This is a genomic window from Peribacillus sp. NPDC101481, from assembly GCF_044767165.1.
In the GTDB taxonomy this organism is placed as follows: Bacteria; Bacillota; Bacilli; order Bacillales; family DSM-1321; genus Peribacillus.
Genome location: NZ_JBIWNJ010000001.1, coordinates 1,897,999 through 1,955,669 on the forward strand (window position 1 = coordinate 1,897,999; position 57,671 = coordinate 1,955,669).

Genomic DNA, 57,671 nt, shown 5'->3' on the forward strand with positions numbered 1-57,671 from the left:
AGACGGTCTTTTTCTGCACCTTCCGGAAGTTTATTGACCGCTTTTTGGGCTTCGTCAATCGCCCCTTGATCCGTCGTGCCTTCCAATGTATCGAACTTATCGTCCGTGAACAGATCTTCCACTTTGTTCTTCGCATCGGTTAGGTCTTTTTCTGCTTGCCCATCTACATCTTTTCCTAATTCAATCTTTTTTGTTTTACTAAATTCAATATTGAAATTCTCTGGATTGCCACCAATTGATTGAGCTACGTTATATTTATATATACCTTTCCAAGTAAGATTGCCACCGGATTTGCCCACATGACTATTTGCAGGATCGCCTGTCGGACTCATCCAGAGCTTTAACATGCCTGTATCCATATTCATCGTAAGGGAGGTGCTTAAATTATTTAATGCTTGTTTTTTCACTGAGGACAAGACAACATTCTCAGGAGTATTAAAATCAATGGTGGTTGGTTTATTTTCGACTTCCAAGGCGTGACCGTCTTCTGTAGTTACATGGAGTTTCGCTCGATTATTGATCTGCGCAGGTCCATAAAGCGAAATCATTGGATATGAATCCGTACCAGATCTATTCATCTGTACATCTGCACCGGCATCCACGTTAAATGACTTAAACTTCCCAGATTCGGTAACTCCTTTTTTTCCATCAATCTCTAGCTTTGCATTAGCCCCAATGGAAAAATCTGCATCACCGCCTGTTGCATAAAATATTCCATACCCGCTCTTACTTGTAAAAATTTTCACATTCGCATTTGGTGCGATCTTAAATTGAGGTTCTTTTGAAATCGACCAAATAAGAGCATGGCCACTATTATGGCTAATATGAGTTTCACCATCAATTTCCACACTTCCAGTTTCCGCCATCTCGTGCGTTATGGATGAGCCTGATACTGCATTATCCTGAATATAAATGTCGTTTACTCCTTTGAAAACAGCTTTCCCGTTACGGTTCCAGATTAATTGTGGCCCATTGTAGTTTACATTTTCGAATATTTGCTCTACATTTTTTGTTACATCATGTATTGTAATGAGACCGTAATAGTTCTTCCCTTTAATATTTACGTTTTTTACATGGACACTGCTTAAAATATTACCGTTGGCATAAATACCGCCTTTTGATCCTGTTGACCCTGTTTCCGTTATTATATGGTTATTACCTTCGATCACGATTTCCGATTTTGCCGGGTGAATTTTAATCGCTCCGCTGATATCAATGTTTTGTCCAAGATGGATCTCAGTAATTCCGTTATCCGTTTCTAAGGCTGCCTTCAACTCTTGAAAATTATTGACGACTGCTTCATTTACCATCATTTTTGAAGCTGCTTTCCCAGAAGATTGAGTTTCGTTTGTTTGTGTACGAGCTTCTTGATTTTTCAGCCCAGACTCTTGTGAATTCGAACTTTCCTCATTCTTTGGTGTGGATAGTTCTTCTGCAAAACCTGCACTTGGCATTAATAGAGAACTTGCTAATAGAAATGATGTTGTCATAACGTTAATAGGTTTTAACATTTTACTTTTCTTCATAAAAGAAACGCTCCTCTAAAAAAAAATTTTACTTACAAGATCAATAATACTTTTTTTCGAGAAGTACCTCGTTCCAATAATGATCCATAAAAAATCATTTTAGGAACCACATTTGGGCATTAAACGTCAATTTTAATGTGATTATTTTCATTTATGGTGATGAGTTCCATCGGGTGAAATGATCCTGCATTTTATAAAAGCAGGTCCTCTCATCAAATCTCCTCGTTTAAATTCCATAAAATTTAATGATTCTTTTAGGGCTACAATCATTATGGTTACATAACTAAAAAAATGTGATAAAAGAAACCATCGGTTCCGTCTTATCACATTTACGCATGAAAGGATTTATCATTTACATTCCCTGAAGAGTTTCTTCTATTTTTCTTATAGCTCATTGTCATAACGTTCCGTCGGATTACATGAACATATATATCACCTAACGCACTTGGTACACGCCATAGAACCTTTCACCGTAATCTCCTTACATACCACTTTTACTTTTATTCACCCTTTTTTCCATGGGCACTTTTAAGAAAGGATAGTGAAGTTATTAAAATGAGGGTGATTTTCAGCGTATTTATTTCCTGTTTATTTAATAAAAGATACATCAGAAGTAAGACTAAAAAGGCTTGAATAAAATAGATCCTGTATTTCAATAGAGTGAACCAAGTTTGTGACACCCATAGTAATAAAAAGTTATATTGCTTCGACATCATCTTTCTCCTTTATCATGATGTTGATATTATCCAGATTTAGATTCTGGCATCATTATATACAAAAAGGCTAGTGTCGGTATTTCATAAAGTAAAATCATTCGTTCAGAAAAGAAATGCAGTCCATTCTTCATTGGATTTCGAAAAAGCAGGTGCAGATTAGGGGGCGGCTGATTTTACTACCGAAGAACTAGCGTTGGATTAAATGGCATAAGGATAAAAAGGAGGAGTGGGCATAGCAAATAAAATCGAATGGCTACTGAGTAAAACAGACCTACTAATATTCAATTCACCTGTACTTTTTATTTCTTAAAGGACCGAAAAAATTACTCATAAAAAACCAGCCTGCCCCCTGGGATCATAGGGAACAGGCTGCCAGAGGGGTTATCAAAGGCACAATGTTTTGGAACCGCTCAGAGTATGGGTCTTCTGCAATGGGGTTTTTGGGAAGGATCCTCACTGCTACTTTATTTTATAATATATTCCAAGTCATAACGTTTCAAAAATGAAATGAGATAAACCATTTTTTATATTGCGCCTTCCCGTAAGAAGTTATCTTAGCAGGTGAAGAAGGGGTGGAACGGAGTGTCATGAACGAAAACCGTAACTTCATATCATGAATTAATGAGCGAATGCTATTCATCTGCCTCATAGGGAGATTTTTTTAGAATCCTTCGATTAGTCACCAACTTGAACTGAATGATTTTAAATCAGATTAATCGATAAATAAAAAAAGATTGTAGAGAGAATGACGCTTCCCTACAATCCAGAACAAGCTAACTTATTTCTTTAAGCATACTTCTTACTTTCCTCGTCTTTAAAAAAGCTCTTCATTGCATGGAAAACGTCAGCCTTTTGTTTAAGGATATAGTACCTGAATTTTTCATTATCGATGTTCTTATAAGCTGTCATCAATGTCGAATGACGATTGTATTGATTGACTTCCCCGTATCCGAACATATTGGAAACCTTCATGAGTTCTTCAACAAGCTTAACGCAGCGGACGTTATCGGATGTTAGGTTATCACCATCGGAAAAGTGAAACGGATAGATATTAAACTTCGCGGGGTCATATTTATGATCAATAAGTTCTAATGCTTTTCGGTATACGGACGAACAAATCGTACCGCCGCTTTCCCCTTTTGAAAAGAAATCCTCTTCCGGAACAACTTTCGCTTCTGTATGATGGGCTATAAACTCGATTTCCACCGTTTCATATTTTGTCCGCAAGAAGCGGTTCATCCAAAAGAAAAAGCTTCGAGCCATATATTTTTCCCATAACCCCATGCTTCCGGAAGTATCCATCATTGCCAGTACAACTGCTTTGGAATCAGGTTTCTGAATCTCATTCCAAGTTTTGAATTTAAAATCTTCCTTATAAATAGGATGAAAACCTGGGTCCCCCCTTAAAGCGTTCCGTTTGAAAGCCGATATCATTGTTTTCTTTTTGTCGATATTTCCCATTAGGCCTGTCTTGCGGATATCGTTGAATTCGATGTGTTCAAGCGTGTGCTCCGCGTGTTCTTTCTTCTGAAGATTAGGGAGTTCCAATTGGCTGAACAGGGCTTCCTCCAATTCCATCATCGATACTTCGGCTTCATAATAATCCTCGCCAGCCTTGTCACCTGCACCCTGGCCCTTACCAGCCCCGGCATCGGACGGTGAGCCATCCCTCGCGACTACATCCCCCACTTTACTGTCTCCATCGCCTTGCCCTACATGTTTGTTTTTATCATAGTTATAACGAATTTTGTATTCATCCAAGGAGCGAATGGGAATCTTGATAACATCCCGGCCATTGGACATCACGATGCTTTCTTCTGAAATTAGATCAGGCAAATTATTCTTGATCGCTTCCTGCACCTTTTCCTGATGACGTTGTTGATCATCATAGCCTTTCCGATGGAGGGACCAATTTTCCTGTGAGATAACATACTGTTGATTACTCTCTTCCGACATTCTCTTCCCCCCTTAAAAATGTTTGCACGCTTTTCATCATTCCTTCATATAATAAATTAGTGTGGGAAAGCCCACATCATTCCGGTTTTCCAATCAAAAATACAGTGCGAAAAAACGGATTAAAAGAAAAGTATTACTCTATCTTATGCAGCGATGCTGGATAATTTACAACAAAATTCAATAATGGACGTTTACCTACGAACTAGACAAGTCCTGACATGGGCATTAGATGCCCTTTAAAGTTTTTTTAAAAATGCCACTGCAAAATAAATATTTCAAGAAAACGAACAGACCTGATGATCTTCAGGTCTGTTCGCTTTAAGCGGGTTTCATTTTTCGGATAATAGGATTATTAAAATGCCAGCGTAATTAATGAAATACAACAAAAAGGGTGCACCAGCAGTTTTTCTGGACACCCTTTTACACAGATAGAAGGATTCTGGTTGTGATATTCGTCAATCTTCATCTTCCTCTATTTCATGTTGAACTGTACCTGGGCGTTTATCCCACTCTTTCAATTCTTCATTCGTCCTTTGATTTTCCATCTGCTTTCCAAGTTCTTTCATCTCTTCATAATCCTTAGCCATGGAGCTATTTTCCGGAACATGTTCTTTTTTCAATTCCTCTTTACTCATTTGCCATCACCTCTACTTATTGATACCCAATATTTCCAAATCCAAAACGTAACATATCCAATGGAAATATGGGGTATAGATAAGACATTATGAGCTAATGTAAGGAGGTGCAAGAAGTATGCAAACAACTACCCTTTATGTAAAGGAAGCAACGTCAGAAGGTCCGATTTTAAATCTGGAGTCCATACTTTTGAAAACGGAAGGTGTGGAACGAGCGATCATCGATGTTGATGATGGGGAAATTAAAATCGATCATAGCGAAGAAAAACTATCACCGAATCAACTTATTACACTTATTGAACAGTATGGTTTGAATGTAACTAAATAGAAATTAAAGCACCGGACTCCCTCCATTCAGAAGGGCCCGGTGCTTTAATCTTTGCCTTCTATAATCACCCTTTAACAAAAGATGCATGATTTCAGGGGATTCAGAAGTCCACCTTTCTTTTATTTACCTTCCGCAAAAGGCAATAAACCCCTGCCCGATTGGGGCAGGGGCAAAAAAGTATGGATTACCGATTTAACAAGCTTCCCACATAGCGCAGCAAATCATTGGCTGAGGTGGAATTATAACCGTGCTCGTCGATAAGTCTCGTGATGACCTCGTTCACTTTCTTCAGTTGCCTTTCGTCTGGTGTCTTCGTTGAAGTAGTGATCTTTACGACATCCTTCAAATCAGCAAATAGTTTTTTCTGGATTGCTTCCCGTAAACGATCATGGGAATTATAATCGAATCTCTTACCTTTACGCGCATATGCAGAAATGCGAATCAATATTTCTTCGCGGAATGCTTTTTTTGCATTCTCGGAAATTCCAATTTGCTCTTCAATCGAGCGCATCAGTTTTTCATCTGGATTGATTTCTTCCCCAGTCAATGGATCACGCAGCCTTGATTTATTGCAGTATGCTTCGACATTGTCCAGATAATTATCCATGAGGATCTTCGCCGACTCTTCATATGAATAGACAAATGCCTTTTGGACTTCATTTTTTGCAATGGCATCGTATTCTTTACGTGCCAGTGAAATGAAATTCAAATACCTCTCCCGAAGTTCGTTCGTAATGGACGGATGCTGGTCAAGACCTGCTTTTAATGACATAAGTACATCCAACGCATTAATGGACGGGTTTTCCTTACGAATGATCGTAGAGGAAATCCGGTTAATTACGTAACGCGGATCGATTCCGCTCATGCCTTCGTCCTGATATTCTTTTTTCAATTCATTGATGTCTGCGGAATTAAATCCTTCGACATTTTCCCCATCATAAAGCCTCATCTTTTTCACTAAATCGATATCGCCCTTTTTGGGATCCTTCAATCGTGTCATGATGCTGAAGATTGCCGCCACCCTTAATGTATGCGGAGCTATATGAACATCCGAGACATCACTTTCACGGATCATTTTTTCATAAATCTTTTCTTCTTCGGTAACCTTCAGATTATATGGAATCGGCATGACAATGATACGGGAATGCAATGCTTCATTTTTCTTATTGGAAATGAAAGCTTTATACTCCGTTTCATTCGTATGGGCCACAATGAGTTCATCGGCACTGATCAATGCAAAACGTCCTGCCTTAAAATTCCCCTCTTGTGTCAATGATAGCAAATGCCATAAGAACTTCTCATCACATTTCAGCATCTCCTGGAACTCCATCATCCCGCGGTTCGCCTTGTTCAGCTCACCATCAAAACGATAGGCCCGCGGATCTGATTCGGATCCGTATTCGGCAATGGTCGAAAAATCGATGCTGCCCGTCAAATCAGCGATATCCTGTGATTTTGGGTCTGAAGGACTGAACGTTCCAATTCCCACACGCTTATCCTCCGAAAGGAAAATACGCTCGACCATCACATCTTCAATCCTGCTTCCATACTCCTGTTCTAACCTCATTACATTCAGCGGCGATAGGTTTCCTTCTATCCTTATTCCATATTCTTCAAAAAAATCATCCCGTAAATATTGAGGAATGAGATGCAGTGGATCTTCATGCATCGGGCATCCTTTTATTGCATAAATGGCACCAGTGTCTTTTAATGAATAATTTTCAAGTCCACGCTTCAGTAAAGAAACGAGTGTGGACTTCCCGCCTGACACAGGACCCATTAGAAGCAATATCCGCTTACGGACATCGAGCCGCTTTGCCGCCGGATGGAAATATTCCTCGATGAGCCTTTCCAGTGAATCTTCAAGGCCAAACAACTGACCGCTGAAAAAATTGTATTTCTTTGTCCCATTTACTTCCTCTATCCCTGCATCTCTGATCATGTTGTATACACGTGAATGAGCAGATTGAGCAACTAAAGGCGTTTCTTTCAATATTTCTAAGTACTCTGCGAAGGTGCCTTCCCACTTCAGCTTCTGTTCATCTTCTCTAAATTTTTCGATTTTCTTTAAAATATCCATTAAGGAACCTCCCCCTGTCACTTTCAGAGAATACTTAAATCTATGCTCCAAGTCTGACAAACATGTCAGACTTTAAAAAGTCGCCGGCCATTGTTTCGAATAGCCCTTGGCTCTCCAGTATCGAAAAAGGCTTAATCATTGAAGAATTGAGGACAATTATGCTGACAAGAAAAATTGTGTGCACTCCTGCTAAAAATTAGGGTATACTAAGCCTATACTTAAGTGGGACAATATGGGTAAAGGGAGGTCACAGCATGGGCACAGTTATTATCGTTGGGGTTGCTATTACATTTTTAGCCGCTATCTTCACTGCCGGGTATAATGATAAACCAGGTGTGAAATAAAAAAATAACAGCCTTTCTTAAATCCAAAAAGGGGACAGCAAATTAAATTTGCCGTCCCCTTTTTTTCACCCTCATCGATATTAATAGTTAGAGCATGCCAATCAATGAAATGGCTACACCATTTATACAGCGTCCTTTTTTTCAGTGTGAGCGGCAATGTTATTCTCCATCGATCTCAAGTCTTCATTTACTTTTTGTCCTTGTTCCAAATATTCTGTTTGGAATCCGCTCTTTATTGCCCAACTATAAAACCCTAGAGATAAACATGTTATGAGGACCATATCCCAACCAAATGGGATTATGTTTAGTCCACCAAACTTTTCACTGCCTAAGTATGAAATGGTCATCATACAGAGTAAGTAAACAACCATCCAAACCCCAGCCAAGAAGTTTTGACGGAATCCCTTCCAATTGATTTTTGCTTGATAATAGAAATAAACTGGGAGACCAATCATAATGATAAATAATACTTGTCCTGTCAGTGGCCACCTTGCCCAATATAAAACCAAAGAAGCAAAAACAAAGCCAAGCGGTGCAATGATACTTAATCCTTTTAGACGTAATGGTCTGTATAAATTCTGACCGGTGCGCCTTAATGTCATAACAGTAACTGGACCTGTAATATAAGAAACTAATGTCGCAACCGAAATAACCTCTGCCAATACTCCCCAGCCTCTAAACATGAATAAAAATAAGAAGGATACACCTAGATTAAAAAACATGGCTTGACGAGGGATACCATAAAGTGGATGAAGTTTTCCAAATACGCTTGGCAAATATTTATTCTTTTCCATTCCATAAAGCATTCTTGACGTTGTCGCCGTGTATGTTATTCCCGTCCCGGAAGGAGAAATAAAAGCATCAACGTATAGTAAAATAACTAACCAGTTTATACCTAGGACTATTGCTAAATCAGCAAACGGTGAATTGAAATTCAAATGTTGCCATCCGTTCACAATCATGGACGGATCAACGGCCCCAATAAATGCAATCTGTAATAAAACGTAGATAACCGTTGCAATTAAGATGGAGCCTATTACTGCAAATGGAATCGAACGTCCAGGATTCTTTGCCTCACCTGCCATGTTAATCGGACTTTGAAAACCGTTAAATGCAAAGATGATACCAGAAGTTGCTACAGCAGTAAGCACACTTGCCCAACCATTAGGAGCGATACTTCCTGCAGAGGTAAAATTAGATCCATGAAAACCGGCAAATAAAAGTGAGCCGATCGTCAGTCCAGGTATAATAACCTTAAAGACTGTAATAAATGAATTTGCTTTTGAAAACAAACTAACTGTCCAGTAATTCAATAAAAAATAGACGACCAATAATGCAGAAGCAATTGCCAAGCCTGCCCCAGTTAGACTCCCATTTTCTACTAAACCATGTGTCCACTCCGCCCATTTCCATGGCCATGAGCTCATATATTGAACAGAAGCAATCGCTTCGACTGGAATTACAGAAACAATTGCGATCCAGTTTGCCCAACCTGCAAGAAAACCTATAAACGAGCCATGAGAGTATTGCGTATATTTTACCATCCCCCCAGCTTCAGGAAACATTGCCCCTAATTCACTGTAAGATAGTGCGATAAATAAAATAACAACCATCCCGATAATCCAGGAGATAATGGCAGCCGGTCCTGCGATTTGTGCCGCTTTCCATGCTCCGAATAACCAACCTGAGCCAATAATTGACCCGAGTCCTACCATCGTTAACGAAAACGTACCCATCTTTCGCTGCAAATTATTCATATGTTCATCACCATGCTTTCCAAATTTCATTCTTTATAATGACGTTCTTAACTGATTTATCAATTGTTTCAAGTTCGTCCAATTGATTCTTGAAGTGATTGCTGAATTGCATCACCTCTTGCTAAGTTTAGTGAATTGTAATGCAAATTTTGGATGTACCCTATATTGCTTTTTTAATATGAACAGATTTTCTCTGCTTTTAGAAAATACTAAGATCCCATTCCTGTGCCATTTGTTTCAATAACATACCACCTGTTACGCTATTCCCATATTCATCAATGGCAGGTCCGTATATACCAATGCCACATCCATCTTGAAAGGGAAGCCCGCTTCTGGAACTTGGAGGAACAAGTGCCATGATCCCGCCAGATACTCCACTTTTGGCAGGCACCCCCACAAAAGCCGCAAATTTACCTGAAGCATTGTACATACCACAAGTAAGCATTAATGCTTTGGCCAGCTTAGCCACTTTTTTTGGGAGTACTTGTTCTTTACGGATGGGATGGTATCCATCTTGTGCAAGAATCAGCCCAAGCAGGGCTATGTCTTCTGTGGTTACTACTATGGAACATTGTTTGAGGTAAACCTCTAAAGCTTCCTCTACATCCGATTCTAAATAATTCGTCTCTTTTAAATAGTGAGCCAAGGCTCTATTTCTATGAGAGGTTTGCCACTCAGATTGATACACTGCTTCATTGATGGCCGGACGCTTTCCTAACAAATTTTCAAATAATGTATAGAGAAATTCTAATTTCTTTCGTGAAGTATCACCTGGGAGAAGCGAAGCTATGGTAATCGCCCCTGCATTTATCATCGGATTGAATGGCTTTCCCGGCTTATGCATTTCTAAACGAATAATTGAATTGAAAGCATCTCCAGTTGGTTCCACATCGACCCTCTCTAACACATAAGAAATGCCACAACCCAAGCACGCGGCTATAAAGCTGAGCACTTTTGAAATACTTTGCAGCGTGAATGGGACTTCCCAATCCCCTGACTTGATCATTGTTCCACCAGGCTCCAGTATGCAAATGCCTAATTGCGATAAGTGTGCATTCCTCAATGCAGGTATATAATTGGCGGTTTGCCCTTCAGTAGCATAGGGTCTGTAATGTGCCACCCATTCATCTAAGTCGGCTTGCTTTTGACTACTAACGTGAATGTCATACTCTTTTGACAATTCTTCAATCACATTTTTCCACCTCTTCAGTTGTTGTATCATTATTCAAAATGAGCGTTTTACCGAATGCCATCATGCTGCAATAGATTAGATGAAAACATAATGAATATTCTAATAATTGTTAAGCGCTTTCAAAAAATTCTATCTACCGTTAATTTTAAATTGGGAACTACATAATCATACGAAAACCTACAAAATCTAAAAAATAAAAATCCACTAAAAAAACGGAATCATCTCACATGTTCCGTTACCATTTTTTGTGGATAGAAAAACAGATTGGTTTTGCGATAATTGGTTTTAAGCCGTTCCATTCAGGAACAAAGTAAGCGTTGTATTGAAGCTGATGAAACTGTATACTGATTTTTTAAACAAATTGGGAGGTGACGACTTGAATCTGAGTACGTTAATGAAAAAAGAGGTCAATATCCTTGCTTTGATGTTGTTAACAGTCCCATTAGCAGGCGAATTGAGTTTTTATCCTTTAAATGAAACGTTTCGGGTAAGTTTTGGTCCACCTGTACTTTTCTTCTTTTTACTATTATTACAGAAAACACCTGTCATTCTTTCGGGCTTCCTGACAGGAACAATGGTTGTGGTATTTCGTATTCTTATAGATTTTTTCATTCATGATAGTTTTTCCTGGGCTTCCGCTTTCCAAGTTCATTATCCAAGTTTTTTCTTTTATTTCACCTACTGCTTTCTTTTTTATTTAGTGAAAATCAATCGCTTTCAAAACCGATCTTTGATTATTGGATTTATTGGTCTCATTATCGAAATATTGTCCGACTCAGTAGAATTAATCTTTCAATATATTGTATTGGAAACAACAATTACGCTAGGTTCACTGAACGAGATGATCATGATCGCATTCGCCCACAGTTTTATCGTTTTAAGTTTTTTTAATATGATGAAGCTTTATGAAGCACAATCAAGGGAACGACAAATCAGAAAACAAAATGAACATATGCTGATGCTCATTTCCAACTTATACGAGGAAACGATTCATTTAAAAAAAACATTAAAAAATGCTGAGAATATTACAAAGAAATCGTATGATTTGTATCGAGATTTAAAAGCTCTGGAAAAACAGGAAAAGCAACCTCATGTTCTTACAGAGCCATATAGTCAAAAGGCATTGCGCATCGCGGGTGAAATGCATGAAGTCAAGAAAGATAATCAACGAATTTTTGCCGGTCTTTCCAAATTGATTTCCAATGAGAGTTTTAAGGATTATATGAATGCTGCTGAACTTTTTCATTTAATTATCCGAATTAATGAAAAATATGCCTTATCTCTAGGAAAGGATATACAATTCGAATACTCATTGGATCAAAAAAATGATTCACATTATCATGTGTATACCGTGTTATCTCTTTTCAATAATTTAGTCGCAAATGCAGTTGAAGCAATTAAAGATAAGGGAATCGTCCGTTTAAGTTTGTGTGAAATCCATGACAATGTGGAATTTAAAGTTGCTGATACTGGACCTGGAATTCCTCAAAAGTATCAGACTGTCATATTCAAACCTGGGTTCACTTCAAAATATGATCATTTCGGGACACCTTCAACGGGGATTGGTCTCTCATATGTTAAAGAGGTCGTAAAAGAACTGGGAGGCGATATCCTGTTTGAGAATAGTTTTAACGGCGCTGTTTTTTCAATAAAATTACCCATTCATAAGTTGATCCAGAAAGGATGATTCCATGCGTTTTTTTATAACAGATGATGATTGTGCCATACGTTCGAACTTAAGCCAAATTATAGAGAACGAAGATTTAGGAGAAGTGGTGGAGGAAGCCGAGGATGGGAGTCTATTAGAAGGCCATATTCTGAATTTAAAACAAATTGATATATTATTCATTGATTTATTAATGCCCATCCGGGATGGCATTGAGACACTTCGTCATATAAAAAGTACATTTAACGGAAAAATAATAATGATTTCGCAGGTTGAATCAAAGGAGCTGATTGGTGAGGCATACTCACTTGGAATAGATTATTATATTACCAAACCAATCAATCGTATTGAGATATTAACAGTTATCCGAAAAGTTATGGAACGGATTCATTTAGAAAGATCGATCACAAATATCCAAGCTTCTTTGAATAGTGTATTGAATTTTGAACAGCCAAAAGTTGATAAATCCAATAGTTTTAATGAAAAAAGTATAAGTGAGGTAGGTGAATTCCTACTATCGGAATTAGGGATCGTTGGAGAAAATGGCGCAAAAGATTTAATGGAGATGCTTCAATATTTATTTATGTATGAAAGGACTTTTACTTTTGGAAAGCATTTCCCTACCCTTAAAGATATCTTTGTAGAAATCACCAAAAAAAAGCTCGGTACATCAGCTTTGCAGGCTGATATCAATCGAGAAATAAAAGCTGCCGAACAGCGAATACGCAGAACGATTAACCATTCCTTAAATCATTTTGCCTCGCTCGGTTTAACGGATTTTTCAAATCCGAAGTTTGAAAATTATGCTTCCAAATTTTTTGATTTCACAGTCGTACGCCAAAAAATGAAAGAATTGCAAAATGATTCAACAATAGTTCTTACACCTACCCGGGTAAATACAAAAAAGTTTATTCAAGTATTTTATTTCGAAGCGAAACGATTGAATCCTGATGAAATAATTAGATATAGATAATCAATGATTAAAACAAAAAACTACGGAAGCACTTAATGGAACATAAAATCCCCTGAAGGATTTCAGGGGATTTTAGCAAGTTCTTATTTTTTCAACAATAAATACATGAAATAAGGAGCACCGATCAATGCAACCATGATACCTGCAGGAATCCCCTCGGGTTCAATTATATTACGGCCTATCGTATCGGCAAGCAGCAATAGCCATCCACCGATTAAAATGGCGACCGGAATGAATAGTTGATTTCGAGGTCCTACCAAGGATTTCGCTATATGCGGGGACATAAGTCCAATGAATGCAATTCCGCCTGTAACAGAAACGGCAGCCGCTGCCAGTGCTACAGCCGTGATTAGCAGTACGATCCGCTCCTTTTCAATCGATACACCGACCCCAATTGCGACCGGTTCACTTAAACCAAGCAGATTCAAACGATTCGCTTTATATAAAGTGAATGGAATGAGGATGATTAACCATGGAATAATCGCCCAAACGAAAGGCCAATCCGTGCCCCATATATTTCCCGCCAACCATTTTGAGATGAAATCGACCTTTTCTCGTTCCGCTGATGAAATGAGGACAATCATCAGGCCTGAAAGCGCCATTGAAAAACCTACCCCGATCAACACTAACCGGACGGGTTCAAGGCCACTCCTTCTCTTGAATGAGAGAATATATATTAAACAGGCCGTCAGTAACGCTCCGATAAAACCGACAAGCGGAACCATATAAACAAAAGAACCAGCATCAAGCGGGAAAAACAGAAAGAAAGCTGCAATGGCAACACCTGCTCCTGAGTTGATCCCGATGATTCCGGGATCGGCTAAATCATTACGTGTGATCCCTTGCAGAATGGCTCCCGACAGTGCAAGGGCCATGCCTGCTAAAAGGGTGATGATGATTCGCGGTAACCTTACGGAAAATAAAATGAATTCCTCTTTAAACGTCCCTTGCCCGAAAAGCGTGGGAATCAGTCGCCCTAAAGAAAGATTGGAATATCCCGAACACGTCCCAATAATGATCGTAACGATGATGAGTGCAGTTAATGCACCTATTATCCATCGCTGTTTTTTGACTAATGATGACTGGATCATGAAAATGCTTTACCCCCTTTACGCACGATTAGGAGGAAGAAAGGTAAACCGATCATCGCAACAACCGCTACCACAGGTGTTTCATATGGAGAATTGATGGTACGGCCGATCGTATCGGCAAGCAGCATGAAAGTGGCTCCCAAAATCGCAGACATAGGAAGGATGAATCGATAATCCGTACCCACGATAGCCCGAACAATATGGGGGACCATTAAGCCGATGAACACCATATTTCCAACAAGTGCAACGGCAGCACCTGCCAGGAGAATGATGACTACGAAAAGAACAGCCTTTATTTGTGTTGTCTTTTGCCCTAAGCCTACCGCCACTTCTTCACTTAAGCTAAGTATGGTGAGCTGTCTGGAAAAGATAAGGGAAATCAGGATGCCTATTAAAATGAACGGGACGATTACCCGAAGCTGCTCCCATGAAGTTCCGATATTCCCGCCAGCTGTCCACATCGATACATCTTTTGATACCTTGAAATAAATGCCTACCCCTTGCGAAACGGCAAATAGGAATGCAGAGACTGCAGCACCAGCCAATACGATCCGCAAAGGTGAAAATCCGCCCTTTTTGATCGCACCAATTCCGAAAACCATGGTTGCCCCGACAGCGGAACCTATAAAACACGCAATCATGATCCCTAAATTATTAGCATTTGGAATAAATGCCAAAGTAATGGCGAGACCTGCATTGGCTCCTGCCGTCAATCCAAGCAACCCCGGATCGGCAAGCGGATTCCTGGTCATTCCCTGCATGATGGCACCAGAAACGGCAAGTGCTGCACCAACAAAGATTGCGCCCACTTCACGAGGGAAACGGATTTCCCGGATGATTGAAAGCTTTTCACCGACAGCATTTGATGTCAGTGCTTGCCAGACATCTTTAACAGTAACATCCGCCGCCCCAAATGCCATTGAAATAATGAACATGCCTATGAATACAGCAATCCCTATGAGCAGTTTATATATAAATGGGATGAAACGTTGATTTTCTTTAGTCATCTGTCTCTCTCATCTCTTTTTTATAGAATAAAAGGAGAGGAATTGGAATCCCTCTCCCTCACTGTATTATTTTCCAAGAAAACTTTTAGAAAAGAAGTCTAATTGGTATTCTAATGTTATTGGATCATTGAAGTAGAATTTTTTTGCATCAGCTTCATATAGCTGATTGTTTTTAACGGCAGGTATGTTTTTAAACGTATCTGTTTGTTGGAATGAATTGTCCTGATCTTTGTTATTGCTCAAAATCACATAATCACCGGCATAGTCTTTCAGGACTTCTAATGATAAGGCAAAGTAACCATCTTTCAATGCCACTTCTTTTACCTTTTCAGGCATGCCCAATTTCATTTCTTGATAAAGGATTTCCGTTCCACGGCCCCAATTATCGCCGTATACATAGAACTGTTTGTCAAACTTTTCGAAAACGGAAACGGTAGCATCTTCTCCAATTTTAGCCTTAATTTCATCACCGGTTGTTTTTGCCCGTTTTTTGAAATCATCCACCCAAGCTTGAGCTTCTTTTTCTTTATTCAAAAGTTTACCAATTTCTACATGCTGTGTTAAATAGTCCACTTTTCCGTATGTATACGTTACAGTCGGAGCAATTTCCTTTAATTTATCGACATTTTTAATCGTTGATAAACCAATGATTAAATCCGGATCCAACTCAATGATTTTTTCCAGGTTTTCGTCCGTGACTTCCTCGACATTTTTTAACTCTTTAAAGTTCGGGTTCATTTTAGACCACGAATCGACACCTACAAGGTTAACATCCAAAGCCATTACGTTACCTGCGAATGAAGATAGTACTAAAACACGTTGAGGATCTGCCGGAACTTCAACAGGACCATTTTCAGATTGATATGTGATGGTACCTGATTTTTCCTTTTTGGAAGCGGAGCTTTTTTCTTTTTCGGTTGACTCGTTACCACAAGCACTAATAATTAACACTAACAGCAGTATAAACGGGATCATTATCTTTTTCATTTGTTGTCAAATCTCCTTTTAATAAATTGTATGTACTGCACATTGGTTTGTTTGTTCGTTGATCTCGTCCGATTACCGCATCAATATGGAATACTTCCTTAAGCACTTCATGAGTGATGACTTCTTCACAATCTCCTGCTTTGACTATTTCCCCGTCCTTTAAGGCAATGATATAGTCGGCAAAGCGAGCAGCTTGGTTTAAATCATGAAGAACCATGACAATTGTACGTCCCTGTTCTACATTCAGCTTTTGTAATAATTCTAGAACCTCCAGCTGATGCGCCATATCCAAATAGGTGGTCGGCTCATCAAGGAAGATGATTTCCGTTTCCTGGGCAAGTGCCATCGCAATCCAAACACGCTGGCGCTGACCTCCTGATAGAGCATCCACCGGACGGAACTTGAAGTCTTTCGTACCGGTCACTTCAAGTGCCCAATCAATCACATCATAGTCTTTTTGGGTCAGGCGCCCAAAACCTTTTTGATAGGGAAAGCGCCCATATGATACGAGCTCCCCAACCGTCAAACCGCTTGCACTCTCGGGTGTCTGCGGAAGTATGGCCATTTTTCTTGCAAGGATCTTAGTGCTTTCTTTTGAAATATTCACCCCATCTAAAACAACCGTACCTGATTGATTAGAAATGATTCTGGTGATCGCTTTCAAAAGTGTCGATTTCCCACACCCATTTGAACCGATGATCGTCGTGATTTTTTTATCTGGAATTTCCACACTGAGATCTTTTACAATTAAACGTTCACCATAACCAATATTCAAATCCTCTGTATATAGGCGAACCATTTTTTAACCTCCATTTACTGAAAAATAGGTAAGTAAAAACTCAAATGAAAATGATTATCATTATCCACTACTTAATTACTATAATTCTATCTAAATATATTGTCAATGGTAATTTCATGGGCATATAAGAAGAAATTCTGACAGGATTTTTTGGGCCGGTCCATATTACCGACTGACAAATGAACACAGTAAAGATCCCGGAAATATTTCCGGGATCTTTACTGCTAGGTCCATACTCAGGACTTTGGAAGATGTCCCTTATGGGAAGGGCAATAAGCCATTACCATCAATCAATGTTTCTTAAATCCTTGCTTCTCAACATAATCTTTCATGTACAACCTGCTTTTCTTTCCAAGCATTCCAGCCATTTGCTCGGTCCAGGTGTCTTTTCGTTTACCTTCAGTCCGACGCTCGTAATAACTGGAAATCGTTTCATTATACTCTTCAAGTTGTCCGATGAACTCTTGCTTATCCTCCTGATATCCATTTTCATGATAAATATTGGACAGCGGCAAACGCGGCTTTTTATCCGAACGGTTTTTCGGATATCCGACCACTAGAGCGAATAATGGTATAACGCGATGCGGTATATTCAATATTGCTGACACTTCTGGGAGATTATTGCGGATCCCGCCTATATAGCAAATGCCAAGATCCATCGATTCTGCTGCCAATGCCGCATTTTGAGCCGCAAGAGCAGCATCAATACAGGCAACCATGAATTTCTCCGTACTTTCAATTGATTCGGACAGGTCAGTGCTTTCCATTTCGGAAACCATATCATGACGATATAAATCGGCGCAAAAGACGAATAGATGTCCATTCTTCTCTACATATGATTGTGGTCCGGCAAGTTCAGCAAGCTTGGCTTTCTTTTCCGGATCGGTTACCCCTATGATTGAATACGCTTGAATATAACTTGAAGTCGATGCCGCTTGGGCACATTCCACAATCGTATTGATTTGCTCCTCAGACAATAACTTGTCCTCAAAAGAACGTATGGAACGGTGATCTAAAATCTTCTCAATAATGTTATTCAATGCTCCCACCCCTAAAGAATATGTAAAGTATCCATCATCGGGGCTGAAATAATGCCCCCGATGACAGTAATGATGAAACTCAACCTTTTGTTTTCAAATCCAATTCACGGTAATTTTGCTGTCTAAGTGCTTCATAAACCAAGATGGCAGCCGTGTTCGACAGATTAAGTGAACGTACTTTATCCGTCATTGGAATCCGCAGGCACCGATCCATATTTTCTTGGATCAGATCCTTCGGGAGCCCCGTCGTTTCACGGCCAAAAATGAAGAATATCTCACTGTCTTGATCACTGTAATCGAAGCTGGAATGCGGCTGCTCCCCGAATTTCGTCAAGTAATAAAATTCACCGCCGGCATTTTTTTCAAAAAACTCTTCTAACGAATCATAATAATGGATCTTTACATTCTCCCAGTAATCGAGCCCGGCCCGTTTGAGCTGTTTGTCATCCGTCGAGAAACCGAGCGGGCGAATGAGATGTAAAGACGTATCCGTCCCTGCACATGTTCTTGCGATATTTCCTGTATTTGCTGGAATCTGTGGTTGATATAAAACTACATGTATTGACACTTCATTTTCACCTCTAGTTTGAACTTCACCTTAATTATAGCATTAAACAAAAAAGACTAAAAACCAATCACCCTCCATCCAAAATCACAAAAAATTTATAAACGATGTTCGGTGTGTATCTCGTTGAATCCTCATATGTCCAATACCGGTGACGGCTGTTCATCGTATGTGCATTCACTAGCGGCATCCCGTCCTGATCCTTCGCCGTTACGATCAAGTTATGATCAAACCGTCCGTCCCCTTCGAAATCTATACAAAGGATATCTCCCAAATTCAATTCCTTGGCCGACTCGACCTGCTTTGTCCTGATGGCATTCCCGGCTTTAAGCAGATGATATAAAGAATGGGCCGTCGTCCATGTATAACTCCAGCTTTTCCCTCTTATCCACCAGCCCTTACTTTTATTTGGGGCCCCCCACATCGGTATTCCTCCTGCATGTAAACATTGTGAAATGAAATTCGTACAATCATCAGTGAATTTATGATAAGCGGGATTGAATTCGTTCCACCAACGCTCGGCATATTGGACAGCCTTCATCCGATCATATTTATATGCGAGACGCTCTGCGCCTGGATCACATTTTGGCGGTGCCCCTTCGGTTTCAAAGCTCGGAATCAGCTCACTTTCATCCACTATATAACCATTTCGAAACCGGGCCTCCCTTTCCTCCATTTCTTCTTCTATATAAAATGAATCCTCCTGTTTCAATAAATATTGCAGGTGCACGTGATATGTCAGAACTGTATCATTGTCTTCCTTTCTCTTTGAATGTACCTTGCCTGCCGCATTCACCCGAACAATTTCCGCAGCACGGTTTCTCATCATTTCCTTCTTCAAATGTAACTTCCTTTCACCCCGTTCCAGATCATCGGAAGTATAAAACTCCACTCTTTCTTGTAAAAGGCGTTGCAATTGTTCCCTCAAGTTCATGCCCTCCTTCTTACCATCTATGCTAATGTGTATGTATGAGGGCATGGACAAAAACACAATTTCATAAAATGTGGGAGTTTCAACTTTATATATATATAATGATACTTTTAAAAAGGTTTCCTTGAAGGTAACGGAATATTCTAAGCCAAAAAAGCCGCCCCGTTAATATTTACCGGGCGGCTGCATTTTAGATATCATTTAGTTTCCAAGGTAAACTGCAGTCCTTTCTCAATTTCCGCCAATACCTCTTCATCCGTTTCCTTCATTCTTGCATCTTCCAATGCGGAAACAGCCTGCTCCCGGCCAATTTTCCCAACTGCCCAGGCCGCCGTCCCCCTGATGACAGGCCGCGGATCATCCTTCATGACCTGTATCAATTGAGGCAATGCCGTTTCATCTTTGAAATGGGCCAATGCTAAAATGGCATTTCGTTGGATTGGTTTTTTACCGCGCCAAGAGCCAGATACATGGCCGTATGTCTCTTTGAAGTCCCTATTCGAAATCGTAAGCAGCGGTTTTAACAGAGGTTTCGCCAGCTCCGGGTCGGGTTCCATCTCTTCATGAAAATGAAAATCCATTCCTTTGTTTTTCGGACAAACGGTCTGGCATGTATCACATCCATACAAACGATTGCCTATTTTCGTCCTGAACTCATCCGGAAGGAAACCTTTTGTCTGCGTCAAGAACGCAATGCAACGCTTGGAATTTAGCTGCCCGCCCTGAACGAGCGCTCCAGTCGGGCAAACATCGACACATTTATTGCATGTCCCGCATTGATCTTCCATCGGTTGATCCGGTTCAAATGGCAGGTTGGTTATCATGTCTCCCAAGTATACATAAGACCCGAATTCCGGTGTGATGATCATACTGTTTTTTGCACTCCAGCCAATACCTGCACGCTCAGCCACTGCCCTATCAGATAACTCGCCCGTATCAACCATGGACTTCATCATTGCTCCTGGCACCTTATCACTGATGAAATCCTCAAGTAACTGCAATTTATTACGAAGAACGGTATGATAATCCGTTCCCCAAGACGCCCGGCAAAAAATCCCCCGGCGCTCACTTTTTGTACTTTGCGGAGCATCCTTCAATTTAGAAGGATAAGCAAGCGCAATCGAAATGATGGATTGCGGTTTATCGAATATCAATTCAGGCCTTACCCTTTTATCTATATCGGCTTCTTCAAACCCTGACTGATAATCCAGCTCCTGTTGACGTATCAACCGACCTTTCAATTCGGTAAAGGCCGTGGCCGATGTAAAGCCGATTTTATCGATGCCGATTTCCTTACTATATATAATCACTTCTTGCTTGAATGTGTTCATATCCATATTAATCACCTACGTTCATTCAGTATTCCCATTGAAAGCTTGAATCTTTTTCAAACCATTGCTATCTATGATAAACTAATTGCAATCATTTTTGGAGGTGAAACCGTTGGAAATTACCGTATCAGCTAATCTTAGCAGTAAAATCCCTCAATTCAAAGTTGGGATCATTACATATGAAAACATCGAAGTAGGTCCCTCCCCGCAAATGGTGAAAGGAAGACTTCAATTATTTCAGGAAGCTCTTTTCTTCGATCTTGAAGAAAAGGAATTGGCCGACTTTTCCGGCATTAAAGTGTGGCGGGAGATTTTCAAGGCTACTGGAACAAATCCGTCACGGTACCGCCCCTCCGTGGAAGCCCTTTACCGTCGAGTAAAAAAACAGAATTACTTGACACCCATTCATTCAGCCATCGATTTAAATAACTTCTTCTCGCTGTTATATGAAGTTCCGATTGGCATTTATGATGCGGAAAAATTATCAGGGGACATCTCGATTAAGATCGGCGAGGAGTCAGATGGTTATGAAGGTTTGAACGGCCGCTTGAATTCCATGGAGAATATGATTACATCTGCCGATCATGTGGGCGCATTCGGAAGTCCTTACGTTGATTCAGAACGCACGAAAGTCACCGAAGAAACGAAAAAAGCTATCCAAATCATTTATTTACAACCCAATACTCCAATCACGGAAGCAGATCAGCTGACGAAATCCCTGATGGACATGTTCCTTGAAATCCATGGTGGTGAAGGGACTTACTCGATTGTAGAAGGATAATTAAAATTCGAACGAAATTAAACCCTTTCCACAATCGGAAGGGGTTTTTATGATTTTTCCAATTAATAAAACCAGTCCTCTAGTATCCTTTTATTCAACCGATCGATCCATACCCTGAAAAAAGCGATAAAATGATTCCTGGATTTTAAGAGCATAAAGGATCACCTAGCTTAAATTTGGTTCGGGATGAGTCTAGCCTACGGACTTTTCTTAAATTACATTCCAGTGATTCCAGAAACCCGCTCCCTTTCCGCCGACTGTCTGCCAAGCCTCATCAAAGCAAGCGCCTGTGGGGTCTCGACTAGCCAGTTATTCGGCAGGAGTGTCGCAAATTTCTTCGAACCAGTGAGGGTTTCATAAAACAATAAAAAAACAAAGAGCGAGATTGCCTACAATTTTATCCAAAAAAATGTTTTTGCTGTTTTCAGCCGGAGCACTTTTGTTTCAACCTACACCTCACTATTCGGACTCCCAATCCCTTTTTGTCGCCAAACTGCAACCATAACAATGGTTATTACATATCCGCACACCTTGCTCTTCCCCATTAACAGTGTCTAAACAGACCTAAACTACATAACTTGCAAGTTTGGACAAAAAAAAGCACACACTTAGTCAAACTGATTCTACTTACGTAGTTAATCACATTGACTAAGTTAGTGCTGAATCGAAATCCCCACTCTCCAGGATGGAGGATAATATAAAAATAAAAAATCGGTTTTCGGGCATAACATACTTACTGCAGGCAATTTGAACAATAAAAAAAATCCCACTGTAAACAGTAGAATTCTTGTAATAATATTTAAACGCAAAGCTTCGTTCTCCAGGTAACGAAACCCTACGTTATGAGTATGTATTGGAGCGGGTGAAGGGAATCGAACCCTCATCATCAGCTTGGAAGGCTGAGGTTTTACCACTAAACTACACCCGCATATTCTTGTAGAAGTTTGTCGAATTACCAATCAACAAAATTAATTATATAGTTTAATGTGAAAAAATGCAATAGTTCTTTTAAAAAAAATTAATAATTAACGTATTGTAACGTTAATATATTCATTCACTCTAGTAAAAATGTTAAAAAGTCCTCTGAATCAGAGAACTTTTTCATCCTATATGATGATCTAAGACCAAATGACTTCCATTAACCGCGGATAAACCTGCTGTGCCGTTTCAAGCAGCATGATTAACTTCCTGAACGCCAGATCCGGTACGATGTCCCCCTCAATGGAGTATGAATACCGAATGGAAATGGTCCCATTTTCCTCATACAGCTTAGAATACCTAAAATTAGCATTATATTCATTCAACAGTGTATGTACATCCTGTTTCTTTTCAGGATTCTTCAACTCGGCGACATTAAAGCAAAATAAGTCCGCCACATTTTCATCTTGATTGAAAGCAAATACTAAAAGGACCTTCCAGCCGTCCTTTAACTTTTGCTCAGCCCTAAAAAAGGTGGTGCCATCTTCATTCAACTCATTCATATAGATTTTCTCACTAGTTAAAAAATCACGAAATTTAGCAACGTTTGACATGGTTCATCACCTTTCTCTTTGTAATTACATTTTATAATGAAAACTGGCATTTTTACAGACTTTTCTATAAACCTTCCAATTTCATCCTATTAATAGGGGCGAAGAATCACTCATTTAAAGAAAGGGATTCAAATATGATCTCCCGGATCAATAGATTGATTAGCCAGTTGCTTCTCCGGAAAACTGAAGCGCATCTTGTAGGTCCAAAATTTCCTGACGGATTTTTGAATATCCTTCTATTTCTGGCACTTCTTTATTCGTATGTGATCGACTTTTATCGGCCGCTATCGCCATGTTTTCGAAAACATACAGCAACTGAGCAAGCTCCCGCTCTGAAAGGATTGGCCGTTCAGAGGATTTTAAGCTGGCATTTAGATAATATCCCAACTGTTCTATCGAAAATATAACGGGCCAAAGAGATTCCAATCTAGCCTTGTTTTTGAATATCTCACCAAGGGATGCATTGTAGACGGTTAATAGATTCACCATATTTGTTTGCATTTTGTTCCTTTCACTGCTTTCATCAATTGCAAGGTCATTATCTTTTTCAGAGAACGCCATCAATAATAGCTGCCCCTGGCTACGAATCGTTTTGGCTATTAAATGATTGAGAAGACTGGATGCCGAACGACTTCCGAGTAACAGCGTCCCAATAAGCCCTATCAAGCTACCAACGACAATATCGGTTATCCTTACAGTCGCAAAAAAACCGAAATCATAGCTTTGAGATGAATATTCCACCATGATCAATGCTGAAGGGGTAAAAAACATCGCCGCCAATCCATAATTCCGAACGATGAAAAGCTCTGTAATGAATGTCAAAGATAAAATGATCAGAACGATGATGAACTCGTTATGAACGGCTGCTAGAATTAAACTTGCTATCAGGAGCCCGATGACCGTCCCGAAAGTCCTTTGGACCGCCCGATGGAATGTGGAGATGATGGTCGGACCCGACATAACGGCAGCACAGGATAAGGGAATCCAGTACGAACGGTTAAAATCGGCGGAATAGGCGATGATCGCCGCAATGGTAAGGATTGTTCCATATCGAATGGAAGAGAGGAAAACAATGGAATTCTTATCGAACGCCCCAAGAAAAATGGTCTTTAAAGAAGGCTTGGAGATGGTTGCTGCTTGATCGATTTTTTGTACAGGTTCATTCATGATGGCATCTGCATTGTATATCATCATGAATAACGCTTCCACCTCATCAGTCATTTGGTCAGGTTGAAGGATCTTTTTTTTATTCTTTTTTCCAGATGCAATGGAACCGGCCAAGGCACGAACGGAATGACCTAATTCTGGCGGCATCACGATCTTTTTGTTCAAGGTAATCTCCAGAGCCTCCAAGAATATGGCATTGGCATGTTCATTCAATAGATATAATCGCTTCAACTCATCTGGACTTCGCCTGTTTGAAACCCCCGCTAACAGTGTATCTTCAGCGTGTTTCATCGCCAATACGGTTCTTTGTCTTGCTTTATTGAATGTCTCGGTGCCCATGGAATCAAAGAATGCCCCCAATTCTCTGTACACCTTTTCTACCGCAAGCGATTCTGGTCCATGAGGGTTGAAAAACCAGCCTAACATACAGATTATCCATGATAGTGCCCCACCTATTAAAACGAGGCCACCACGCAATGGGGCAAGACTTTGGTCAACGGGCATACCTGTCGCAAGCGCAAAGCTCAAGACGAAAAATACCGCCGAAGGACCGGTTATCTTTAATGCACCAAATACAAAAAAAACACTGGCCCCGATGATACCCATCATTATGGCTGTTCCTAATTGGTATGGAGCCAAAAGCGTCCCTAAAACAACAGATAAAGCAAGACCCACCATCACAAAGAAAATCTTTTTAGCTCTTTGGCGATACGGTTGGTTAAAAACGTATAAATAAGCGAAACCTCCTATCCCTGCAAGTAAACCGTACGATAAATTTCCGAATAATAAGCCAATGAAAACAGGTAGTGCAGCAGCTATACCTGCACTTAGTGCTTTTATCCAAGGAAATGGAATCTTTTTTATTTCAAAAGCCTGTTTAAATGTCGTATGTATCGTATCCAATTTCAGAGATTCCGAAGAGGACCTTTGCTTATTTTCACTCATTTTCAATTTATCCTTTCATTAAAGATTCCAACTCTGTAGTGAAGGCTATGTCTGATGAAGTGACTTCTCATAATTAATATCCTTCATATGGATCAAAAGATACCACTTAAGGTAATGAAGGATCATATAACTTGAAAGAAAACGGCCTTTCCCCGATTTAAATCGAAAAAAGGCCGCTTTTGTCATAAGCTGCTTAAAAATCCCAACAAAGGACCTTCCTCAGCTTTATTTCCAGAAAACTTATAGTTGAGCGAATTCAGGCTCCGCAACTTTTACAAGCTGCTTACCGAGGTTCGTTCCTTTAAACAAACCTAAAAATGCATCAGGCGTGTTTTCGAACCCTTCAATAATCGTTTCTTCATACTTCAGCTTTCCTTCTTGAAGCCACTTACCTAAATCCGTAGCACCCTCTTGGAATCTAGAGGCATAATTTCCAACTGTGAAACCTTTCATTAGTGCACTCGTTTTGATCATCGCCGATTGCAGACGCGGTCCTAGATCTTTTCCTTCTGCGTTATACGAGGAAATCGCTCCGCATAATGGTATTCGGGCATTCGCATTCAAAAGTGTGAAAACAGCATCGGACACCTCGCCGCCCACATTATCGAAATAAACATCGACTCCATCGGGAACAGCATTAGCTAAATCTGTCGCAAAACTATCACTTTTATAATTTACGGCTCCATCAAATCCCAGCTCTTTCGTTAAATACTCAAGTTTTTCATCTGAACCAGCGATGCCAACAACCTTCGCACCTTTAATCTTAGCAATTTGTCCGACTACTGAACCAACTGCTCCAGCCGCTCCTGAAACGACTACCGTTTCACCTTCTTGAGGTTTACCAATATCAAGCAAACCAAAGTAAGCAGTTAAACCGGTCATTCCAAGAATCCCTAAATGAGTTGTGACCGGAGCCACCTTGGGATCAATCACGCGGATTTCTTTTTCGGTGACAACTGTGTATTCTGCCCAGTCGATATTCCCAACAACGACATCCCCTTGTTTGAAGGAATTCGATTTGGACTCAACAACTTCAGCAACAACGCCGCCAGTGATGACCTTATTCAATTCAAATGGAGCAATATATGATTTGGTATCTTGCATTCTGCCACGCATATATGGATCGACAGATAAATATAGTGTACGTACTAAAATCTCATTATCCTTTGGTGTGGGAACTTCACTCTCAACAAAGTTGAAATCCCCTTTCGATGGCATACCTTTTGGACGGTTTGCCAGGGTGATTATTTGTTGTTTAGTTTGTGTCATCATTGTTCCTCCTTGGTTTGAATACGTAATTTCGAAAAGAAGCGTATCACTGATGAAGTTCATAGGTCAAAGAATATGATTGGTTTTTGCTTCCATAACACTCTTATGTAGTCTTTCCTATAAACCCCAAACTTGCTACAGCCTATTATGTCCCATGTTTTTCATTTCAATATACGGTTCACTCCCAGAAAAATTTAACGGCCTTTCCCCGATTGGATACCGAGAAAAGGCCGCAGCTTAAAACTCTATTTTTATTGTCTGCTTGGCAGATGATCAACCTCCGCACTATCCCGATTTAAAACATCAGCCTGGACAGTTTGTACTGCAATCATTGAGACTATGTTCGCCCATGAAAAAACTACTAGCTTAATGGATAGTCTACATCAATTTTGAAATAAACATCGTGGCAATTCCAAAGTAAATAAGTAACGAGAGGATATCATTTAGTGTTGTAATTAGCGGACCAGAAGCAACTGCAGGATCGATGTTGAATTTATATAATATCAAAGGAATAATGGTCCCAGCTAAAGTTCCGATAATTAGGGTCATCACTAACGAACTTCCAACCACTAATCCCAGAACGGGATTTCCCTGCCAAACATAAGCTATGATGGAAATCAATATTCCACAGGTAACGCCTATTATCAATCCAACTTTCAATTCCCGTATAATAAGTCTGGTCACGACTCCTTTATCAGTATCACTAGTGATTAGGCCCCTTACAACAACAGCTAAAGATTGTGTACCTGTATTTCCAGTCATCCCTGCGATCATCGGCATAAAGAAGGCAAGTGCAACAACTTTGGACAATGTTTCTTCAAAACCGCTTATAATGGTTCCAGACACCAATCCGATAAATAAAAGTAGAATAAGCCAGGGAAGCCGACGATATGCGGCCACGTGCGCCTTCGTATCAAAGTCTATAGCTTTACCGGATGCCGATAATTTTTCAATATCTTCATTCGCTTCCTTAATGACAACATCAATAATATCATCGACGGTTACAATTCCTAATAACTCATTATTTTTTTCAACTACAGGAATTGCTAAAAAATCATATCGCTCAATAACACGAGCTACCTCTTCTTGGTCTTCATAAGCAGTAACCGAGATAACCCGGCTATACATAATATCTTGAATTTTTTCAGATTCATCATTTATTATTAAATCCCGATATGAGACAACACCTACTAATTTTTTATCATTATCTATTACATAAAGATAATTGATCGTTTCCGAAAACTCCGCAAAGATTTTCAGTTTTTCAACTGATTCACGAACTGTATAATGTTGGGGGATCCAGACAAAACGGTTTGTCATTATTCGCCCGGCCGTTTCAGGGGGATAATTCATGATGTTTTGAACGATTTTTGATTCTTCTTGTTTCATGCCTGAAAGAAGTTCTTCAATTTTTTCAGGGGATAGGTCCTCTAACAATGAAGCTAGATCATCATTATCCATTAGATCCATTACATGACCGGATTTCTCTATTCCTAATTTACTAAGGATTTTTAATTGATGCACTTTCTCAACTTCTTGAATCAGTTCAGCGATTTGTTCTGAATCAAGTAACAACAGGAAACGTGTATGGTGTTTTTCTGGTAGCCCCTCAAAAATTCGCGCAATGTCATAAGGTTGGAGTTCTTCTAATATTGCTAAAAATTCATTCTTTTTTCCTTCTTTTAAAACTTTTATGATTTGTAAAGTCATTTGATCTTCGGTCAGGACTTTTTTCATCTTGTCACTCACTCCTTTTTAGGGGAGCAAAAAAATATTTCCCTTAAATACTAAGAGTAAAAAAAATATTTATTCCCCTTCCAAAATCTTGTTTTCATTCACGTGTATGTCGACGTGAATAGTTATCCAAATTCCTCACCCCCAGGAAAAAAATAAAAAAACCTCCATTACAAATGAAGGTGTTAAATACGGTATATATGCGTACATTGTCTGGATGACAAATACAACAGTCGTATAAGACTGAATGACAAATACAAGCATAAATCCAGTTCCTCCATTCGTAGAGCTTTAGCACTGTGTGGCATAGGACAAAGCCAGCTACATTAAAAACCACCTTATGTCGATGGTTTCTGTTGACCCATTGGCGTCTTTCGACATTTTTGGGCAGTAGCGTATCTCCTACACAGGAGCCTCACCTAACGAGGATATTTAATTTACACATCCACTCTAAAAGAGTTTCTTTTAGATGTCAATGTTTGATTCAAATAATTCTAATTTTGACCTAATATCCCGACATTTAAAAAGGTAACGTGAAAACAGCACCGACTTAGGCGCTCTCGATTAAGACGGTCTGTTCTCTTAATTAAAAAATCCCTCCACAATTGCCACCTTATTTAAAAAGGGACAATGGAAAAATAAACGCAACCACAAGGGAAAATATTGGAATTTGATATTAAAACTTACTTATAATGAAGACGGATATGAATGTCTGAAACAAAAAAACGTTACATGAAATTGTTTTTATCTCTAATTACTTTAGAAAGGAAATCGCTCGAATGAAAAAACTTTTGACGATTATATGTATTTTCGTAAGTACTTTTGTATTAATGGTAGGTTGCAGAACCAAGGAGGCGGTACAGGTGGAAGAGAATTCAAAGGAAGTGAGCTCATTGAAAGCTATTGAAGGCAGATGGGAGGGAGATATTAAAATTCCAAATCAACCACTTCCAATCATTGTTCATTTTACGAAGAAAGGTGGAACCATAAGTATTCCTGTACAAGGGTTGAACGAATTCCCCTTAACAAGTGTAAAGTTAAGTAAATCAGACTTGTTTTTTGATATGAAGATCCAAAATCAGCAAATAACGTTTGATGGTAAAGTAGATCAGAAAAGGATTTCAGGAACATTTGTTCAAAAAGGGCAAAAGTTCCCCTTTGAATTGGTCAAGAACTCCGATCAGGCAGTTGAAGAAAAAGAATCAGGTGAAATCGTGCAGGCCGACTTAAAGAACGGAACCATTAAAGGCCTTTTAGAAACACCAAAAAATGAAGGGCCTTTTCCTGTGATGATTTTAATTGCGGGTTCTGGTCCGACCGATAAAGATGGTAACACCATTGGAAATCCGGGAAAAAATAATAGTTTGAAAATGTTAGCCGAGAGTCTTGCAGAAAAAGGTATCGCAAGCATTAGATATGATAAGCGCGGAATTGGTGAAAATATGCAATTGGCAGGAAGAGAAGCGGACCTGAGATTTGAACAGTATATTGATGATGCAGCTGCCTGGATTCAATTTGCCAAAAAGGATGGCCGTTTTTCCAAAGTCGGCATCATCGGCCATAGCGAAGGCTCTTTAATAGGAATGGAAGCAGCTAAGAAAACAGAAACAGACATATTCATTTCATTGGCAGGTCCAGGCGAACCTATTGACCAGGTACTCATCAAACAGCTTGAAGAGCAACTGACACCGAAGTTATTAACGGAATCGAAAGATATACTGGCAAAGCTTAAACAAGGAAAACAAGTCGAGACTGTCAGTGCAGATTTGCAGAATGTATTCCGCCCTTCTGTTCAACCTTACATGATTTCTTGGATTCAATATAACCCGATAGAATCAGTAAAGGAACTGAATATCCCTGTTCTGATCGTAAACGGCAATAGAGACATTCAAGTGCCGGCAACTAACGCAAAAGCGTTACATACGGAAAAAAGCGATTCTGAATTACTTATACTCGAAAAGATGAATCATGTATTGAAAGAAGCCCCTGCAGATCGAGCGGGAAATTTAGCAACCTATACAAATCCTGAACTACCACTATCCACTGGTTTAATTAATGGAATCATAGAATTTTTAAACAAAAATGACTTTACCAGTAAAAATAACAATTAAGAGTCGTGTCTCCCCGGGTTTGCAAAGATCACCCAAATGATCCTCGTGCCCCAATATTAAGGTGAATATTCTTTTTAGGTTGTATCATCTTAGCCCTGGGTATCTCATATGTGTTTGTATTACTAAAAGAAATTAAGATCATTAAGAATTTGAATTGAATAGTTTATTGGATGAGTTAAAAACAAAAGGGTTCTATCTAAAAATTAAAACAAAGTAGATTGAAACGGAAGGTGCGAGACTCCTGCGGGAAAAGCGCGTCCAGGGGAGACCCCGCAGGCGCAAGCCGAGGAGGCTCCCGGACCGCCCGCGGAAAGCGAGTGCCTGGAGAGGAAATCGACGTTCAAATTGTACAAATCAAAAAAAACTGTAGACAAAGGGCAGAATAATTCTGCCTTTTGTTTTTTTATTTTCTCCGAGCTACCCTGCCCGGCAGAAACCAGAAAAGCTCCCTCATATCGAATTTATGGTATAAGCGCTAGTAACTGTGAAGCAAATATTCGACTGATCCTTCATAAAGTACATACCAAAATCAGTTATTGGATTCCTAAAATACACGTGAAATATATTCTATCGAGGTAATAGAAATGACTTCAATCATTTACCTGAAGGTTCACCTGGTAAACAATCCTTTTTCAATAAAAACTTACATCCAGAAAAACAATGGCAGGTAATCTAACAAAGAGGAAGATTTTGTATAAAATCATTAGTATAATTGATGAAATTACAATAAGAAAGGAAAGATCACTATGAAGATGCTTATACATGCTTTAAATAAGAATACTACATGTATCCTTGAAATCATTTATCTGTATATACTGTTCTTTTTTTCAGAGCTACAAACCACTACTGCAAGCTTATTAAAAATAAAGTAAGAACTATGTAATTTAACCCTCTTGTATGAACTTATGTTAAAAAGACCCTCTAGTTCCCAAACATTCCATAACATTTTTTATTTCATCTTCATAATTAGAACTTTCAACAGTCATAACAGCCAGTTTGCACACTTTGTCTGTGTAAAATCCCTCAAGGGCGAAATGCAGATCGATATGCAGCTGAGCTCCTTTTTCAACAGGCAATGATTGTTCTATCTATCCTCCTACCGAGCTACCTTACTAGCCGTGAATGAAAAAGATCACTTGATAAGGATGTTCCTTACAAGTGAAAAACATAAGTTCACCAAAAAGGGACAAACTGTATTTGAAAAAAGAAAGGAGATGTGAGACATGACAAAAAAGTTCAATAAAGGCAGCGGTAACCAAAATTCACCGCAATTACACGGACAAACTCCTATTAGCGGGGACAACAGCAAAGGAAATAAAAGAAATAAAGATCAGAGCTCTAAATCAGAGTAAGTAAATGAAACAAACCGGTCATATTCAGACCGGTTGTTTTTTTGCAGATAACCTTCTTAGTTATTTGGCAGAAAGAGATTAAAAAGGACAATTCTCAAAGGTCCCCTTCAAAAAAGGGCGATCATTGAATTATCCTGTGTCCACTGGACCAACTTTGATTCCAAAAGCCCAATTCTTTAAAAGCGTTCCAAACTGTAAATGGAGTGCTGCAAAACTGACCCCAGGAAAGTTTTAATTGGAAGGAATTCGTGTACATATTTATACCGGAAGTGAATGTAAAAAATCATGTTGCGTTAGCTATTTGATTCTTTTTGCATTAGATCTTCTGCTCTAGTGTTGATGTCTCCAAATCATCAGTATCTTGATGAGTATAAGTAAAGTTTTTTGTCATCAAACTGACCACCACTAAAACAACAATGTTAACAAATAGGGCGATAATACCCACATTCAGGTCTTTTATTGCTTGAGGAAGATAAGGAAACAGTTGTCCAATTTTTATATTCCCCAGTTCCATGATGGAAACTAGTACTCCTCCTGTTATTATCCCTGCAAATGCTCCATGTTTGGTTACAAAATTCTTTCTCATCAAACTTGCGAAAAAGGCAGGAGCAAGTTGTGTAATAAAATTATAGGCGATTAAAGCGAGACTAAAGAGGGTGTTTCCACCTTTAAAGGTCAAGTAAATCCCTACTAGAGAAATAAGCGGAACCAAATATTTTACCAGTTTTGCAATTTGATTTTCCGTTGCAGATGGAGTGAATACGCTGTATACATTTTTCGCAAGCAATGTTGATATAGACATCAACAGCATGGAACTTGGGACTAGAGCGGCTAACACGCCAGTACCACCGATTAAGCCTACAAACCATGGATCAAATTCTTGTTTAGAAAGCTGCAGTAAGATAAGGTCGGCGTCGCCGCCTTTTAATCCAGGCATCTGTAAGATCGCTGCAAACCCGACAAAAAAGGCAAACAATAAAATCAATTGGTACATTGGCATTAGGATTGCATTTTTTCGCAGTGCTTTCTCGCTAGAGGCAGCATAAATAGGAGAAAACCCGTGCGGCCACATATAAAATCCAATAGCGCTTAATACAACGGTCGATATATACCATGAAACGCTCATTCCCTGATTTGGAAGTATGGTATAGTTCGGCTTTGCCTGTTCAACGGCCTCATACATAGGTTGAAGACCGCCATAATAATGAAGTGGGAAATAAACTCCTAAAAATACAACAACGCCAAGAATCAGAATATCCTTCAAAATAGCTGTCCTGGCAGAACCGTGAATACCGGAAACCATTACAAAAATGGTAACACCAATTGCTCCAACCCAAATGGCAGCTGTAGAAGAAATGACCCCATAGGATGTTGCAGAAACGATATATCCTAAACCCTTCAATTGCAGGACTAAGTAGCAAGTACAAGCTATAACACCTATTACAGCAACAAGCACACCAAGATAGGGACTTTGATATTTTTTCACAAAAAAATCAGATTGGGAAACTAATTTGTGTTTCTTTGCATACCTCCAGATTGCAGGAAATGTCCAATAGGAGATGACTGTAGCCAGACAGCCATATGTCACGATACTAAAGATGGAACCACCTTCCCCATAAGCCGAACCACTTGCACCCAAAAAGGTAAAGGTAGTATACATTTCACCTGCGGATAAGAGGAAAATCAATAGGGCTCCCATTCCGCGACCTCCAACTGACCATTGTTCCAAGTTCATTTCTTTCCCTTTTTTAGCCTGGATACCAATCAAAACGGAAATGACGAAAAAAAACAGGATGAAAAAAACGGCAATGTTCATCTTGAATCTCCCTTCTGATTAGCAGGATCGAGTAGATAAATAATCCCCATTATACCTGTGGTCAGCACAGACCAAAGTACAATCCAAAAATGAAAAAATGGCATACCCAGAACATAGGGAGTTACTTTATTTGTAAACAAAGCGCCCACAATAAAGCCAAGAAACGGGATAATTCCGAGCCAATATATTTTTTTCAAACTCTTAACCCCCTAGTAAGTTAGATTTAACATTTTTAAAGTCCCATGAACAAATAACTTCACCCCATTTTGTAGAGCCTGTTCATCGACTGTAAATTTGGGATGATGGTGAGGATATATAATCCCTTTTTCTTCATTACGAGCTCCTATTCCAATATAAGATCCCGGAACTACTTTTTGAAAAGCAGAGAAGTCTTCACTTCCCATAATTGGCTTTGAAATTTCTCGACTTTCTTCACCAAATATTTCACAGACCGTTTCGTCCATCAATCGGGTAACTTCTTCATCATTAATGGTAGGAGCATAACCAAACTGATAATCGAATTCATAAGTAGCTCCATGCGCTTCAGTAATCCCTTTTACTATCCGTTCGATAAAATTCGGGATTTCTTCCCGCAGTTCCGGATTGAAGCTGCGAACTGATCCACCAATGCTTACCTTACTTGGAATAACATTAATCGCACTTCCCGCATGGAACTGAGTCACTGAAATCACCAGGGCTTCCTGGGCATCTCGATACCTCGAAACAATGTGCTGGAGATTTGATACAACCTGAGTTCCAATTGCTATGGGATCGACGGTAAGTTCAGGCTGTGAGGCGTGCCCCCCTTTACCCACCACAGTAATGTTAAAAGTATCAGCTCCAGCCATCACTGGACCGTAACCCAAACTAATTTTCCCTAAAGGAAGAGTCGACAAGAGATGGGATCCAATGATCATATCCACCCCATCCAGCACACCGTCTCTCACCATTTCTTGAGCTCCACCGGGCGGCAGTTCCTCAGCATGTTGAAATAAAAAGCGCACCTCCCCTTTAATTTGATCCTTTAACTGTGTAAGAATTTTTGCTGTGCCAAGCAGCATCGCCGTATGCCCATCATGTCCGCAAGCATGCATAACTCCTGAATTCTGTGACACAAAGTCAAAATCATTCTCTTCTACAATTGGAAGCGCATCCATATCTGCCCGCAGTGCAATAACCTTCCCAGGCTGCTGACCAATCAAACGGGCCATAATACTCGTTTTTGTCGGACGTGAAATTTCCAATTCACCAAAAGTTTGCAGCGTTTCATAAACAAATTGTGCTGTTTTTTCCTCCTGAAAAGAAAGCTCCGGATACTTATGTAAATATCTTCTCCAAGCAATCACTTCATCTTTAACAGCCTCGATCAAATCATGAATCATTATCGTTTGAGACATCCACTACAACTCCTTTTTCATTAAACTTACATAACATTTCTTAATTTAGGATAGTTTAAGGAAAAAATTCCTTAAATAGAGTATAATCTCACACGGTCTTTATTACAATATTTTTTGAAAATTCCAAACTATTTTTTCACACTAAAAAAGCACCCAAATTATGGGTGCCTGTAATTCATAATAATTGATAAATTTTACTCGGTCTTCCACGGGTGGCATTAGCCTCTTCACCAACGCATTGTGCCAACTCAACTTCGCACATATCCGCAACAATACGCCGTACATTCCGCTCTGTCATCTCAAGATGTGTCGCTATGTCCTTTGTAGTAAAATCACTCCAGCCCATTCTTTGAACAAGAGCCGATATCTTCTTATACGTTTTAACACTGATATTTCCGTTTTTCAACTTTTCTATAAGGGGTTTATTGTGGGTACGGGTATCATATTGCAGTTCTTTCTTTTTGCCTGGTGATTCGATAATTTTTCCATCATCTTGAATAATCACAATTTCTCGCTTCTTCATCTCTTTTGAATGTTGAATAGCACGAAAAGCATTGATTTCCGCCGAATAGGCAGTCTCACCGAAGCCAATTCCGACGGCAACGGTTGTATCTGCTTCAAAAGCCAATTTTTGAATGGTATCTTCGAGGGTAATGATTTCTCGTTCAATTGCGCCGCGAGAACTAAAAATCATGTATCTTCCATTCCCTTTCTCTGAAAAGGAACCATTTATTTTTTCTCCAAGTTGAATCAACATTTCTTTTAGCCGTAGCTCCAAGTATTGTAAATGATAAGGAGTTTTCATTTCCTCTGCAACTTTGTTAAAATATTCGACTTCAATGATTTCAACTCCGATTTGTGTATCCTTAAAGTAGGAAGTCTTTACTTTTTCAGAAAGAATTCGAAGCGTTTGCCTCACTTCCATCTTACTCATCGACATTCGGTAAGCTGGAATGCCATATTCCCTTAAAGCTTCACACACGGAAGGAAAACAAGAAAATGCTCCTTCTGTCTTTCCCGTATTCCATAAATCCAAGTGAAAATGTACCAATTCATCCGTATCAACATCTGTCTCAAACACTTTCGTATAAATCTTTTTGGTTTTTATATTCAACTGTGACAAAGCTTCCTCACTTATATTATTTGAGGACATAGTATCGATACTTAGATGCTCAATGATTTTCCCTTGTTCGTAGATCATCTCTAAAAAAGATTTATAAAAACCTGATTCCGTGGCAGGAACATGGACCATTATTTTATCTGTACGTATTGTTTTTCCCGCAATTTCATAGGGAAGTGGACCAGAAAAAAGCCATGCATGTACGTGAGATTCATGTTCCTTTACAATATTCTCCACCTCTTCGGTCTTTACATAGGGCAATGAGATGAATTCCAACTCATGTTTATATTCTTCTGCCAAAACTAAAATTTGTTCTATAGAAGTTTTTAGACCGACAAGTCCGATTTTATACATCCAGTAATCGACTTCCTTTACCATCTGTAATAGATTCATTGTTCTTTCTAGAATATCCTGGTTTAATCCAAGTCATGATATCGTAATCCTAATTTTTCTGCTGTCTAAATATTGCTCAATTTGTATGAGCCCTGGTTATTATTTCTTTTGTTACTCTTGATCATATCAGCAGAAAAAAGAAAAGAGTGGTAGCGATGGTATAATATATAGTTGTATTCATACCCACGCCAAATTTTTTCTCTTATGTATCATTTTATCATGCAACATGAAGGAAAAATACGTTGTATAAGCTTTTAATGAGAGGTTTACAAGTCAGCTTTCTTTATAGTTCGTTGCAAATCAACGTTTACTTTCCCTAAATTGAATAACGATATTACTATCATTTATAACTGTTCTGGTATTTTTACATATACGAATGATAGAGGAACATCTTTTTGATATTGCACCATAAGAAAAAGAGCTGATTTTCAGCTCTCTAGGTTAAAATAAAGTTTAAATGACTAGATCCAGATAATCAAACTCATTACTAATGAGAATCCCCTTCAAAACTTTCACCATAAATCGATTGCATTTACATGATAATAAGAAGGTCGAGGTGTTACTTCTTTAACATATAAATTTTACGAGGTCTTCCCCGAGGTGATTGAAGTTCTTCTCCTTTGTACTCCACTAAACCGCTTTCACTCAAACTACTCATAATTCTCTGGGCATTTCGAACGGTCATGGATAAATGAGAAGCTAAGTCTGAGGAGGTGAAGCCGTCCCAGCCCATACGATCAACCAATGCTTCTATCTTTTTATACGTTTTTATACTAATGTTAGCCTGATTCAATTTATCCAGCAGTTCTTTATCATTAGAACGGAAGGTATATGCCAATTGTTCTTCTTGACCTACGGATTCAATCATTACACCATCTTCTTGGATAACAACAATTCCGGAACTGTCTTGCTTCTTCGAATGACGGATTGCCTTGCGGGCATTGATTTCTGCCGATGCAGCCGTCTCGCCAAAACCAATACCCACTGCAACTGAGACATCCATTTCAAGGGCCAGTAATTGAACAGTACTTTGCAAGCTGCCAATTTCCCGTTCAATTGCCTTGCGTGAACTAAATATTTGATAGCGGCCGTTTCCATTTTCTATGAGTGATCCATCTAATTTTTCGCAAAATGAAAGCAAGGTTTGTTTAATTTTCAGCTCCAAATGTTGAAGATGATAACGAATATTAACCTCGTCCACAAATTGATCAAACTGATCAATTTCAATAATCTCTACACCTATCTGACTATCTTTAAAATAGGTGCTTTTTGCTTTTTCAATCAAAATCTTGACCGCTTGCCGAATTTCCATCTTTGTCATATTTATTTTGTAGACAGCAACATTTTCTTTTTTCAAGGCCTCATATACAGATTGTAAAACGGTTAGGACAGCATGTATCTCCCCTTCCCTCCACAACTGAAGATGAAATTGAACAATTTCTTGATAATCATATTGTTCATCAAATGTTTTTACATAAATATGTTCGGTGGAAATCCCTAGCTCTTGCAGTGACTCATGCAGAAAAAAGTCTTCCAATCGAATCATATCGATGGATAACTTATCGAAAAAATGTTTTTGATCTGCAGACATTTGTAATAAACATCTATATAAACTAGATCCTACGGGAGGACAATATGTAAAATTGGCCTCTGAATCCAACATTCCTTTTGCTATTCTATAAGGAACTGGTCCAGAGAAAAACCAACCATTTACTGTACTTTGGTGTTTCTTTATAATGTCCGTTACCTCACGTGCATCTTCATATGGAAAATCAATAAAATCTATTTCATGTTCAAATTCATTAGTAACATCCCGAATTTTCTTTATAGATGAAAGTGGACCTACAACCCCAATTTTATACAAGTTTATTTAACCCCCTACATCTTACTATTAGTTTTATTATATCAAAATAACCACCCCTATCAGGGAATAAAAATGAGAGCCAAATATAAAAGCATGTAAAGCACCGTTTGACATTAATAAACGGTGCTGCTTAATATGCTTTCCTATCTATCGTGAGTTCAAGAGTGGCAGGACTTTTTGACTCAAAGGTTTCGAATCCTATTGTTTCATTAACAATAATTACCAGAAAATAATTTCTCTTTTTTCTGAAAATTTTATTGAAATAGATTATTCTTAATTATATAATACATTTAACGAAAATAGCGTTAAATATTCGTTAATTAAAAATCAGTATATTGGAAGGAATTAATGAAGTTCTCAAAGGATGAAAGACGGTAATTTGAGTTTAAGGCATGTTTAGAGAAAAAGTTTATAAATGGAATGGTGCAAAACGCACAAACTACAAATGGAAGAAGGTTTAGGAGGAGAATGTAATGGAACAAAAAGTAATTAAAGATACAACTAATCTTCAAAATCATAAAACGGGTGGTTTTTTCAATCGAGTAGAGCGAATAGGAAACAAAATCCCCCACCCCTTTATCTTATTTATTTATATGATTGCTTTTTTATTTGTTGTAACCGCTCTCTTATCAGTTTTCCATGTTTCGGCATCGGACCCCATAAGTGGAGAGAGAGTGGAAGTTCAAAACCTCTTAAGCCGTGAAGGCATCCAATGGATTTTGCCGAATATGATTAAAAACTTTTCCGGCTTTTTACCACTGGGATCTATTTTAGCTCTTATGCTAGGAGTAGGATTAGCAGAAAAAGTTGGATTGTTAGAAGTTTTGATTCGGAAAATGTCGTTAAAAGTCTCAGGGAAATACGCTAGTTATTTAGTTGTATTTGTTGCCTTTTTTAGTCATGTTTCTTCTGATGCAGCGCTTGTTATTATGCCTCCCCTTGGTGCTCTAATTTTCCTTGCTGTGGGACGGCACCCTGTTGCTGGGTTGCTTGCTGCCATCGCTGGGGTTGGTTCAGGTTTCACTGCCAACTTATTAATCGTCACAACAGATGTCCTGCTTTCAGGAATTAGTTCGGAAGTAGCGAAAGGCATGAATGGAAATTTGACCGTTAATGTTACTGATAACTGGTTCTTTATGGCGACTTCCGTTCTCGTACTCACGGTAGTTATATCCTTGATTACAGATAAATTTGTCGAGCCGCGCTTAGGAAAGTATGAAGGTAGCGGTCAGCATAAGAAATTGGAGCAATTAACGAAGCAACAAAACAAAGCACTCCTGGCTACAGGTATTTCAGCATTGATTTTTATTGCTGTTATGGCCGTTCTAGTCGTTCCAGAAGGAGCTCTATTACGAAATCCAGAAACTGGAGCGATTCTCCCCTCGCCATTCATGTCTGGAATTGTCGCAATCATCTTACTCTTCTTTTTTACAGTTTCTATTACTTATGGAGTTAAGGTGGGAGCGATTAAGAAACAAAATGACATTCCGGAATTATTAGTAGACCCAATTAAAGGAATGGCCGGATTCATTATCATGGTTTTCCCGCTTTCCCAGTTTGTCGCTTGCTTTAACTGGAGTAATATGGGTAAATTTTTGGCTTTATCCATCACAGATCTCTTGGAACAGCTAAACATAGAAGGTGCACCTGTCCTAATTGGGCTAATGTTCTTATCTGGACTTCTTTCAATGTTCATTGCCAGCGGATCTGCAATATGGTCTATATTGGCACCCGTTTTTGTCCCAATGTTCATGGTATTAGGCTATCATCCTGCCTTCGCCCAAATGTTGTTCAGGGTAGCAGATTCATCTGTACTGCCATTGGCTCCTGTATCTCCATTTGTCCCACTATTCTTAAGTTTCTTACAAGAGTATCGAAAAGATGCAAAACTAGGAACTTATTATTCTCTTATATTGCCTTATCCGATTATCATCTTCATCATTTGGACGCTATTGGTAGTTGTTTGGTATTTCCTTGGCCTCCCAATTGGTCCCGGAGTATATCCGAAATTACCGTAATTTAAAAATCTCAAGCGCCTCGCATGCCCCTTAAGCGACTTGAGGGGCTGTGCTGCTTGGTCTAAACAACAAATCGTATTATATGAATTATCATCAAATAAATTAGGAGTGAAACGAATTGGATATTATTTCTTTAAGACGTGATCTTCATCAACATCCAGAAGTTGGCTTTACGGAATTTCGAACTGCTTCAAAGGTAGTAGAAGCACTAACTTCTCTGAAATATAACGTGATATTTGGCAAAGATGCTTTAGATGGTGATTCTCGCCGTGGAGTCCCCCCTATAGAAGTATTAGAGGAAACATTTAATAGAGCATTACAAGATGGCGCCAATCCAAAAATCCTCCAAGAAATGGAGGGCGGATATACTGCCGTCATCGGTATATTAAAAGGTAAAACTGATGGCCCAACTGTCGCTTTCCGATTTGATATGGATGCATTGCCTGTTACGGAAAGTACTGATTCTGACCACTTCCCACAAATAAACGGTTTTCGTTCCAAATATGAGGGCAATATGCATGCCTGTGCACACGATGGCCATACGGCAATTGGCTTAGGGCTTGCTGAAAAATTAGCGGATGGTAATTTCGCAGGAACGGTAAAGCTTATTTTTCAACCAGCTGAAGAAGGTGTACGTGGTGCCTATTCAATTGTACAAAAAGGAATTTTGGATGATGTGGATCATATATATTGTCTGCACCTTGGCACAGATGTCCCTCTGGGAGAATTTCACGGTGGGTCTTCCGGCTTTTTAGCAAGTACGAAAATGACTGCCCATTTTCATGGGGTATCTTCTCATGCAGGTGCTTCTCCTGAAAAAGGTAAAAATGCATTATTAGGAGCAGCCACCGCATTGTTAAATATTCATGCCATTCCAAGATTCAGTTCAGGCTCTACCCGCGTGAACGTAGGTGTTCTTAATGGAGGAACAGCCGCTAATATTATTCCAGCGCATGCAGAAATGATCATTGAAACCCGTTCTGTATCCGAAGAAACAAATGCTGAAGTGGAGCAACGTGTTCGAAATATCGTGGCTCATAGTGCAGGTATGCATGAGCTTGAACATGAAATTGAAATTATAGGTCAAGCAATTACGATTCGTTGTGATCAAGAACTTATCGAACTGGCCATGGAAGAAGCCAGGAATGTAGAAGGTTTTTCAACAATAAAAGCTTGCAGGGAATCCGGTTCTGCTGGTAGCGAAGATGCAAGTTTTATGATTCGAAGAGTACAGGATAATGGCGGAAAAGGGACATATATGATTATCGGGACTGATATTCCTGCACCACATCACCACCCTAAATTTGATATTCAAGAAGAGGTTTTACCAAGGTGTGCAGAACTTTTGAATCTAATTGCAAGACGCCTATTAAAATAATTCTTCAGAATATATATATAGGAAGGAAAGAGTGTAAAATGACAGATGTAAATAGATTATCGGAAATCATTGAACAAAAAAAAGAAAAATTCATTGAAGTCAGTGATCGTATATGGAATTTTGCTGAAACACGCTTTGAAGAGTATCAATCTGCTGAATTGCTATGCAGCACCTTAGAGAACGAAGGATTTTCTGTTGAAAAAGGTGTTGGAAACATAGAAACGGCATTCATTGGCAGCTTTGGAACTGGTAAACCCGTTGTGGCAATCATGGGAGAATTTGATGCGCTGTCAGGAATGAGTCAAAAAAAAGCTACAGCTAAACAAGAGCCAATAGTACAAGGTGAAAATGGCCATGGATGTGGCCACAATTTACTTGGTACGGGATCTTTAGCTGCAGCTGTTGCAGTGAAGGATTATATGAAAGAGAATCATATAAATGGGACAGTTCGTTATTATGGATGTCCTGGAGAAGAAGGCGGATCAGGCAAAACCTTCATGGTCAGAGAAGGTTTGTTCGATGACGTTGATTTTGCATTTTGTTGGCATCCACTGGATGTTAACGGCGTTATGTCGATGGATTCGCTTTCAAATTTCCAAGTGTATTATAAATTTAAAGGGAAAAGCTCCCACGCAGCAGCATCACCACATTTGGGACGGAGTGCTTTAGATGCGGTAGAACTTATGAATGTTGGTGTGAACTATTTAAGAGAGCATATCATCCAAGAAGCAAGAGTCCATTATGCAATAACGAATTCAGGTGGATTATCGCCTAATGTTGTCCAACAAGATGCAGAAGTTCTTTATTTATTACGAGCTCCAGAAGTTTCACAAGTTCAAGATATTTACTTGAGAGTTTGTAATATTGCTAAAGGAGCTGCCCTTATGACAGGAACTGAATTAGAAATCGTTTTCGACAAAGCCTGTTCCAATGTTATCCAAAACAATGTGCTAGAATCCGTCATGTACAAGAATTTTCAAGAATTAGGTATTCCACAACACGATGATAAGGAAAAACAGCTTGCCAAAGAAGTCCGCGCCACCTTAACCGAACAAGAAAGGAACAGTACAATCAATCCTTTTAAAGATAATCAAGATGATGCATTGGCAAATTGGTTAGAACCCATCGAGGGCCTCCAAGCGCCATTAACAGGTTCCTCGGATGTGGGAGATGTTAGTTGGATTGTTCCTACTGCCCAATGCACAACAGCTTGTTTTGTTCTTGGGTCACCTTTGCATAGCTGGCAGTGGGTTACACTAGGATCAACATCCATTGCCCATAAAGGAATGCTTCATGCTGGCAAGGTTATTGCGGCAACTGCAGTAGAAGTGCTTCAAAATCCAGAATTAGTTGAAAAGGCAAAAACGGAGCTAAAAGAACGATTACAAGGGAAAAGCTATATCTCCCCTATTCCGCAAGATGTAAAGCCTTTAGTTAAAAGATGATAGACTAGATTAGTGGGTTACCGTAATCGCCCCTTGCATATACGGCCATTTAGTTCATGGTATAAAAAGGGATCTTCGATTGGAAGATCCCTTTTCCGTTTGGTCTTTATATTAATTCCAAATTTTTGTTAAGAGCAGTTTCTAACATCTCTAAGTGTCATTAAAATTAAGTGGTAAAAAAGCTTATTCCATCACATTCAACAGATATCCTTCAATTTCGTGCTTGCTTTTTAAAATAACTATTAGCTTTTCAGGGTCACTCTTTTGAAGATCGGCAAATCTGGCTTTCATTTCTTTCTTGCGAGGAAAATAGGTGGTCATGATAAATTTAATAAACTGCCAGTCTAATTTTTCATTGCAGCCTTTGCCCATATCCGGCCTTGTTTTACCTATATTAGACAACCAACGTTTTATAACCCGGTAAAGGCAAACACGGAGAGGAAGTTCTAAATAAATAATCGTATCGGCAAGCTCCGAACGTAAATTAAAAGAATTACTATAGTTGCCCTCCATTATCCACTTGTCATGACTTAATACCTTCTTCTGGGCAGAAATAAAAGCCTCTAAAGGAGCCTCCACCCAGCCAGGCCTCCAGTAGAATGTATCCAAATGATATACTTCGATATTCAAATGATCTCCAAGCCTTCTTGCAAAAGTAGATTTTCCGACACCCGCGGACACTCCGATAACCATGATACGTTCCATTGATATACCATCCACTCTCCCCTTTTATGTTCATAAGAAAAGGCGACCCTTCTTGAAGAAGAATCGCATCAGTTTTAGAAAATGAAGTATGGTTGCTGCGGCGTCCTGTCAAAGAACAAGCCAGCCTTACATTTTATCTCTATTAAATCAGATGCCCTAAATGTTTCTTTACCTCGTAATCAACAAGTTTTTCATCTTTCTTAATTCGTGCCAGATAATCCGGGTTGGCTATAAGCGGACGGCCAATCGCCGCAACGTCAATGATGCCCTTTTCCAGTGCTGCTTCTGCTGTTTCAGGATCAAGCCCGCCCACACCGACTATGATTCCATCCCAGTGGCTGCGTACCAATTCATGCATGGTCAATCCTCTTGCAATCGGTTTGGTAAATTCCATCGTGGATGGGTGAATCATTTTGACTCCTGTTTCATTGAACGCTTCAATAAATGTTTGGATCGCTTTTTCAGGGTCTTCCCACATGTAAGACGGCTGGTCAATTTTCAAAGCCGAGAAACGAATAAGGGTACGTTCCACTCCAACCGCATCAATAACTGCTTTTAGCACTTCCTTCATAAATGTCAGACGCTGTTTTAAATCACCACCGTACCGATCGGTCCTTTCATTGGAGGTGTCAGAATTGAACTGGTCTATTAAGTAGCCATGTGCACCATGAATTTCAACGCCGTCAAAACCAGCAACCATTGCATTCTTTGCAGCTTGTTTATATTGGTTCACAACTTCTGCAATATCCGTCTCTGTCATTTCTTCAGGAGTGTCAAAAGGTTTGCCGAATCGTGAAACCTTACCTTCTGCAGCGATAGGTGACGGAGCCTGCGGAGGAAGTCCTCCTGCAATTTCATGGTGACTTGCACGGCCCACATGCCAGATTTGCGCAATAATCGTTCCGCCTTCAGCGTGTACTGCTTCCGTTACTTTTTTCCAGCCGTTGATTTGCTCTTGAGTATATATACCGGGAACTCCAGGATTGCCCTTTGCTCTTGGTGAAATCACTACACCTTCAGTAATGATAAGTCCGATTCCATCTTGAGCCCGTTTTCGGTAATATTCTACGGTCAGGTCATTCACAACACCAGTTTCGTTATCGGCAAACGAACGTGTCATAGGAGCCATAGCCGTTCTTGTTTTTAAGTTCCATGCACCTATTGTTACAGGTTCAAACATTTTGGTTTTTATTGTTTTCATATAAGTTCCTCCCGTTAACCGCTTAACCTGAGCTGAATTTTAGTAACTTTCATTGTGTAAGATTATCCGATAAGTGGTTAATTTTCAAATAATTCACTCTGATTTTAGCGCTTTTGATAAAATATGGTAATAAAGACCAATGAAAAAGCCAGACAGAGAAAATTACTTTCCCTGCTGGCTAATTTATTTTTCTTCATTAATATCTTATTAGTCTCGTGCTCTTCTGATAAAAAAAGACACGATCAAACCAATGATTGCAAGGACAAGACCGAAAATAAAGGCATCTTGAACGCCTGCAGTCAATGAACCGCTAATGGCAGATGGATCGAACGGATCTTCTGCATTTGCCATATAATTTTTTTGGGATGCTGACATGATTGTAATGGCAACGGTTGTACCGATAGCCCCTGATACTTGTTGCAATGTATTCATTAGAGCAGTTCCATCCGGATAAAGATTTTTCGGCAGTTGATTCAGCCCATTTGTCTGGGCCGGCATCATGACCATCGAAACACCAATCATAAGGAGGGAATGCATGACGACTACCATAATGATCGTCGTTTCAGTCGTTACGTTCGTCAAGGTCCATAACATGACAATCATGATAATGAAGCCAGGGATCACTAACCCTCTTGGCCCGAACTTATCAAAAATGCGCCCCGTAACCGGAGACATGATACCATTAAGCACTCCACCCGGTAATAGTACCAGCCCAGCAGAAAATGCAGCTAATGCAAGCCCGGTTTGCAGGTATAGCGGTAAGAGAATCATTGATGACATGATGATCATGAAGGTGATGAAGACGGTTATTAAACCAAATGTGAACATCGGGTATTTAAAAACGCGCAAGTCAATCATCGGTTTATCCATGTTGAATTGTCTTACAGCAAACAGGAAGAGCGCTATAAGTCCGACAATGATAGAGGAAAGAACTATCGCATTGCTCCATCCTTGTTCTCCGACAATGCTAAAGCCATAAACAATTCCGCCAAAACCAATGGTTGATAAAATAATGGATGGTACGTCAATTTTAGGTTTGGTGATTATTGAAACGTTTTGCATATACTTGAGACCGAATAGTAAAGCGGTCACAAAGAACGGCAAAGACACCCAGAAAATGTAATTCCACTTCAGGTTTTCAATAATCAAACCTGAAACGGTCGGCCCGATTGCTGGGGCAAACATGATCACCAGCCCCATCAATCCCATCGTCGCTCCCCTTTTATGGATAGGGAAAATCAATAAAATGGTATTGAACATGAGAGGCAATAAAAGACCCGTTCCGATTGCCTGGATGACACGGGCTAGCATCAAGATGCCGAACCCAGGTGCAATTGCTGCAATGAGCGTCCCAATGATGGAGAATACCATTGAGGCAATGAATAATTGACGAGTATTGAACCACTGAATCAAGAGTCCCGAAACGGGAACCAATATCCCCAATGTTAATAGGTAACCCGTTGTCAGCCATTGCACGGTGGAAGGACTGACATTGAACTCTTGTATTAGATCACCCAGAGCCATGTTTAATGCCGTCTCACTGAATAACCCAATGAACCCTGCAATTAAAAATGCAATTAAAATGGGAGTCGTTCTAATGACTGGTTTTTGTTGCTGTGTTGCATCTGTAGACATAAAATATTTCCTCCAATTACTAACTGTTCGACCTAAGCTTAATAATTTTTTCGCATGACTTATTTATTTATCAGCAATAATGGTATCTGTTCGGCAATGGCTTGGAGAGGTTCCCCGCTTTTCGCCGTTAAGGATAAAAGGATACCTCCTTCAATCAAAGCATTAATTACGATACTCAATTCTTTTGCCCGTTTCTCACTGAATTCCGCCTCGAGTAATTTCTTCACATATATGGATTGCCAATCTTCTATCGCTTCTTGGCAGGCCGTTCTTATCTGCTCACTCGTCGTATATGTTTCCGCTGCAATCGTTCCGATTGGCAGTCCTAATAGATTTTCACTATCCCCAAATACCTCGGATAATTGAAAAATATGAGCCTGAATGGCTTTGATGGGGTCATCGATTTCATCAAAGCCCCGTTGAATTTCATCTATCACGAATTCTTTAGTATGAATTATCGCCTCTATTGCCAATTCTTCTTTGCCTTTCGGAAAATAATGATACAGAGAACCTTTTGGGATTCCACTTTCCTCAATAATGTCTTTAAGCCCTACACCATAATATCCACGTATTCGAAAAAGTCGGGAAGCAGCTTCAATAAGAATGTCTTTAGAGTTTCGTTTCTCTGCCATAGCTGGATCACTCCTTGAATTATATCAACCGGTCTATTAGAGACTATACTTGTATATCATTGTTTTGTCAAAGATGATACTTATGTATGTATTGAATATGCGATTGAAACTCATTGAAAACAAAAAAGAACACCTCCTAATGGTGTTCTCTGCAAGTTTAAAAAATCGAGAAAATCAATACCTTCTTAAACAACCCGGCATTTTTTAAAACGCTTCCATTATTAATCAAACACATCGTCCTGGCTCAATATCTTCAAGGATTCTTGTCATGATTTTTGAAATCAAGAATAGCAATTACAAACATGCCAAAGCTTAGCATCAGGGAAATAACTTCGAAAGTACCCATTCATACATCGCCTCCTTATATCCAGCTTTTCCTGATCAGAGATTGTCCTATACAAGAAAACATAAAGTACTGGCTTTTCAATGGTATATGCATTAATAATAAAAAAGAGCAACCCCAGTAAGAGGTGCTCACGTAGTAATCATATTCCTTGGAATCAAAAGTACATATTTATTGGAACGACTTCAATCTAAACTCTTTATTGACAATAAGCTCTTGATTTCCGCTTCTGTTATCGAGTGTTTTTTGAGCCACATCATATACACTCATACACTTTGCTCCTGTTATAGAATGAGTTTATTATGTTGGTCCAAAGTTTAAGTTTAAGTTTAAGTTTAAGTCATTACTTACCTTTTAATAAGGCCGAACAACTTTTCCATATTTTTTCTTCTTTCTGCTCTCGCTTGGATGGCCTGATCAATGGTAACTGTGATAAAGTGACATTTCGATAAAGGTCTAGATTGAGAAATTAAATCTAAATCTTGGCTTATGACGGTGCCTATTGTGACAAAACCACCACCTGTCATTGCATCATTATGTAAAACAATCAGTTCTTCCTCATTTGTAAACATAACAGATCCTATAGGATACGCAAAATCAACTACATTCGAAAAACTAGTTCCTGCACCGAATGGTGGGTATTGCTCAGTAAATGTCACACTTGGGCCAGTATATCGGTAAGCGACCCGGTTGGATTCATGCGAAACGATCCATTCCGAATTGAGAAAAGTTTTTAACCCCTGATCGCTCAACAAGTAACCTGATAACCCCATCGTGACACGTAATTCTTGAAAGTCATTAAAGGTTGGGACGAATTCTAGTGGAACAGATTTACCAACCTGCTTTGAAGCTCCCGGCAGTGGCTCATTAATCTGTATTCTATCGCCTACAGCTAACTTTCTGCCATCAAAGCCCCCAATCTGGCTTAGTTCATAGGTTGATTTACTACCTAAAACATCTTGAACCTTTATGCCACCAGAGATACTTAAATAGCTTTTCACCCCCTGTTGGCAAGCTTTTATCGTTAAGATGTCTCCTTCTTTTACTTTATGGGCTTCCCAGAAAGATAATCGATGGTGATTTAAGTATGCTTCCATTGGAGCACCTGTGAGGGCGATAATTAGATTTCTATGAATTTCAAACTTTCCCCCTAATAATGTCATCTCAAGTGATGCAAATTCAGCTGGATTTCCTACTAGTAGGTTTCCGATAATAAATGAATATTTATCAGCTGCTCCTGATGGCGGTACACCCAGATGATACTTTCCGACGCGTCCCATGTCCTGTACCGTGTTCCATAACCCAGGCTCCTTAATTTCTATCATTTAAAAACCCTCCATGAGCTCATCGATATACTTTTTTCCTTTTTGTACATATTCAAGTGGCGAAAGATCAATTTCTTTTACTTTATTAATATACGTTCCAGTACTTACATTGCTTTCGATCTCATTATATTCAGATTCCTTAACAGGACGATACTTCCATATATCTCCGGGTCTTGCCAAAAAGGAAGTCTCTTCTAAAGGGTTTATTTTATCTACTAAAGGGATAGCTGATCGTCCTATTAGTTGATAGCTGCCTGGTCCATTGACTGGATAAATCACATTGAATGCACCACCTATACCAATGCTTCTTTCCGGCGTTTCTGTACGGGGACTATTATATTTTGGTGCTTGAATGATCTCATTTGGCTTTAATCCAAGCGGAAAATGCCAACCCGTTCCAGGCAGAAATCCAACCATCGTAATTAAATAGGGTGTATCTGAATGAGTTTTAATAAATGATTCTTTGTCTGTAAACCCATTTACTTTCATCACATATTCAAAATCTGTTAAGTCAGGGGCCGGGTGTCTGCTCTTAAAACGCAGGGAATATTCTCTTGACACTGGATCGTCGTACCATGCTGGAATTTCTACTATTCGTACTGATAAATTTAATTTTTCAGGATTACTTTTCGTTAAATCTATTTCTTTTAAATAGTCCAATAAATCTCTTGCTGAGACGATGTCCGGATTATAACGAACTAAATAGGAGGCATTGGATGAAACAATATCAATAATGCCTGGAATTTCTCTTTTTCTCAGCTCCTCAGTCACCGCAATTGCTTTAAAGTTACTCTCAATTCTCATTTCACGAGAAATTTCAGCATAAATGTATTCGTCTCCTCCGAAATTAAAATGAGTTTCAGGTAAATTAAACAATAATTGTCGCCCCCTTTGTTATTTCAGCTTTTTCATCCGCCTGCTTATTGTCGCAGGACTAACACCTAGTACCTTAGATAATTTATCGGCAGTGCCGTATTTTTGCATCCCTCTTTGAATAAGTTGAGTTTCTAATTCTTCTACCGCTTCTTTAAGCGGCATTAATTCTAAAACTAATAGTTGTTTTTTCCTTTTTTGAACTTCCCCGTACAAAAATTTCAATGCATGCTCCCGTTTAATCCATTCTCCCTCGCCCAATAATGTTAAGCGCTCCACTATATTTTGAAGCTCCCTTACATTTCCCGGCCATGAATATGTCTCTAGAACTTCAATGGCTTCTGGGGTGAAACTTTTCTTGATATCATACATTTTTTTAAATTGTTCCAAAAAATAAATGGCGAGGGGAAAGATATCATCTTTTCGTTCACGTAATGGCGGAATACTGAATGGAATAACATATAATCGGTAGTATAAATCCTCCCTGAATTCACCTTGGTTCACCAACTCTCGTAAGTCCTTATTGGTTGCTGTTATAATTCGAACATCTACAGGTCTCGGATGGGTCCCGCCAATTCTAGTCACTTCTCGTTCCTGCAACACACGTAATAGCTTCACTTGCATATTTAAAGGAAGTTCACCAATTTCATCGAGAAAAAGCGTGCTGTTATTAGCAATTTCAAACAACCCTGCTTTCCCATTTTTATCTGCACCAGTAAATGCCCCTTTTTCATAACCGAACAATTCACTTTCAATTAGATTCTCTGGAATAGCACCGCAGTTAATCCGGACTAGCTGCTGGTTACTCCGAGGACTGGCTGAATGAATTTGGTGGACAAATACTTCTTTCCCAACACCGGATTCACCTTCCAGTAGAATAGTCGAATTAAATTGGGCTACTCGCTTTATCTCTACTACTAAGCGCTCAATTGTTTTCGAACGATAAACAAGTTGTTTATTGTTAAAATCATCATGATCTTGTAGAGTTTGAGAACTTTCGTCCGACTGATAATGAATTGAGGGACTTTCTTGTGTAATATCCCTTGAAAGTACAACTACTTTTTCTAATTTCCCTTCATGGTACACCGGGGTAGCGACAGACCAGACTCTACTTTTTCCCATAGAATCCTGAATCGATGTAACCTTTTTCTTTTGTTTTTGACATAGTTCAAAAACATTAGGCTGAAAAATGTTCTTTCTTGTAAACTCACTTATATGCTTACCAATTATGTTTTCTGGATTTTCCACTTTCCAAAAATCGTTAAGAAACATTCCCGCTACTCGAATGATTTTTCCGCTTTCGTCAATGACGAGAATTTGTTCCTGGGAAGAAGCATATACCGTTTGTAAATCAGAATTCAGATTTCGTACAAAGTCTAATTCTTTAACAGAATCCTCGAAAACTTCACGCGAGAAAAAAATATGAATGAGTCCTTTTATTATATCTTCCATTTTTAAAGGGTAAAAATTCCCAACTGTGTATTTAAAATTAATAGAAGCGTTCACATTTATAAGAGTTTCCCCAGTCATTACTTTATCAAGGTTTTTATCGATACTTAATAACACTTTATAGTCTCGAAACTGTAAAAATGAGCGGTGGAGACCTAAAATACTTTCTGCTGTTTCATTAATATATTCTATTTGGTAATCGATATTCGTTCGGACAATTCCTACCCCAGCTCCATGTAAAAGGATATTTAAATCCTTCAAATTCAGCTCACTGATTTGATTTCGGGCATGTTCAATTGTAGTGAAGCCGATAATTTCTCCATTGGCATCTTCCCCTATAATAAGAGTAACGTTATGGAAAAATTCAACAGGCGAAAACTGTGGGACTTTTAAAATATCATTTTTATAGATAATTGGCTTTGATAAGTCTTCATTTTGAGCAATTTGGTTCATTAGAATCTCAATAGTACTATAGCCAACTAAAGACCCCTTATCCTTTACAAACACAATATTCGCTTTTTGATTTGATAATTTTTGAATGACGGCTCCAATAGTGCAATGTATATTAACATATACTGAAATCGGTTTAAGAATATCGTTCCAAATAATCAACTTACTCACCCCTCCCGATTAAGAAATCTTTATTTTATTATACTTTTTTTTAGTTAAGGATTTAGAAGTATTTTAATATAAAAATAATTTTGATTATTTGGATAACTATATCTATAATTTTTTTCAACAACTAGTGAAATAACTACGGCTTAGTTTGAGAAGTTTACAAATTAATTGAAGAGAGTCTAGAGGGCGATTACAATACAATTCGTTATATTGGGATCTAAACAGAATGACTCCGGCATACAATACCGGAGTCATTTACTAGTCAACTATCTATAAATCCTTTTTTAGGACTGTCCTTTTTAAAAGAGCATCGTTCATTAATTAGACCCCCACTACTATACCAATATACATTTTAGGACAAGTATCTTATTAGATGATCTTATTAATAGGGACAATCTCGACGCCACTCCCTTTTAAAGCCTCTACAACTTTTTTAGCCAGAGTCGGCGCTCCTGGTGTATCTCCATGAATACAAATGGTCTCTGCTTTAATGGAAACGTCTTTTCCATCGTGTGTGATGACTCTTCCTTCTTTGACCATACGAACAACTCGCTGTGCCATTTCTTCATAATCATTGATTCGTGCGCCTGTTCTCGTTAGCAAAATGGATCCGCTTTCAGTATGCTCCCTGTCAGCATAAGCTTCTTTTGCAACTGGGACACCCATTTTTATCGCTTCTTCCATCACTTCCGATTGGCTAAGCGCAAATATGATCATATTTGGATCGATTTCATGAATTGTTTCTAATATTGCTCGTGCTATAGTCTTATCTTCCATTGCTTTCATAAATAAAGCTCCGTGTGGTTTACAATGCTGGATTTTGACATCTGCTGCTGCACTGAATTCTCTTAAGGCACCTACTTGATACATCACATAGTCTTTTATTTCTGATGGAGTACAGGTCATGAAGCGACGACCGAAACCCAATAAATCTGGAAAACCTGGATGTGCACCAATCCCTACATCATATTTCTTTGCTATTTCCACTGTTTTTCTCATAACATGGGGATCTCCGGCATGAAAACCACATGCAATATTAGCTGAGGTAATAAGCTGCATTAATTCTTCATCATTGCCTAATTCATAAAGGCCGAAGCTCTCACCCATATCACAGTTCAAATCTACCTTATACATAGTTTTCACCCCTCAACTTGAACTTTATTTTCTGCTAAAAATTGAGTCGTATAATTACCACTAATAAACTGGTTATTTTTCATGATTTGTTTGAGAAGCAAGAGGTTTGTTTTAACTCCCTGTACTTCAATTTCTTCAAGCACTCTCTGCATTTTTGTGATTGCTTGATCACGTGTTATTCCGTGAACAATAATTTTACCGATCATCGGATCATAAAAAGGGGTCACCGCACTGCCTTCCACGATGCCAAAATCCAACCTTACATCGTTTTCGGGTAATTTCAACCTAGAAATTACACCAGGACTAGGAAAGAAAGTATTAGGATCTTCTGCATAAAGTCTGCTTTCAATCGCGTGTCCTGTTTTGTTTATCTCTTCCTGTGTAATCGTCAGTTTTTCCTTCGCAGCTATTTTCAACTGTAGTTCAACTAAATCTAGTCCCGTTATTTCTTCAGTTACTGGGTGTTCCACTTGCAGACGAGTATTCATTTCAAGAAAATAGAAATTTTCATTTTCATCAAAAATAAATTCCATTGTGCCTACATTTGTATAATCGATTTGTTTTACACCTCGAATGGCTGCTTCCAACAATTCTTTTCGAAGGGTATCATTTAGAAATGGCGAAGGGCTTTCTTCTATAACCTTTTGATTTCGACGCTGGACCGAACATTCCCTTTCAAATAAATGCAAGACATTCCCGTGTGTATCGGCGACAATTTGCACTTCTATATGCCGAGGTTTTGAAATCCATTTTTCTAAAAAGACGGTACCATCATTAAAAAATGAATTAGCTTGTTGCTTCGTCGCATCAAACACCTTTATTAACTCATCATCATCTTGAATTAGCTGCATCCCAATACCACCACCACCGGCGCTAGCTTTCAACATGAGTGGATAGCCAAGATCGTTCGCAATCAGCAATGCTTCGTCAACTGACTCAATGCTTTTATCCGTACCTGGCACAACCCTTACGCCCGCCTTTTGCATTTGGGTACGAGCTTCAAGCTTACTGCCCATAATGTGTATCGTTTCCGCAGAAGGTCCGATAAAGACAATATTTTCTTCCTCACATTTGCGTACAAATTCCGCATTTTCAGATAAGAATCCATACCCAGGGTGAATAGCATCTGCATGTGTTTCTTTTGCTACCTGAATCACTTTTTCAATATCAAGATAACTCTTTTTCGCTTGAGCAGGACCGATGCATACAGCTTCAGTCGCCTCACTGACATAAGGAGCCTCTGCATCGGCTTCAGAATAGACAGCGACTGTTTGAATACCTTCCTTTTTACAAGTACGAATAATTCTCCTAGCAATTTCCCCTCGGTTTGCAATCAGCACCTTTTTAAAATAGCCCATTTACTTTTCCTCCTTCCTTCTTCAAAATTGATTACTGTTCAATGATTACCCCTATTTCCTGTCCTGCGTCTAGAATGTCCTCGTCCTCTACAAAGAATTGTGCAAGAACTCCATCTGTTTCTGCTTTAATTTCATAGAAGTTTTTCATGACTTCCACCATAGCAAGAACGTCACCAGTCTTAACTGTATCTCCTTCTTTTACGTACACGTCCTTATCAGGAGCGGGTTTGCGATAAAATACTCCTGGAATTGGTGATAGAACTGTTTTTTGTTCAGCCATGATTGATTCCCCCTATTTGTCCTAATACTTGTTTTTTCATTTGATTGATTTTTTCTTTGTATTCCTTTCTTGCCTCGAGGGCTTCATTAATGTCAACAGCCACAAAGCGTACCTTCTCATTTGTTTTGATTTGTGCCATTTTGTCTAAATCCGTACTGATAATTGTACAAATCGTCGCATAGCCTCCACCTGTCACAGCATCGTTTAACAAAGCAATCGGTTCGACACCATCTGGTATTTGAATCGATCCGATAGGATACCCTAAATCCACAACATTTGAAGGATTGCTGCCGGCTCCAAATGGTTGTTGACGCTCTACGAAATTCAAACGCTCCCCTTTAAAACGGTAGCCAACACGGTTTGCTTCCGGTGTAACCGTCCAATCGATGGAGAAAAAGCGTCTTTTACTTTCTTCAGTAAGGCGATAACTGCACAATCCTACAACAACACGTATTATATTCGTTTTTGAGAAAACCGGAATTAATTCATCACCTATGCGTGTTCCGATTGCAATCTTTGATTGGTTTGCATTACCGATTTTCAAAAAGTCCCCAGCTTGAAGTGATCTTCCTTCGAAACCTCCAATTCCGCACAATGTATATGTGGACCGTGATTCCATAATAAGCGGCACTTCAATTCCGCCAGCTACCGCTAAATACACCCGGGCTCCTTGTTTAACAAAATCAAAGGACAGAACATCTCCAGCCTTAACTTCTAATGTTTCCCACATTGGAACATACTGATCATTAATTTTTGGTGGTATTTCCCCTCCTGCAATAGCAATGGTTACATCTTGTTGGAATTTTAAGATTGGCCCCATATAAGTAATCTCGAGAACAGCTGCATTTTCATCGTTCCCAACAAGAAAGTTGCTTGCCCTGAAGGAGTATTTATCCATGGCTCCCGATGGCGGCATACCCACTTCATAAAAGCCTATTCTCCCATAATCTTGAACAGTCGTTTGAAGGCCAGGGTTAATAACTTTAATCATGCATATAACCTCCTAATCACAGATTCTGAAAACGCATTTGGATTTTCGAGAACATCTTTAGGTTTAAAGGTAATATCCTTCGTCAAATAACGGAATTCCCCATTTTCAACTTGTTTTCGAATATCTTCGTACTCCTCCATGGAAATGCTTCGATATCGAAAAACATCCCCCTGTCTCGGGAAGGTCATTGACTCTTTAAAATCATGTAAACGTTGCTCCTTTTGAAAAATCGGTGCTGCAGCAGTTCCAAACAATTGATAACCACCTGCACCTTGAACCGGATATATAACGGCAAATGAACCGCCGAATCCGAATGCTCTCTCTGGCGTATATGTTCGAGGACGGACATATTTAGGTGCTTCGATTTGCTGCTCGTTTGGAACCATTTGATAGCACCATGGCAATCCCGGTACAAAGCCTATCATCGAAACCAGATAAGGGGCATCCGTAATTGATTTAATTAAATCTTCTTTTGTTTGAAAGCCATTTGTATGTGCCACATATTCAATATCTGTTGATGTTGGATCCTGATGTCGATCTCTAAAACGCATTAATGCCTCATGTGTCCAAGGATCTTCAAATAATATGGGTACATCTACTGCACGTGCAGTTATTTCAAAGTTTTCCAAGGAAACATATTGTCCAAGTTCTTTCAATTTTGAAATTAAGTCATCTGGATGAATGAGATCTGGATTAAACCGAATCATATAGGAAGCATTGGAAGGACAAATATCCAAAATTCCTGATACTTTCTCTTTTCGTAACGCCTTAGTAATGGCCATTGCTTGAAAATTTGTTTCAAGACTCATTGCCTCAGCTAATTCAACAAAAATAAACTCATCACCGCCATATTCGTAACGGGTCAATGGACTTCACCTCATTTATTGGATTTATACTAAACCATTGCAATTCTCATGCCAAAACGGAAAACGATAATATTTGTTGATTATTCAGACTATTTAAATGGCAAATCGTCTAAATCCGTTTATTAATATTTCAATTTTGAAATATAATCTTTCAAAAATGAAATAAATCAACAGGTTACTAGTTCATAATGTCTAAAATATAAAAAAGACCACAAAGCTTTCTAGGCTTTTGCAGTCTCTCAATTTATGTCCTCATCAACAATAATGAAACTATCTATAAAGTATTTTCTTACAAAGAGTCCATTACTACTAATAACCAAGTTTTTTTTCTACAACGTTCATTAAGGGTTTACCGTCAGAATAAAGCTTTAAATTTTTCAGGAATAATTCCATAACACGATCTAGGTGTTTGGAAGAGTTGTAAGCATTATGTGGGGAAACCATGACATTTTCCAGCTGCCAGAAAGGGTGGTCCTTAGGTAAAGGTTCTACTTCAAACACATCTAGAGCCGCTCCTGCTATGTGCCCATTGCTCAAGGAATGAATTAAATCTTCATCAACAATCGTATTACCTCGGCCGACATTAATTACAAAGCTGCCTTTTTTCATTTTATTTAAGCGTTCTTTATTAAAAAAGTATGATGTATCTTTTGTAAACGGAAGGGCCAAGACGACAAAGTCGGAACTGGAAAGGACCTCATCCACTTGATCCATTCCCATTATCAAATCAGCAGGTTCATATTCCGTGTTCCTCTTGGAGGGATTCCGGCGGCACCCAATAACGGTCATACCAAGTGCTTTACATCTCTTTGCTATCTCATAGCCAATATCCCCATATCCAATTATCCCCACTGTCGCATTCTCGAGATCTTTCACAGGAATTTCAACCCAAGTTTTGTTTATTTGATTTCTGATCATTGTCGGTACACCTCTTGCTAATGAAGACAGCATCGCAATGGTATGCTCCGCTATTGGGACAGATGTGCAGCCTTTGACATTGGTGATGATGACATCG

The 57,671-nt window shown here is 39.1% G+C and carries 46 protein-coding genes, 1 tRNA gene and 1 riboswitch (1 of these 48 running past the window's edge); of the genes, 9 read left to right on the plus strand and 38 right to left on the minus strand.

The window, feature by feature from the left end; all coding sequences use genetic code 11:
- The 3 genes from ACIROD_RS09195 to ACIROD_RS09205 form a co-directional block, all read right to left on the minus strand.
- Nucleotides 1-1,526: pectate lyase-like adhesive domain-containing protein (locus tag ACIROD_RS09195; protein ID WP_402939826.1), on the minus strand; the 1,526-nt coding region annotated here is incomplete at its 3' end.
- 1,502 nt (nucleotides 1,527-3,028) lie between these two features.
- Complete coding sequence (gene yhbH / locus ACIROD_RS09200; RefSeq protein WP_101223356.1) at nucleotides 3,029-4,198, minus strand: sporulation protein YhbH; 1,170 nt, start codon at nucleotides 4,196-4,198, stop codon at nucleotides 3,029-3,031.
- A 455-nt stretch (nucleotides 4,199-4,653) separates the two neighbouring features.
- Nucleotides 4,654-4,833: a hypothetical protein gene (locus ACIROD_RS09205; protein WP_098370934.1), complete on the minus strand. Its 180-nt coding sequence runs from the start codon at nucleotides 4,831-4,833 to the stop codon at nucleotides 4,654-4,656.
- 118 nt (nucleotides 4,834-4,951) lie between these two features.
- Here ACIROD_RS09205 and ACIROD_RS09210 point away from each other — a divergent pair, with 118 nt between their 5' ends.
- Entirely contained in the window at nucleotides 4,952-5,161 is a 210-nt protein-coding gene (locus ACIROD_RS09210) for a metal ABC transporter ATPase (RefSeq protein WP_034315156.1), read from the plus strand.
- Between the two features lie 184 nt (nucleotides 5,162-5,345).
- Here ACIROD_RS09210 and ACIROD_RS09215 read toward each other — a convergent pair whose 3' ends face one another.
- From ACIROD_RS09215 to ACIROD_RS09225, 3 genes are all read right to left on the minus strand, one after another.
- Nucleotides 5,346-7,241 (minus strand): PrkA family serine protein kinase, encoded by a 1,896-nt coding sequence (locus tag ACIROD_RS09215; RefSeq protein WP_101223357.1) that lies wholly within the window; start codon nucleotides 7,239-7,241, stop codon nucleotides 5,346-5,348.
- Nucleotides 7,242-7,707: 466 nt separating this feature from the next.
- Nucleotides 7,708-9,342 carry a glutamate/serine transporter AimA gene (locus ACIROD_RS09220; RefSeq protein ID WP_101223358.1) on the minus strand — a complete coding sequence of 545 codons (1,635 nt, stop codon included), beginning with the start codon at nucleotides 9,340-9,342 and terminating at the stop codon, nucleotides 7,708-7,710.
- Nucleotides 9,343-9,541: 199 nt separating this feature from the next.
- Nucleotides 9,542-10,531, minus strand: coding sequence for a glutaminase (locus ACIROD_RS09225; RefSeq protein ID WP_202190600.1), 990 nt, complete (start codon nucleotides 10,529-10,531; stop codon nucleotides 9,542-9,544).
- Between the two features lie 427 nt (nucleotides 10,532-10,958).
- On the opposite strand from ACIROD_RS09225, the gene ACIROD_RS09230 reads away from it, so the two are divergent.
- A complete protein-coding gene (locus ACIROD_RS09230) occupies nucleotides 10,959-12,221 on the plus strand; it encodes an ATP-binding protein (protein WP_402940168.1) in 1,263 nt (420 codons plus the stop codon).
- A 4-nt stretch (nucleotides 12,222-12,225) separates the two neighbouring features.
- Nucleotides 12,226-13,173 carry a response regulator gene (locus tag ACIROD_RS09235; RefSeq protein ID WP_101223360.1) on the plus strand — a complete coding sequence of 316 codons (948 nt, stop codon included), beginning with the start codon at nucleotides 12,226-12,228 and terminating at the stop codon, nucleotides 13,171-13,173.
- An 83-nt stretch (nucleotides 13,174-13,256) separates the two neighbouring features.
- Here the strand turns inward: ACIROD_RS09235 and ACIROD_RS09240 are convergent, their stop codons facing one another.
- The 8 genes from ACIROD_RS09240 to queG form a co-directional block, all read right to left on the minus strand.
- Nucleotides 13,257-14,264: a FecCD family ABC transporter permease gene (locus ACIROD_RS09240; protein WP_260359168.1), complete on the minus strand. Its 1,008-nt coding sequence runs from the start codon at nucleotides 14,262-14,264 to the stop codon at nucleotides 13,257-13,259.
- Nucleotides 14,261-15,271 (minus strand): FecCD family ABC transporter permease, encoded by a 1,011-nt coding sequence (locus ACIROD_RS09245; protein ID WP_101223362.1) that lies wholly within the window; start codon nucleotides 15,269-15,271, stop codon nucleotides 14,261-14,263. Before ACIROD_RS09245 ends, ACIROD_RS09240 begins: the two co-directional genes overlap by 4 nt.
- A 66-nt stretch (nucleotides 15,272-15,337) precedes the next feature.
- The gene (locus ACIROD_RS09250) at nucleotides 15,338-16,258 is read right to left on the minus strand and encodes an iron-hydroxamate ABC transporter substrate-binding protein (RefSeq protein WP_101223363.1); all 921 of its coding nucleotides are present in this window, start codon (nucleotides 16,256-16,258) and stop codon (nucleotides 15,338-15,340) included.
- A complete protein-coding gene (locus ACIROD_RS09255; protein ID WP_101223364.1) occupies nucleotides 16,209-17,057 on the minus strand; it encodes an ABC transporter ATP-binding protein in 849 nt (282 codons plus the stop codon). Before ACIROD_RS09255 ends, ACIROD_RS09250 begins: the two co-directional genes overlap by 50 nt.
- Before the next feature lie 290 nt (nucleotides 17,058-17,347).
- A complete protein-coding gene (gene nfsA / locus ACIROD_RS09260) occupies nucleotides 17,348-18,097 on the minus strand; it encodes an oxygen-insensitive NADPH nitroreductase (protein ID WP_402939835.1) in 750 nt (249 codons plus the stop codon).
- Nucleotides 18,098-18,176: 79 nt separating this feature from the next.
- On the minus strand, nucleotides 18,177-18,665 hold the full coding sequence (gene trmL, locus ACIROD_RS09265) for a tRNA (uridine(34)/cytosine(34)/5-carboxymethylaminomethyluridine(34)-2'-O)-methyltransferase TrmL (protein WP_101223366.1): 489 nt from the start codon (nucleotides 18,663-18,665) through the stop codon (nucleotides 18,177-18,179).
- 67 nt (nucleotides 18,666-18,732) lie between these two features.
- A complete protein-coding gene (locus ACIROD_RS09270; protein ID WP_101223367.1) occupies nucleotides 18,733-19,590 on the minus strand; it encodes an amidase domain-containing protein in 858 nt (285 codons plus the stop codon).
- 200 nt (nucleotides 19,591-19,790) lie between these two features.
- Nucleotides 19,791-20,930 carry a tRNA epoxyqueuosine(34) reductase QueG gene (gene queG, locus ACIROD_RS09275; protein WP_260359169.1) on the minus strand — a complete coding sequence of 380 codons (1,140 nt, stop codon included), beginning with the start codon at nucleotides 20,928-20,930 and terminating at the stop codon, nucleotides 19,791-19,793.
- A gap of 106 nt (nucleotides 20,931-21,036) precedes the next feature.
- Between queG and ACIROD_RS09280 the strand changes: the two genes are divergently transcribed.
- A complete protein-coding gene (locus ACIROD_RS09280; RefSeq protein ID WP_402939840.1) occupies nucleotides 21,037-21,705 on the plus strand; it encodes a B3/B4 domain-containing protein in 669 nt (222 codons plus the stop codon).
- An 854-nt stretch (nucleotides 21,706-22,559) separates the two neighbouring features.
- Here ACIROD_RS09280 and ACIROD_RS09285 read toward each other — a convergent pair.
- From ACIROD_RS09285 to mgtE, 5 genes are all read right to left on the minus strand, one after another.
- Nucleotides 22,560-22,633 (minus strand) — tRNA-Gly (locus tag ACIROD_RS09285).
- Between the two features lie 190 nt (nucleotides 22,634-22,823).
- A complete protein-coding gene (locus ACIROD_RS09290) occupies nucleotides 22,824-23,237 on the minus strand; it encodes a YbjN domain-containing protein (protein ID WP_063235961.1) in 414 nt (137 codons plus the stop codon).
- Nucleotides 23,238-23,396: 159 nt separating this feature from the next.
- The gene (locus ACIROD_RS09295; protein ID WP_402939843.1) at nucleotides 23,397-25,349 is read right to left on the minus strand and encodes an FUSC family protein; all 1,953 of its coding nucleotides are present in this window, start codon (nucleotides 25,347-25,349) and stop codon (nucleotides 23,397-23,399) included.
- 240 nt (nucleotides 25,350-25,589) lie between these two features.
- Nucleotides 25,590-26,618, minus strand: a complete 1,029-nt coding sequence (locus ACIROD_RS09300; protein WP_230178055.1) for an NADP-dependent oxidoreductase — start codon at nucleotides 26,616-26,618, stop codon at nucleotides 25,590-25,592.
- A gap of 378 nt (nucleotides 26,619-26,996) precedes the next feature.
- Nucleotides 26,997-28,355, minus strand: coding sequence for a magnesium transporter (gene mgtE / locus ACIROD_RS09305; RefSeq protein ID WP_402939847.1), 1,359 nt, complete (start codon nucleotides 28,353-28,355; stop codon nucleotides 26,997-26,999).
- Between the two features lie 265 nt (nucleotides 28,356-28,620).
- Nucleotides 28,621-28,786: riboswitch (M-box (ykoK) riboswitch) on the minus strand.
- A 429-nt stretch (nucleotides 28,787-29,215) separates the two neighbouring features.
- On the opposite strand from mgtE, the gene ACIROD_RS09310 reads away from it, so the two are divergent.
- A complete protein-coding gene (locus ACIROD_RS09310; protein WP_402939850.1) occupies nucleotides 29,216-30,463 on the plus strand; it encodes an alpha/beta hydrolase family protein in 1,248 nt (415 codons plus the stop codon).
- A 1,223-nt stretch (nucleotides 30,464-31,686) separates the two neighbouring features.
- On the plus strand, nucleotides 31,687-31,815 hold the full coding sequence (locus ACIROD_RS09315) for a hypothetical protein (protein ID WP_290370132.1): 129 nt from the start codon (nucleotides 31,687-31,689) through the stop codon (nucleotides 31,813-31,815).
- 316 nt (nucleotides 31,816-32,131) lie between these two features.
- On the opposite strand, the gene ACIROD_RS09320 is transcribed toward ACIROD_RS09315, so the two are convergent.
- The 5 genes from ACIROD_RS09320 to ACIROD_RS09340 all read right to left on the minus strand — a co-directional run bounded on the left by ACIROD_RS09320 (nucleotide 32,132) and on the right by ACIROD_RS09340 (nucleotide 38,405).
- Nucleotides 32,132-33,631, minus strand: coding sequence for a sodium:solute symporter family protein (locus ACIROD_RS09320; RefSeq protein WP_402939854.1), 1,500 nt, complete (start codon nucleotides 33,629-33,631; stop codon nucleotides 32,132-32,134).
- The gene (locus ACIROD_RS09325) at nucleotides 33,628-33,828 is read right to left on the minus strand and encodes a DUF3311 domain-containing protein (RefSeq protein WP_053344651.1); all 201 of its coding nucleotides are present in this window, start codon (nucleotides 33,826-33,828) and stop codon (nucleotides 33,628-33,630) included. Before ACIROD_RS09325 ends, ACIROD_RS09320 begins: the two co-directional genes overlap by 4 nt.
- A 12-nt stretch (nucleotides 33,829-33,840) precedes the next feature.
- Nucleotides 33,841-35,028 (minus strand): M20 family metallopeptidase, encoded by a 1,188-nt coding sequence (locus tag ACIROD_RS09330; protein WP_402939857.1) that lies wholly within the window; start codon nucleotides 35,026-35,028, stop codon nucleotides 33,841-33,843.
- A gap of 175 nt (nucleotides 35,029-35,203) precedes the next feature.
- A complete protein-coding gene (locus tag ACIROD_RS09335) occupies nucleotides 35,204-36,502 on the minus strand; it encodes a hypothetical protein (protein ID WP_230178224.1) in 1,299 nt (432 codons plus the stop codon).
- Between the two features lie 598 nt (nucleotides 36,503-37,100).
- The gene (locus ACIROD_RS09340) at nucleotides 37,101-38,405 is read right to left on the minus strand and encodes a helix-turn-helix domain-containing protein (protein ID WP_402939860.1); all 1,305 of its coding nucleotides are present in this window, start codon (nucleotides 38,403-38,405) and stop codon (nucleotides 37,101-37,103) included.
- Between the two features lie 473 nt (nucleotides 38,406-38,878).
- Here ACIROD_RS09340 and ACIROD_RS09345 point away from each other — a divergent pair, with 473 nt between their 5' ends.
- The 3 genes from ACIROD_RS09345 (at nucleotide 38,879) to ACIROD_RS09355 (ending at nucleotide 43,246) form a co-directional block, all read left to right on the plus strand.
- A complete protein-coding gene (locus ACIROD_RS09345; protein WP_402939862.1) occupies nucleotides 38,879-40,423 on the plus strand; it encodes an AbgT family transporter in 1,545 nt (514 codons plus the stop codon).
- A gap of 118 nt (nucleotides 40,424-40,541) precedes the next feature.
- Nucleotides 40,542-41,801, plus strand: coding sequence for an amidohydrolase (locus ACIROD_RS09350; RefSeq protein ID WP_402939865.1), 1,260 nt, complete (start codon nucleotides 40,542-40,544; stop codon nucleotides 41,799-41,801).
- 38 nt (nucleotides 41,802-41,839) lie between these two features.
- Nucleotides 41,840-43,246, plus strand: a complete 1,407-nt coding sequence (locus ACIROD_RS09355) for a M20 family metallopeptidase (protein WP_402939867.1) — start codon at nucleotides 41,840-41,842, stop codon at nucleotides 43,244-43,246.
- A 183-nt stretch (nucleotides 43,247-43,429) separates the two neighbouring features.
- Here the strand turns inward: ACIROD_RS09355 and ACIROD_RS09360 are convergent, their stop codons facing one another.
- The 14 genes from ACIROD_RS09360 to ACIROD_RS09425 all read right to left on the minus strand — a co-directional run.
- On the minus strand, nucleotides 43,430-43,951 hold the full coding sequence (locus tag ACIROD_RS09360) for a P-loop NTPase family protein (RefSeq protein WP_402939869.1): 522 nt from the start codon (nucleotides 43,949-43,951) through the stop codon (nucleotides 43,430-43,432).
- Nucleotides 43,952-44,093: 142 nt separating this feature from the next.
- A complete protein-coding gene (locus ACIROD_RS09365; RefSeq protein ID WP_101223382.1) occupies nucleotides 44,094-45,152 on the minus strand; it encodes an alkene reductase in 1,059 nt (352 codons plus the stop codon).
- Nucleotides 45,153-45,359: 207 nt separating this feature from the next.
- Nucleotides 45,360-46,787, minus strand: coding sequence for an MDR family MFS transporter (locus tag ACIROD_RS09370; protein WP_402939872.1), 1,428 nt, complete (start codon nucleotides 46,785-46,787; stop codon nucleotides 45,360-45,362).
- Between the two features lie 59 nt (nucleotides 46,788-46,846).
- Nucleotides 46,847-47,419, minus strand: coding sequence for a TetR/AcrR family transcriptional regulator (locus tag ACIROD_RS09375; RefSeq protein WP_137019904.1), 573 nt, complete (start codon nucleotides 47,417-47,419; stop codon nucleotides 46,847-46,849).
- Between the two features lie 253 nt (nucleotides 47,420-47,672).
- Nucleotides 47,673-47,765 (minus strand): putative holin-like toxin, encoded by a 93-nt coding sequence (locus tag ACIROD_RS09380; protein WP_220126990.1) that lies wholly within the window; start codon nucleotides 47,763-47,765, stop codon nucleotides 47,673-47,675.
- Nucleotides 47,766-48,109: 344 nt separating this feature from the next.
- The gene (locus ACIROD_RS09385; protein ID WP_402939875.1) at nucleotides 48,110-49,087 is read right to left on the minus strand and encodes a 5-oxoprolinase subunit C family protein; all 978 of its coding nucleotides are present in this window, start codon (nucleotides 49,085-49,087) and stop codon (nucleotides 48,110-48,112) included.
- Nucleotides 49,088-49,963 carry a 5-oxoprolinase subunit B family protein gene (locus tag ACIROD_RS09390; protein WP_402939878.1) on the minus strand — a complete coding sequence of 292 codons (876 nt, stop codon included), beginning with the start codon at nucleotides 49,961-49,963 and terminating at the stop codon, nucleotides 49,088-49,090.
- A gap of 18 nt (nucleotides 49,964-49,981) precedes the next feature.
- Nucleotides 49,982-52,030 carry a sigma 54-interacting transcriptional regulator gene (locus ACIROD_RS09395; RefSeq protein ID WP_402939881.1) on the minus strand — a complete coding sequence of 683 codons (2,049 nt, stop codon included), beginning with the start codon at nucleotides 52,028-52,030 and terminating at the stop codon, nucleotides 49,982-49,984.
- A 366-nt stretch (nucleotides 52,031-52,396) separates the two neighbouring features.
- Nucleotides 52,397-53,161: a LamB/YcsF family protein gene (locus ACIROD_RS09400; protein WP_340874632.1), complete on the minus strand. Its 765-nt coding sequence runs from the start codon at nucleotides 53,159-53,161 to the stop codon at nucleotides 52,397-52,399.
- Between the two features lie 5 nt (nucleotides 53,162-53,166).
- Entirely contained in the window at nucleotides 53,167-54,519 is a 1,353-nt protein-coding gene (locus tag ACIROD_RS09405; protein ID WP_402939886.1) for an acetyl-CoA carboxylase biotin carboxylase subunit, read from the minus strand.
- Nucleotides 54,520-54,550: 31 nt separating this feature from the next.
- Complete coding sequence (locus tag ACIROD_RS09410; protein WP_402939889.1) at nucleotides 54,551-54,799, minus strand: acetyl-CoA carboxylase; 249 nt, start codon at nucleotides 54,797-54,799, stop codon at nucleotides 54,551-54,553.
- Nucleotides 54,792-55,790: a 5-oxoprolinase subunit C family protein gene (locus tag ACIROD_RS09415; protein WP_402939892.1), complete on the minus strand. Its 999-nt coding sequence runs from the start codon at nucleotides 55,788-55,790 to the stop codon at nucleotides 54,792-54,794. The genes ACIROD_RS09410 and ACIROD_RS09415 overlap by 8 nt, the downstream gene beginning before the upstream one ends.
- Nucleotides 55,787-56,656, minus strand: coding sequence for a 5-oxoprolinase subunit B family protein (locus ACIROD_RS09420; protein ID WP_402939895.1), 870 nt, complete (start codon nucleotides 56,654-56,656; stop codon nucleotides 55,787-55,789). Before ACIROD_RS09420 ends, ACIROD_RS09415 begins: the two co-directional genes overlap by 4 nt.
- Nucleotides 56,657-56,965: 309 nt before the next feature.
- Nucleotides 56,966-57,671: the 3' portion of a D-2-hydroxyacid dehydrogenase gene (locus tag ACIROD_RS09425; protein WP_402939898.1), read on the minus strand. The gene runs 284 nt beyond the window's last position; only the last 706 of its 990 coding nucleotides appear in the window; its start codon lies off the right edge, out of view — the gene reads right to left on this strand; its stop codon occupies nucleotides 56,966-56,968.

Coding starts and splice junctions, on each gene's coding strand:
- ACIROD_RS09355 (WP_402939867.1), top strand. CDS start 41,840: ATGACAGATGTAAATAGATTATCGGAAATCATTGAACAAAAAAAAGAA.
- ACIROD_RS09230 (WP_402940168.1), top strand. CDS start 10,959: ATGTTGTTAACAGTCCCATTAGCAGGCGAATTGAGTTTTTATCCTTTA.
- ACIROD_RS09410 (WP_402939889.1), bottom strand. CDS start 54,799: ATGGCTGAACAAAAAACAGTTCTATCACCAATTCCAGGAGTATTTTAT.
- ACIROD_RS09215 (WP_101223357.1), bottom strand. CDS start 7,241: ATGGATATTTTAAAGAAAATCGAAAAATTTAGAGAAGATGAACAGAAG.
- ACIROD_RS09370 (WP_402939872.1), bottom strand. CDS start 46,787: ATGTCTACAGATGCAACACAGCAACAAAAACCAGTCATTAGAACGACT.
- mgtE (WP_402939847.1), bottom strand. CDS start 28,355: ATGAAAAAAGTCCTGACCGAAGATCAAATGACTTTACAAATCATAAAA.
- ACIROD_RS09375 (WP_137019904.1), bottom strand. CDS start 47,419: ATGGCAGAGAAACGAAACTCTAAAGACATTCTTATTGAAGCTGCTTCC.
- ACIROD_RS09240 (WP_260359168.1), bottom strand. CDS start 14,264: ATGATCCAGTCATCATTAGTCAAAAAACAGCGATGGATAATAGGTGCA.
- ACIROD_RS09380 (WP_220126990.1), bottom strand. CDS start 47,765: ATGGGTACTTTCGAAGTTATTTCCCTGATGCTAAGCTTTGGCATGTTT.
- ACIROD_RS09330 (WP_402939857.1), bottom strand. CDS start 35,028: ATGTCTCAAACGATAATGATTCATGATTTGATCGAGGCTGTTAAAGAT.
- ACIROD_RS09205 (WP_098370934.1), bottom strand. CDS start 4,833: ATGAGTAAAGAGGAATTGAAAAAAGAACATGTTCCGGAAAATAGCTCC.
- ACIROD_RS09220 (WP_101223358.1), bottom strand. CDS start 9,342: ATGAATAATTTGCAGCGAAAGATGGGTACGTTTTCGTTAACGATGGTA.
- ACIROD_RS09405 (WP_402939886.1), bottom strand. CDS start 54,519: ATGGGCTATTTTAAAAAGGTGCTGATTGCAAACCGAGGGGAAATTGCT.
- ACIROD_RS09235 (WP_101223360.1), top strand. CDS start 12,226: ATGCGTTTTTTTATAACAGATGATGATTGTGCCATACGTTCGAACTTA.
- ACIROD_RS09300 (WP_230178055.1), bottom strand. CDS start 26,618: ATGACACAAACTAAACAACAAATAATCACCCTGGCAAACCGTCCAAAA.
- ACIROD_RS09290 (WP_063235961.1), bottom strand. CDS start 23,237: ATGTCAAACGTTGCTAAATTTCGTGATTTTTTAACTAGTGAGAAAATC.
- ACIROD_RS09335 (WP_230178224.1), bottom strand. CDS start 36,502: ATGTATAAAATCGGACTTGTCGGTCTAAAAACTTCTATAGAACAAATT.
- ACIROD_RS09415 (WP_402939892.1), bottom strand. CDS start 55,790: ATGATTAAAGTTATTAACCCTGGCCTTCAAACGACTGTTCAAGATTAT.
- ACIROD_RS09365 (WP_101223382.1), bottom strand. CDS start 45,152: ATGAAAACAATAAAAACCAAAATGTTTGAACCTGTAACAATAGGTGCA.
- ACIROD_RS09295 (WP_402939843.1), bottom strand. CDS start 25,349: ATGAGTGAAAATAAGCAAAGGTCCTCTTCGGAATCTCTGAAATTGGAT.
- ACIROD_RS09320 (WP_402939854.1), bottom strand. CDS start 33,631: ATGAACATTGCCGTTTTTTTCATCCTGTTTTTTTTCGTCATTTCCGTT.
- ACIROD_RS09255 (WP_101223364.1), bottom strand. CDS start 17,057: ATGGTTCGCCTATATACAGAGGATTTGAATATTGGTTATGGTGAACGT.
- ACIROD_RS09245 (WP_101223362.1), bottom strand. CDS start 15,271: ATGACTAAAGAAAATCAACGTTTCATCCCATTTATATATAAACTGCTC.
- ACIROD_RS09210 (WP_034315156.1), top strand. CDS start 4,952: ATGCAAACAACTACCCTTTATGTAAAGGAAGCAACGTCAGAAGGTCCG.
- ACIROD_RS09250 (WP_101223363.1), bottom strand. CDS start 16,258: ATGAAAAAGATAATGATCCCGTTTATACTGCTGTTAGTGTTAATTATT.
- ACIROD_RS09360 (WP_402939869.1), bottom strand. CDS start 43,951: ATGGAACGTATCATGGTTATCGGAGTGTCCGCGGGTGTCGGAAAATCT.
- ACIROD_RS09400 (WP_340874632.1), bottom strand. CDS start 53,161: ATGTATAAGGTAGATTTGAACTGTGATATGGGTGAGAGCTTCGGCCTT.
- ACIROD_RS09385 (WP_402939875.1), bottom strand. CDS start 49,087: ATGATAGAAATTAAGGAGCCTGGGTTATGGAACACGGTACAGGACATG.
- yhbH (WP_101223356.1), bottom strand. CDS start 4,198: ATGTCGGAAGAGAGTAATCAACAGTATGTTATCTCACAGGAAAATTGG.
- ACIROD_RS09345 (WP_402939862.1), top strand. CDS start 38,879: ATGGAACAAAAAGTAATTAAAGATACAACTAATCTTCAAAATCATAAA.
- queG (WP_260359169.1), bottom strand. CDS start 20,930: ATGGATATGAACACATTCAAGCAAGAAGTGATTATATATAGTAAGGAA.
- ACIROD_RS09315 (WP_290370132.1), top strand. CDS start 31,687: ATGACAAAAAAGTTCAATAAAGGCAGCGGTAACCAAAATTCACCGCAA.